The sequence below is a fragment of the Citrobacter sp. Res13-Sevr-PEB04-36 genome (assembly GCF_015672735.1).
Lineage (GTDB): Bacteria > Pseudomonadota > Gammaproteobacteria > Enterobacterales > Enterobacteriaceae > Citrobacter.
On sequence record NZ_JADABY010000044.1, the window covers coordinates 1 to 57,671 of the forward strand.

General features: G+C 51.4%; 51 protein-coding genes, 6 tRNA genes and 2 other RNA genes (1 of these 59 running past the window's edge). 32 read left to right on the plus strand and 27 right to left on the minus strand.

Annotated elements, in window-relative coordinates; genetic code table 11:
* Positions 1-136: 136 nt before the first annotated feature.
* The gene (locus IMQ48_RS13325; protein ID WP_196209416.1) at positions 137-676 is read left to right on the plus strand and encodes a DUF2058 domain-containing protein; all 540 of its coding nucleotides are present in this window, start codon (positions 137-139) and stop codon (positions 674-676) included.
* Positions 677-727: 51 nt separating this feature from the next.
* Here IMQ48_RS13325 and pgtA read toward each other — a convergent pair whose 3' ends face one another.
* From pgtA to pgtC, 3 genes are read right to left on the minus strand one after another with little or no spacing between them, the layout of a single operon-like run.
* Positions 728-1,975, minus strand: a complete 1,248-nt coding sequence (gene pgtA / locus IMQ48_RS13330; protein WP_196209417.1) for a two-component system response regulator PgtA — start codon at positions 1,973-1,975, stop codon at positions 728-730.
* On the minus strand, positions 1,965-3,974 hold the full coding sequence (gene pgtB / locus IMQ48_RS13335) for a two-component system sensor histidine kinase PgtB (protein WP_196209418.1): 2,010 nt from the start codon (positions 3,972-3,974) through the stop codon (positions 1,965-1,967). The genes pgtA and pgtB overlap by 11 nt, the downstream gene beginning before the upstream one ends.
* A complete protein-coding gene (pgtC, locus tag IMQ48_RS13340) occupies positions 3,971-5,125 on the minus strand; it encodes a phosphoglycerate transport regulator PgtC (protein ID WP_196209514.1) in 1,155 nt (384 codons plus the stop codon). Before pgtC ends, pgtB begins: the two co-directional genes overlap by 4 nt.
* 460 nt (positions 5,126-5,585) lie before the next feature.
* Between pgtC and pgtP the strand changes: the two genes are divergently transcribed.
* Positions 5,586-6,977, plus strand: a complete 1,392-nt coding sequence (pgtP, locus tag IMQ48_RS13345; protein ID WP_196209419.1) for a phosphoglycerate transporter PgtP — start codon at positions 5,586-5,588, stop codon at positions 6,975-6,977.
* Between the two features lie 117 nt (positions 6,978-7,094).
* Here pgtP and IMQ48_RS13350 read toward each other — a convergent pair whose 3' ends face one another.
* Complete coding sequence (locus tag IMQ48_RS13350) at positions 7,095-7,337, minus strand: YfdY family protein (protein ID WP_196209420.1); 243 nt, start codon at positions 7,335-7,337, stop codon at positions 7,095-7,097.
* 439 nt (positions 7,338-7,776) lie between these two features.
* On the opposite strand from IMQ48_RS13350, the gene lpxP reads away from it, so the two are divergent.
* Positions 7,777-8,697, plus strand: a complete 921-nt coding sequence (lpxP, locus tag IMQ48_RS13355) for a kdo(2)-lipid IV(A) palmitoleoyltransferase (RefSeq protein WP_196209421.1) — start codon at positions 7,777-7,779, stop codon at positions 8,695-8,697.
* A gap of 40 nt (positions 8,698-8,737) precedes the next feature.
* Here lpxP and IMQ48_RS13360 read toward each other — a convergent pair whose 3' ends face one another.
* Positions 8,738-9,352 (minus strand): lysozyme inhibitor LprI family protein, encoded by a 615-nt coding sequence (locus IMQ48_RS13360; RefSeq protein WP_196209422.1) that lies wholly within the window; start codon positions 9,350-9,352, stop codon positions 8,738-8,740.
* A 343-nt stretch (positions 9,353-9,695) separates the two neighbouring features.
* On the opposite strand from IMQ48_RS13360, the gene ypdK reads away from it, so the two are divergent.
* On the plus strand, positions 9,696-9,767 hold the full coding sequence (ypdK, locus tag IMQ48_RS13365; RefSeq protein WP_010723117.1) for a membrane protein YpdK: 72 nt from the start codon (positions 9,696-9,698) through the stop codon (positions 9,765-9,767).
* A 68-nt stretch (positions 9,768-9,835) separates the two neighbouring features.
* Here ypdK and alaC read toward each other — a convergent pair whose 3' ends face one another.
* Positions 9,836-11,074: an alanine transaminase gene (gene alaC, locus IMQ48_RS13370; protein ID WP_196209423.1), complete on the minus strand. Its 1,239-nt coding sequence runs from the start codon at positions 11,072-11,074 to the stop codon at positions 9,836-9,838.
* Positions 11,075-11,461: 387 nt separating this feature from the next.
* Between alaC and IMQ48_RS13375 the strand changes: the two genes are divergently transcribed.
* The 4 genes from IMQ48_RS13375 to IMQ48_RS13390 all read left to right on the plus strand — a co-directional run bounded on the left by IMQ48_RS13375 (position 11,462) and on the right by IMQ48_RS13390 (position 15,866).
* Complete coding sequence (locus tag IMQ48_RS13375; RefSeq protein ID WP_196209424.1) at positions 11,462-13,159, plus strand: sensor histidine kinase; 1,698 nt, start codon at positions 11,462-11,464, stop codon at positions 13,157-13,159.
* A 14-nt stretch (positions 13,160-13,173) separates the two neighbouring features.
* Positions 13,174-13,908: a two-component system response regulator YpdB gene (gene ypdB, locus IMQ48_RS13380; protein ID WP_196209425.1), complete on the plus strand. Its 735-nt coding sequence runs from the start codon at positions 13,174-13,176 to the stop codon at positions 13,906-13,908.
* 24 nt (positions 13,909-13,932) lie between these two features.
* Entirely contained in the window at positions 13,933-14,787 is an 855-nt protein-coding gene (locus IMQ48_RS13385) for an AraC family transcriptional regulator (RefSeq protein ID WP_196209426.1), read from the plus strand.
* 74 nt (positions 14,788-14,861) lie between these two features.
* Positions 14,862-15,866 carry a hypothetical protein gene (locus IMQ48_RS13390; protein WP_196209427.1) on the plus strand — a complete coding sequence of 335 codons (1,005 nt, stop codon included), beginning with the start codon at positions 14,862-14,864 and terminating at the stop codon, positions 15,864-15,866.
* Positions 15,867-15,921: 55 nt separating this feature from the next.
* Here IMQ48_RS13390 and ptsP read toward each other — a convergent pair whose 3' ends face one another.
* From ptsP to glk, 6 genes are all read right to left on the minus strand, one after another.
* The gene (ptsP, locus tag IMQ48_RS13395) at positions 15,922-18,417 is read right to left on the minus strand and encodes a phosphoenolpyruvate--protein phosphotransferase (protein WP_196209428.1); all 2,496 of its coding nucleotides are present in this window, start codon (positions 18,415-18,417) and stop codon (positions 15,922-15,924) included.
* 23 nt (positions 18,418-18,440) lie between these two features.
* A complete protein-coding gene (gene ypdE, locus IMQ48_RS13400) occupies positions 18,441-19,481 on the minus strand; it encodes an aminopeptidase (RefSeq protein WP_196209429.1) in 1,041 nt (346 codons plus the stop codon).
* Entirely contained in the window at positions 19,481-20,563 is a 1,083-nt protein-coding gene (gene ypdF, locus IMQ48_RS13405; protein WP_196209430.1) for an aminopeptidase, read from the minus strand. Before ypdF ends, ypdE begins: the two co-directional genes overlap by 1 nt.
* Positions 20,564-20,580: 17 nt before the next feature.
* Positions 20,581-21,828 carry a PTS fructose transporter subunit IIC gene (locus IMQ48_RS13410; RefSeq protein ID WP_096756279.1) on the minus strand — a complete coding sequence of 416 codons (1,248 nt, stop codon included), beginning with the start codon at positions 21,826-21,828 and terminating at the stop codon, positions 20,581-20,583.
* A gap of 20 nt (positions 21,829-21,848) precedes the next feature.
* Positions 21,849-22,175 carry a PTS fructose transporter subunit IIB gene (locus tag IMQ48_RS13415; protein WP_096756278.1) on the minus strand — a complete coding sequence of 109 codons (327 nt, stop codon included), beginning with the start codon at positions 22,173-22,175 and terminating at the stop codon, positions 21,849-21,851.
* Between the two features lie 191 nt (positions 22,176-22,366).
* The gene (glk, locus tag IMQ48_RS13420; protein WP_196209431.1) at positions 22,367-23,332 is read right to left on the minus strand and encodes a glucokinase; all 966 of its coding nucleotides are present in this window, start codon (positions 23,330-23,332) and stop codon (positions 22,367-22,369) included.
* A gap of 204 nt (positions 23,333-23,536) precedes the next feature.
* On the opposite strand from glk, the gene IMQ48_RS13425 reads away from it, so the two are divergent.
* Positions 23,537-24,772: an ion channel protein gene (locus tag IMQ48_RS13425; RefSeq protein WP_196209432.1), complete on the plus strand. Its 1,236-nt coding sequence runs from the start codon at positions 23,537-23,539 to the stop codon at positions 24,770-24,772.
* On the opposite strand, the gene IMQ48_RS13430 is transcribed toward IMQ48_RS13425, so the two are convergent.
* Positions 24,773-26,425, minus strand: coding sequence for an alpha-keto acid decarboxylase family protein (locus tag IMQ48_RS13430; RefSeq protein WP_196209433.1), 1,653 nt, complete (start codon positions 26,423-26,425; stop codon positions 24,773-24,775).
* Positions 26,426-26,607: 182 nt separating this feature from the next.
* On the opposite strand from IMQ48_RS13430, the gene mgrA reads away from it, so the two are divergent.
* The 6 genes from mgrA (at position 26,608) to IMQ48_RS13460 (ending at position 33,184) form a co-directional block, all read left to right on the plus strand.
* The gene (gene mgrA / locus IMQ48_RS13435; protein ID WP_196209434.1) at positions 26,608-27,606 is read left to right on the plus strand and encodes an L-glyceraldehyde 3-phosphate reductase; all 999 of its coding nucleotides are present in this window, start codon (positions 26,608-26,610) and stop codon (positions 27,604-27,606) included.
* Between the two features lie 128 nt (positions 27,607-27,734).
* Positions 27,735-28,073 (plus strand): DUF2502 domain-containing protein YpeC, encoded by a 339-nt coding sequence (gene ypeC, locus IMQ48_RS13440; protein ID WP_196209435.1) that lies wholly within the window; start codon positions 27,735-27,737, stop codon positions 28,071-28,073.
* 292 nt (positions 28,074-28,365) lie between these two features.
* Complete coding sequence (locus IMQ48_RS13445; RefSeq protein WP_196209436.1) at positions 28,366-29,574, plus strand: PfkB family carbohydrate kinase; 1,209 nt, start codon at positions 28,366-28,368, stop codon at positions 29,572-29,574.
* A gap of 41 nt (positions 29,575-29,615) precedes the next feature.
* Complete coding sequence (locus IMQ48_RS13450; RefSeq protein WP_196209437.1) at positions 29,616-30,578, plus strand: sugar ABC transporter substrate-binding protein; 963 nt, start codon at positions 29,616-29,618, stop codon at positions 30,576-30,578.
* Between the two features lie 73 nt (positions 30,579-30,651).
* Positions 30,652-32,178 carry a sugar ABC transporter ATP-binding protein gene (locus tag IMQ48_RS13455; protein ID WP_196209438.1) on the plus strand — a complete coding sequence of 509 codons (1,527 nt, stop codon included), beginning with the start codon at positions 30,652-30,654 and terminating at the stop codon, positions 32,176-32,178.
* A 13-nt stretch (positions 32,179-32,191) separates the two neighbouring features.
* Positions 32,192-33,184 (plus strand): ABC transporter permease, encoded by a 993-nt coding sequence (locus tag IMQ48_RS13460; RefSeq protein WP_181617526.1) that lies wholly within the window; start codon positions 32,192-32,194, stop codon positions 33,182-33,184.
* Between the two features lie 41 nt (positions 33,185-33,225).
* Here IMQ48_RS13460 and IMQ48_RS13465 read toward each other — a convergent pair whose 3' ends face one another.
* Positions 33,226-34,464: an Nramp family divalent metal transporter gene (locus IMQ48_RS13465; RefSeq protein WP_196209439.1), complete on the minus strand. Its 1,239-nt coding sequence runs from the start codon at positions 34,462-34,464 to the stop codon at positions 33,226-33,228.
* A 344-nt stretch (positions 34,465-34,808) separates the two neighbouring features.
* Between IMQ48_RS13465 and nupC the strand changes: the two genes are divergently transcribed.
* A complete protein-coding gene (gene nupC, locus IMQ48_RS13470; protein WP_196209440.1) occupies positions 34,809-36,011 on the plus strand; it encodes a nucleoside permease NupC in 1,203 nt (400 codons plus the stop codon).
* Positions 36,012-36,170: 159 nt separating this feature from the next.
* Here nupC and IMQ48_RS13475 read toward each other — a convergent pair.
* Both IMQ48_RS13475 and IMQ48_RS13480 read right to left on the minus strand, forming a co-directional pair.
* Positions 36,171-36,246 (minus strand) — tRNA-Ala (locus IMQ48_RS13475).
* Positions 36,247-36,284: 38 nt separating this feature from the next.
* Positions 36,285-36,360 (minus strand) — tRNA-Ala (locus IMQ48_RS13480).
* Between the two features lie 221 nt (positions 36,361-36,581).
* Between IMQ48_RS13480 and IMQ48_RS13485 the strand changes: the two genes are divergently transcribed.
* Together IMQ48_RS13485 and IMQ48_RS13490 are read left to right on the plus strand one after the other, a co-directional pair.
* Positions 36,582-36,944: a YfeC-like transcriptional regulator gene (locus IMQ48_RS13485; RefSeq protein WP_196209441.1), complete on the plus strand. Its 363-nt coding sequence runs from the start codon at positions 36,582-36,584 to the stop codon at positions 36,942-36,944.
* 1 nt (position 36,945) lies between these two features.
* Positions 36,946-37,338 (plus strand): YfeC-like transcriptional regulator, encoded by a 393-nt coding sequence (locus IMQ48_RS13490; protein WP_196209442.1) that lies wholly within the window; start codon positions 36,946-36,948, stop codon positions 37,336-37,338.
* 56 nt (positions 37,339-37,394) lie between these two features.
* Here IMQ48_RS13490 and gltX read toward each other — a convergent pair whose 3' ends face one another.
* Positions 37,395-38,810, minus strand: coding sequence for a glutamate--tRNA ligase (gltX, locus tag IMQ48_RS13495; protein WP_196209443.1), 1,416 nt, complete (start codon positions 38,808-38,810; stop codon positions 37,395-37,397).
* A 258-nt stretch (positions 38,811-39,068) separates the two neighbouring features.
* On the opposite strand from gltX, the gene IMQ48_RS13500 reads away from it, so the two are divergent.
* From IMQ48_RS13500 to IMQ48_RS13525, 6 genes are all read left to right on the plus strand, one after another.
* Positions 39,069-39,144: transfer RNA gene (locus IMQ48_RS13500), tRNA-Val, on the plus strand.
* Between the two features lie 46 nt (positions 39,145-39,190).
* Positions 39,191-39,266 (plus strand) — tRNA-Val (locus IMQ48_RS13505).
* 46 nt (positions 39,267-39,312) lie between these two features.
* Positions 39,313-39,388, plus strand: a tRNA-Val gene (locus IMQ48_RS13510).
* Positions 39,389-39,392: 4 nt separating this feature from the next.
* Positions 39,393-39,468: transfer RNA gene (locus IMQ48_RS13515), tRNA-Lys, on the plus strand.
* Between the two features lie 22 nt (positions 39,469-39,490).
* Positions 39,491-39,624: non-coding RNA, RtT sRNA (locus IMQ48_RS13520), on the plus strand.
* A 22-nt stretch (positions 39,625-39,646) separates the two neighbouring features.
* Positions 39,647-39,780, plus strand: a non-coding RNA gene (locus tag IMQ48_RS13525) — RtT sRNA.
* Positions 39,781-39,926: 146 nt separating this feature from the next.
* Here the strand turns inward: IMQ48_RS13525 and IMQ48_RS13530 are convergent.
* From IMQ48_RS13530 to IMQ48_RS13545, 4 genes are all read right to left on the minus strand, one after another.
* Positions 39,927-40,811 carry a LysR family transcriptional regulator gene (locus tag IMQ48_RS13530; RefSeq protein ID WP_196209444.1) on the minus strand — a complete coding sequence of 295 codons (885 nt, stop codon included), beginning with the start codon at positions 40,809-40,811 and terminating at the stop codon, positions 39,927-39,929.
* Between the two features lie 99 nt (positions 40,812-40,910).
* Complete coding sequence (locus tag IMQ48_RS13535) at positions 40,911-42,167, minus strand: nucleoside permease (protein WP_196209445.1); 1,257 nt, start codon at positions 42,165-42,167, stop codon at positions 40,911-40,913.
* Positions 42,168-42,226: 59 nt separating this feature from the next.
* Positions 42,227-43,060, minus strand: a complete 834-nt coding sequence (gene xapA / locus IMQ48_RS13540) for a xanthosine phosphorylase (protein WP_096756261.1) — start codon at positions 43,058-43,060, stop codon at positions 42,227-42,229.
* A gap of 183 nt (positions 43,061-43,243) precedes the next feature.
* Entirely contained in the window at positions 43,244-44,170 is a 927-nt protein-coding gene (locus tag IMQ48_RS13545; protein ID WP_196209446.1) for a LysR family transcriptional regulator, read from the minus strand.
* A gap of 89 nt (positions 44,171-44,259) precedes the next feature.
* On the opposite strand from IMQ48_RS13545, the gene IMQ48_RS13550 reads away from it, so the two are divergent.
* A complete protein-coding gene (locus tag IMQ48_RS13550) occupies positions 44,260-45,258 on the plus strand; it encodes a bile acid:sodium symporter family protein (RefSeq protein ID WP_196209447.1) in 999 nt (332 codons plus the stop codon).
* Here IMQ48_RS13550 and IMQ48_RS13555 read toward each other — a convergent pair.
* The 3 genes from IMQ48_RS13555 to zipA all read right to left on the minus strand — a co-directional run bounded on the left by IMQ48_RS13555 (position 45,255) and on the right by zipA (position 48,536).
* A complete protein-coding gene (locus IMQ48_RS13555; RefSeq protein ID WP_045445890.1) occupies positions 45,255-45,473 on the minus strand; it encodes a DUF3820 family protein in 219 nt (72 codons plus the stop codon). The genes IMQ48_RS13550 and IMQ48_RS13555 overlap by 4 nt on opposite strands.
* Position 45,474: 1 nt before the next feature.
* The gene (gene ligA, locus IMQ48_RS13560; protein WP_196209448.1) at positions 45,475-47,490 is read right to left on the minus strand and encodes an NAD-dependent DNA ligase LigA; all 2,016 of its coding nucleotides are present in this window, start codon (positions 47,488-47,490) and stop codon (positions 45,475-45,477) included.
* Positions 47,491-47,561: 71 nt separating this feature from the next.
* Positions 47,562-48,536: a cell division protein ZipA gene (zipA, locus tag IMQ48_RS13565; RefSeq protein ID WP_196209449.1), complete on the minus strand. Its 975-nt coding sequence runs from the start codon at positions 48,534-48,536 to the stop codon at positions 47,562-47,564.
* Between the two features lie 230 nt (positions 48,537-48,766).
* Between zipA and cysZ the strand changes: the two genes are divergently transcribed.
* The 5 genes from cysZ (at position 48,767) to crr (ending at position 53,627) form a co-directional block, all read left to right on the plus strand.
* The gene (cysZ, locus tag IMQ48_RS13570) at positions 48,767-49,528 is read left to right on the plus strand and encodes a sulfate transporter CysZ (RefSeq protein WP_196209450.1); all 762 of its coding nucleotides are present in this window, start codon (positions 48,767-48,769) and stop codon (positions 49,526-49,528) included.
* Positions 49,529-49,691: 163 nt separating this feature from the next.
* Entirely contained in the window at positions 49,692-50,663 is a 972-nt protein-coding gene (cysK, locus tag IMQ48_RS13575; protein ID WP_196209451.1) for a cysteine synthase A, read from the plus strand.
* Between the two features lie 383 nt (positions 50,664-51,046).
* On the plus strand, positions 51,047-51,304 hold the full coding sequence (ptsH, locus tag IMQ48_RS13580; protein WP_002913505.1) for a phosphocarrier protein Hpr: 258 nt from the start codon (positions 51,047-51,049) through the stop codon (positions 51,302-51,304).
* 45 nt (positions 51,305-51,349) lie between these two features.
* Positions 51,350-53,077 carry a phosphoenolpyruvate-protein phosphotransferase PtsI gene (gene ptsI, locus IMQ48_RS13585; RefSeq protein WP_196209452.1) on the plus strand — a complete coding sequence of 576 codons (1,728 nt, stop codon included), beginning with the start codon at positions 51,350-51,352 and terminating at the stop codon, positions 53,075-53,077.
* Positions 53,078-53,117: 40 nt separating this feature from the next.
* A complete protein-coding gene (crr, locus tag IMQ48_RS13590) occupies positions 53,118-53,627 on the plus strand; it encodes a PTS glucose transporter subunit IIA (RefSeq protein WP_008803873.1) in 510 nt (169 codons plus the stop codon).
* Between the two features lie 169 nt (positions 53,628-53,796).
* On the opposite strand, the gene IMQ48_RS13595 is transcribed toward crr, so the two are convergent.
* Positions 53,797-54,036 carry a cytoplasmic protein gene (locus tag IMQ48_RS13595; protein ID WP_096756253.1) on the minus strand — a complete coding sequence of 80 codons (240 nt, stop codon included), beginning with the start codon at positions 54,034-54,036 and terminating at the stop codon, positions 53,797-53,799.
* On the minus strand, positions 54,033-54,899 hold the full coding sequence (pdxK, locus tag IMQ48_RS13600; RefSeq protein WP_196209453.1) for a pyridoxine/pyridoxal/pyridoxamine kinase: 867 nt from the start codon (positions 54,897-54,899) through the stop codon (positions 54,033-54,035). The genes IMQ48_RS13595 and pdxK overlap by 4 nt, the downstream gene beginning before the upstream one ends.
* Positions 54,900-54,981: 82 nt before the next feature.
* Here pdxK and ptsJ point away from each other — a divergent pair, with 82 nt between their 5' ends.
* A complete protein-coding gene (ptsJ, locus tag IMQ48_RS13605; RefSeq protein WP_196209454.1) occupies positions 54,982-56,274 on the plus strand; it encodes a transcriptional regulator PtsJ in 1,293 nt (430 codons plus the stop codon).
* 13 nt (positions 56,275-56,287) lie between these two features.
* Positions 56,288-57,004: a type 1 glutamine amidotransferase gene (locus IMQ48_RS13610; RefSeq protein WP_196209455.1), complete on the plus strand. Its 717-nt coding sequence runs from the start codon at positions 56,288-56,290 to the stop codon at positions 57,002-57,004.
* 53 nt (positions 57,005-57,057) lie between these two features.
* Here the strand turns inward: IMQ48_RS13610 and cysM are convergent, their stop codons facing one another.
* On the minus strand, positions 57,058-57,671 hold the 3' portion of the coding sequence (gene cysM, locus IMQ48_RS13615; protein ID WP_196209456.1) for a cysteine synthase CysM. Its footprint extends 298 nt past the window's final position; only the last 614 of its 912 coding nucleotides appear in the window; the start codon falls outside the window, past its right edge — the gene reads right to left on this strand; its stop codon occupies positions 57,058-57,060.

A 57,671-nucleotide genomic window follows, 5' to 3' on the forward strand; every position in this document is an offset into this window, starting at 1 on the left:
GAAAGTTCGATTCCTGCAAGGACACCATTGCCTTCCGTTTTATCCCCGACACTGTGCAACTCTCCGCAATCTGGCATCCCCCCGGACGTTAAGGGTATAATCCTGAGAACTCTTTTTACTGGATTTAGAAACGAACATGACAAAACTCACCCTACAAGAGCAGATGCTCAAAGCTGGCTTAGTCACCAGTAAAAAAATGGCAAAAGTACAGCGGACGGCGAAAAAATCGCGCGTTCAGGCGCGCGAAGCCAGAGAGGCGGTAGAAGAAAATAAAAAAGCGCAGGTTGAGCGTGACAAGCAACTCAGCGAGCAGCAAAAGCAAGCGGCCTTGTCGAAAGAATACAAAGCCCAGATTAAGCAGCTGATAGAAATGAATAAAATCACCATTTCAAGAGGCGATATTGGCTATAACTTTACTGACAACAATCTGATTAAAAAAATCTACGTTGATAAAGTTACCCAGACTCAGTTAATCAAGGGACGTCTTGCCATTGCACGACTGACCGCGGAAAGTGACCGCGATAGCGAATACGCAATTATCCCGGCGGTGGTGGCCGATAAGATAGCGCAGCGTGACGCAAGCTACATTGTCTTGAATTGCGAACTGAGTCAGGAAGATAAGGACGAAGACGATCCGTATGCTAACTTTGTCGTGCCTGATGATTTGATGTGGTAAGAAATTAGGCCAGATAATTTTCTGGCCTCCGTTCGCGTATTTCGGTGAGTGCTAGAACTTATAGTGCTCTTTACTCAGCCCGTATTTTCGCATTCTCAGATACAGTTTCTTACGCGGAATTTGCAGATACTCAGCTACTTCATTAATCCGTCCCTGATGGATATTGAGCGCTTCCGTGATGATCTGTCGTTCATACTCTTCTACCCGACGGTCTAACGGGGTCGGCTCGGGCATATGCAGCTGTGGGTTGGCGGTTTCAGCCAACGGGAGTAACCCGACAGCAAACAACTCTGCGGCATTCGCCAGTTCTCGCACATTGCTCAACCAGACACGTCTTCGCATGCCTTTCAGCAATTCACCGTCGACCTCGGGCACGGGATGGTTTAACCGCAGACAGGCTTTATGCAGGTAGTGATGAAATAACGGTTCGATATCGTCCAGGCGTAGAGACAGCGGCTGACAGGCGATTTGCGTCATGGCAAAGCAATAATAGAGTTCCGCCACAATCTGGTGGGTTGCCGCCAGCTCCACCAATGATGTCTCCCCGATCCCAATTAAGCGAAAAGAACGCAGTTCCTGACTTTGCAACTGCACCAGATGGTGCTGCTGCTCACGCGTCAAACACTCTATATGGCTCAGTACCAGCGTCCCTCCCTGAGCCTGATCAATAAGCGCATTGAGCTGAGCCACGTTTCCGGATGTCAGGTCTGCACGAATAAACGGCCCGTAGACGTTACGCCCCAGTTGATGCAGATACCGTGCGCCCGTCATGCGCCCTGTTCCGGGCTCACCATAAAACCAGACAGCAATATCCGTTTCCGCCAGCTGCTGTAACCGCTGGCGGAATTGCGTTGCCCAGTCACTGTATCCGACCACTTCAACCTGTAACTTTTGCTGGCAGTAATGACGACGCGCAATCACAGACTGCCTTTGGCGCAGAGCATCTTCAACCTGCGTCAGCAGGTTAGCGGGGTCGACTGGCTTTTGCAGAAAGTCCCATGCGCCTTTCTTCACTGCATCTACCGCCATCGGGACATCGCCGTGCCCGGTGATCAGCAGGATCGGTAACTGATTATCATCCTGATGAAACAGGGTCATCAGATCGATCCCCGAACAGCCCGGCATACACACATCGCTTAATACGATCCCCGGCCAGTCAGCTGGCATCATGTTTCGGGCATCAAACGGATTGTTACAGGCCAGGACGCGATATCCAGCCTGCTCCAGCAACAGAGTGTAAGCATCGAGCACATCAGGATCATCATCAATCAGCAGAACAGAGTCTTCATCACTCAACATCGTTTACATCCGTCAGGTTGAATTGCAGGACTACGCAGGCATTGCGCCCCAGTGTTGACGCCAGGCGTAACTCGCCGTTCATTTGCGTCATTAACGATACACAAATCGACAGACCAATACCGAGACCCACATCTTTACTGGTGGTGAACGGCTTCAATAGCGACGGTAACAACGCTTGCGGCCAACCGGGGCCATTATCCGCAATCAAAACACACAGGTTCCTGCCCTGAGCGCGCCAGCTCACCTCAATCTCAGCCGCAACCGGACGGGCATCGAGCGCGTTTGCCAGCACATTAACCAGTACCTGTTGAATTCTCACCTCATCTCCGAGTACCCATACGGTCTCCGGCGGGAGCGCCAGCCTACCTTGCTGTGGCTTATGACGCATCGCCAATAGCTCCCAGGCCGCAGTAAAGGTTTGCCGCAAATCGACCGGATGTAACGGTGTGTCCGGCTCAGCCCGTCGCGCAAACTGGCGCAGTGAGCGAATAATGGCATCAATGCGGGTAATCAGCCCTTCTGCTTTGCTTAAGGTGCTTCTTGCCTGCGCTAATTGTCCCTGTTCAATGGCCTTTCCCGTCGTAAATAAGTACATCGACAGCGCGTTTAGCGGTTGGTTAATTTCATGCGCCAGGGTGGTCATAGTCTGGCCGACCACCGCCAATTTCGCCGTCTGAATCAATTCATCCTGCGTAGCACGAAGATCGGACTCAATCTCTTTCCGCTCAGCCACTTCCTGCTCAAGCTGATTTTTTTGCGTATTAAGCTGCCCCAGCGTATGGCGCAGCAAGCCCGCGATGCGCCCTAACTCATCACGGCCATATACCGGAATAGTTGCATCTGTTCTGCCAAGACCAATCTGCACCACGGCCTGGTTCAGTACGGTAAAACGCTTCACCAGTCTTGAGCGGATAAAGTAGTGGTTGAGCGTCCAGGCGAGCAGCAGCGCCAGCAGCGTCGCCAGCAGAATTAACCCACCGCTGACGCGAACAATCTGCTCCAGGCGCTGATTAAAGCTCTGCATTTGCTGATGACTGCTGCCGAGTTGCGCTTCAAGCAAGGTACGAAAGCGCCCGAGCGTCGCTTCTCTGGCATGATTAGCATCAACGAGGGCCTTTTGCGCCGCCACGTAGTCGCGCATCGTATCAGGCATTTTATTTTTCATCATGCCGATTTCCAGCAACTCATCGATAGTTTGGCGCAACGTTATCGTACTGGGCCAGTCATCCAGCGTCCGGATATTTTCATCCGCCGTTGTTTTCAAATTCGCCAGATAACGAATGTGGGTCTCCACCAGCATGCCATCATCGCTACCGGACTTCAGTTCGTTCAGCCTGTCGCGCAGATCGTCGACGATTTGATTCTCAATTCTCGCCAGCGTGTAAACCTGCTGCTGCTCGTTTTGCACTTCCCGGGCACGCTTCAGGTATTGCGCCGCATCACCATTTTTGGCCTCAATTTGATCCAGCAGCGTTCCCTGCTGCCAGGTAAAATCCTGCACCAATGAATTCAGCTCGGTCGTAAAATCATCATGCAGCCAGTCGATGCGCGCAGACAGCTCGCTCACTTTCTCTCGCACCAGGAACATGTTGTAAAGCACCCTGTCCAGCTCCGTCATCAAGGTACGGCTGTCTTGCAAAATAACCGCCAGTTGCAGCTGTTCTGCGGGCTGCAATCCGCGGCTTAGCGTCTCAATCTTATCCAAATGCTGAATTATCTGGTTGCGCAGTTGCAGTCTTACCGTGGTATTAGGAGCCAACAGGAATTCATTCAGCTGATCCACCACCAGGTTGAGATTGCCTTCAATTAAAAAAGCGGAATGGACGCGCGGGAAGTAGTCATCCAGCGAATAGCGGATCTGCGAGCTCTGCTCATGCCAGGAATACAGACTGACGCAACTCACACTTAACGTCAGCAACGCCCCCGTCAAAAAAGCCCCCCGCAGACTACTGCTGATACTAAGCTGACGAAGACGTTGCAGTAGCGACCCACTTTTCATTTTAATTCTTCCAGTTTGGCGATAGCCTCGCGCTGGTTTTTGAGAAACCATCGCTGCCATTCCATCATCCGCTGTTCAGCAACGCTTTTATTCTCGAATTGCGCAAGCCAGGCCTCATCTTCACTACTGCTGGCGTCTATCGGGACGCTGGTCAATAACGCTCGTATTTCAGGGAGTGGCCGTTTTAGCCGCGCTTCGGCGCTATACAGCGCTCGCCAGGCATCCTTCAATTGAGCGAGACGAAAACTGATGGCGGTATCAAACATCCGCTGCACCAGCTGCTGCCGCTTGAGGATCAGGCGATAATTTAGTGGTGGCTGGTCCATCAGAATGGCCTGCTGAGCAGCACGCGGATTATCGGCGGGCAGCCGCGTGACCGGATATTTCCCGGTATTCGCATCAGCAAGGATCCGCTGCCCTTGAGGACTCAATAAATAGCGGATAAAACGACGGGCTTCCCCGGCATGCTGGCTATTGTTCAACACCGCCACATAGGTTGGCGACACCGCAGAATGCGGAAAGTAATTAAACGCCAGATGCGGGTCGTTGAGCAGCAAATTGGCATAGTTATCAATCACCGGCCCGGCGACGCCCAACCCACTCTTAATTTTATCGGCAACACCGAAACTGCGCGATGAAATCGTCACCAGATTGCCGGCGCTTGCCAGCAGCATTGCCCATCCTTGTTCCCACCCTTTTTGCTGCAACAGTGATTCCACCATCAGATGGTTAGTATCGGAACGCGACGGACTACTCATCAACAGTGCGCCCTGATACCGGGGATGTGTTAAATCCTCCCAGTCAGCCGGGGCCGGTAAATGCCGCGCCGCCAGCGCAGAACGGTTAATCAGCAGGCCAAAACCCGATATCGCCACCGCCACGGATGTAGAACGGATGGATTCAGGCACCAGACGCTGGCTCTCCGGTAGCGCATTATCAAACGGTGCCAGCTTCTGATGCTCCTGCAAATGCTGCAACAGCATGGGAGAAGAGGTCAAAATCAGATCAACATTGTCCGCGTTCGCCGTATCAAGAAGCTGTTCCAGAGAGGCACTGGTGCGGTTTAGCGTACGAATCATCACCGACCCGGGCTCAGTTTGCCATTGCTGGATAATCCATGCTGTCGCCCCAGGGGAGAACGTCGTTGCCATGACTAACTCTTTGCTCTGTGCCAGGCTCGCCGCCGACAGTAACGTAAAACAGAGCGCGAGGATAAAAATTCGCCCCCGGTCGAAAAGTCTGTTTGTGATCAGGGTCATAAATACCAACATGTTCGAAAAATAATATTGAGACAAAACTTACCCGATTACCCCAACACAAGGAAAAGGTAAACTGGTTATCAAAATAACCAGGCAGAAAGCAAAAACATAGACAAAGAATACCTTAAAATGCCGATTAAAATTGTTAATACCCGCACATGCCAGCTATAAACTTACGCTAAAAGCAATAACTGCTCACACCTATTAATTTAAAAGGGTCAAAATTAACCACCCTTCACGTAATTTGAGTCAATACTGACACATTTCATCGAATTGAATTCCATCACCGTTTATTTCACCCTGCACGACGAAAACTCCTGATATTCACATCAATATAAATTTAGGTGATGATATGCTTTCAATATTTAAGACAGGGCCATCGGCAAATAAAGTCCCACCGGAGCAAGTTCAGGCGACATATGGTCGATACAGGATGCAGGCGTTACTGAGCGTTTTTCTCGGTTACCTTGCGTACTATATTGTCCGTAACAACTTCACTCTCTCTACGCCATACCTGAAAGAACACCTGGATCTCAGTGCCACACAAATTGGTCTGCTTAGCAGTTGTATGTTGATTGCCTACGGGATCAGTAAGGGTATTATGAGCAGTCTGGCCGATAAGGCCAGCCCGAAAGTCTTTATGGCATGCGGCCTGGTACTGTGTGCCATCGTGAACGTCGGTTTAGGTTTCAGCACCGCATTCTGGATATTTGCCACTCTGGTGGTGTTCAATGGTTTATTCCAGGGGATGGGTGTCGGCCCCTCCTTTATAACCATTGCCAACTGGTTTCCACGTAAAGAGCGTGGACGCGTTGGCGCCTTCTGGAATATCTCGCACAACGTTGGTGGCGGTATTGTCGCCCCGATTGTGGGTACCGCTTTTGCTATTCTTGGGAGCGAACACTGGCAAAGCGCCAGCTATATTGTCCCTGCCTGCATCGCCGTACTGTTTGCCTTTATTGTTCTGATGTTGGGTAAAGGTTCACCGCGACAAGAAGGGTTACCACCGCTGGAAGAAATGATGCCGGAAGAAAAAGTCGTGCTCAACGCCCGACAGGTTACCCAGGCACCGGAAAATATGAGCGCCTTCCAGATCTTTTGCACTTACGTGCTGCGCAATAAAAATGCCTGGTATGTCTCTCTGGTGGACGTGTTTGTCTATATGGTGCGCTTTGGCATGATCAGCTGGTTGCCGATTTATCTGTTAACTGAAAAACACTTCTCGAAAGAACAAATGAGCGTGGCGTTTCTGTTTTTCGAATGGGCTGCTATTCCTTCGACACTGCTGGCAGGTTGGCTCACCGACAAACTGTTTAAGGGACGCAGGATGCCGCTGGCGATGATTTGTATGGCGCTGATCTTCGTCTGTCTGATCGGCTACTGGAAAAGTGAATCCCTGGTGATGGTAACCATTTTCGCCGCCATTGTCGGTTGTCTGATTTACGTTCCTCAGTTCCTGGCATCCGTGCAGACCATGGAAATCGTCCCCAGCTTCGCCGTCGGTTCAGCCGTAGGGTTACGCGGATTTATGAGCTATATTTTTGGCGCCTCGCTGGGAACCAGCCTGTTTGGCGTGATGGTCGACAAAATGGGCTGGCATGGGGGCTTTTACCTGCTGATGGGAGGGATCGTCTGCTGCATCGTGTCCTGTTACTTGTCCCACCGCGGCGCACTAGAGTTAGAACAACAGCGAAAAGACGCCCAGCAAGAAGAAGCGGCTTTAGCGCTTGCTGATGCCCGGTAATCTGTTTTAGGTCGATAAAAAAGTGCCAGCAGTGCTGGCACTTCAGTATGCTCACATTTTATACGTAAAAAACAGCCACGTAATGTTCATTGTTATTATCAATAATAACTCATCGGTTTAATGCTTACTGTCACCAACCATAAAGCGGATGATCAGCCCACAGGTCGGTGCCAGAAAAAGAAATATTCCCGTGACCATTTCATCACCATGGGTCAACCACAGGGTGACGAAGTAAATTAATGCTGCCAGGATAGCCATGCCGATTAAAGAACTGATTGATGCCAACGCGCCCAAAACCTGCCAGATATAGCAACTAACGCACAAAATGCTCAAAACGAGGAAAGTCCAGAAATAGAGCATAGCGGTACCTCCTGTTTGCCATAAAACGTCACGTAAGTCCTTACACTCCTTGAACTTATAGTCTAAGACAATTCCTATACGCAGGCAATCTGAGCAACATTTTTGTTACAATAAATACGACCATGACAGCAAACGACTCTAGCAGACGGATATTTAACCATCATAAAAACAACAGATTATATCTCACTTCATTTTTCTGCTTGTCGACCCAAAAACATTTACGCTTCTTGAGTATTTATCTCTGGCTGACATTAATCTTCAGGTGGTACATTATGAGCCCGATCATTCGTGTCCCCTCCGTGGTTTTGTCCTGACTAAGTTTTACACTCTTTACAGGAACCATTGTCCTTCATGGTGGCCTAAAGATCAGTATCAGAGTGTAACGCTGTCGACAAAGAATCTTCGCGATACATTTTCTTCGTATCAACAACAGGTGCTTATGTTCCCCCAATGTAAATTTTCACGCGCGTTTTTGCATCCGCGCTACTGGCTCACATGGTTTGGTGTCGGTGTTCTTTGGTTACTGGTGCAACTCCCCTACCCAGTACTGTGCTTTTTGGGTACGCGTACCGGAACGCTTGCACGTCCATTTTTAAAGCGTCGTGAATCTATTGCCCGTAAAAATCTCGAACTGTGCTTCCCAAATCTGTCACAAAAAGAACGAGACAAGTTGATCGAAGAGAACTTTCATTCACTTGGCATGGCGCTGCTTGAAACCGGCATGGCCTGGTTCTGGCCTGACCGCCGGGTGCGTAAATGGTTTGACGTTGAAGGTCTCGACAACCTGAAGCGGGCGCAGTCGCAAAAACGTGGCGTGATGGTGGTCGGTGTGCACTTTATGTCACTGGAACTGGGGGGCCGTGTCATGGGGCTTTGCCAGCCTATGATGGCAACCTATCGCCCGCACAACAATAAGTTGATGGAGTGGATCCAAACCCGTGGACGGATGCGCTCAAACAAAGCCATGATCGGCAGAAATAACCTGCGCGGCATTGTCAGCGCGCTGAAAAAAGGGGAAGCCGTATGGTTTGCTCCCGATCAGGACTACGGTCGCAAAGGCAGTTCTTTTGCTCCCTTTTTCGCCGTCAAGGACGTCGCAACAACCAATGGTACCTACGTACTGTCACGCTTATCCGGTGCAGCGATGTTGACTGTCACCATGGTGAGAAAAACGGACAACACTGGCTACCGTCTGTTTATCACGCCAGAGATGGAAGGTTACCCAACTGATGAGGGTCTGGCAGCAGCTTATATGAACAAAATTATTGAGAAAGAGATCATGCGTGCACCCGAGCAGTATCTCTGGATCCATCGTCGCTTCAAAACTCGCCCGATGGGTGAAGCCTCGTTATATACGTAAAAAGAAAGGCCTGATGGCCTTTCTTTTTTCTGCGACTGAATTACTTAATGTCCCATTTGTTCTGTAGTTCAGTCATCCGCTGACTGTATTCTCGCCAAAGACAGGCGGGCTTATCCTGCTCTTTCCAGCACTCATTACGACCTTTGATCCAACCGCGCTGCTCCGCTTTCAGCGTCGAGTCATTATTCGACTTAACCAGTGCCTGCTTGTAGATGCCATTCAGTTTCAAATCCATTGCGGAAAGTGACGGGCTCTGACAAATAATCTCTTCCATACTTCCCTTGTCCACCGCCGCACAGGAGAAAGACGGGCCAGCGTTCGCCGATGTCTTCGCTGGAGCATAGCTCTTTTCATCGTCAGGCTGGCAAATCCCGTGCTTACGATTAGGGCCAGTCCAGGAAACGGCCGGGCTACCGTCATCATTACGGGAAATAGAAACGGTATTGTTACCGCTTTTCGCTTCCCAGTAATTTTCGTTGAATGTCTTAACGGTCGCTTTCGCACCATCAATCCAGACATTACCTTTGCCATCACTATTCACGCCACCAATACTTGCGCAGCTGAAATTTAACGCTTGCGGGGCTGCCGCCATCGACGTCAGTGGGGTAAGAACGAGTGCTAACATCATCAATCTGGTCATTTTTAACCTTTTCATTATCAATTTCCGCGCAAAATTAACCGTATTAAGAACATGGTGATATGGGAAATATCTGAGTAACTATCGCGTCGCTCAATGGTGATTCATTGCTAACAGAAATCAAACTGTCGCCGATTCACGACACTTGTAAGTTATTAAAATTAAATAAAAAAATGCCTCTTGTCTCGTCTCATTTTTAGGCGTACATTAGCGCCGTCTGGAGCATTAAAGCTCAGAATTCTGAGGTGATGCTGCGAAACAAACGCGGGGGAAATCTCCCTTTCGTTGACGCTGGCGTCAGCTCTCTATCAGGTAAGTGTATGTTCATTTAGGCGTGCTTTGGTACGCGGAGTGATGAAAAGTGAAATATTTCTTTATGGGCATTTCATTTATGGTCATCGTTTGGGCCGGTACGTTTGCCCTGATGATCTAAATTAAAAGATGCAGCAAAAAAACAGGAGCCCTCAGGCTCCTGTTTGCTTTTATGGATTCACCGTTCGGTTAGTCAGCACTTTCAGCAGTTGATTTCGTGCCGGAAGGCAGCAGGCCATCGGCACGGAACATGGCTTTAATCCCTCGGATCGCCTGACGAATACGGTCACGATTCTCAATTAACGCAAAGCGCACGTGGGTATCGCCATAATCACCAAAACCCACTCCCGGCGACACGCAGACCTTCGCGTCATTCAGCATTTTTTTAGCAAACTCAAGCGAGCCCATTGCAGCATACTGCTCAGGAATTTTTGCCCAGACATACATCGACGCCTTCGGCATCTCTACCATCCAGCCCGCTTCGTGCAGCCCTTTAACCAGCACATCGCGACGGCGCTTATACTGCTCTGCGATATCCCGTACGCACTGCTGGTCGCCTTCCAGGGCGGCAATGGCCGCAACCTGCAGCGGCGTAAAAGTACCGTAATCGTGATAGCTCTTAATACGCGCCAACGCATTAACCAATGTTTTGTTACCCACCATAAAACCAATACGCCATCCCGCCATGTTATAACTTTTCGATAGCGTAAAGAATTCGACCGCCACATCGCGAGCACCGGGAACCTGCATGATCGACGGCGCTTTCCAGCCATCATAGACAATATCAGCATAGGCCAGGTCGTGAACCACCAGCACGTCGTAGCGTTTAGCCAGCGCGACCACTTTCTCAAAGAATTCCAGCTCAACGCACTGCGCGGTCGGGTTGGACGGGAAACCTAAGATCATCATCTTCGGTTTCGGGTAGCTTTCACGGATCGCCCGCTCCAGCTCATTGAAGAAGTCAACGCCTTCCACCAGCGGCACGGAACGCACCTGCGCCCCGGCAATGACGGCGCCGTAAATATGGATTGGATAACTTGGATTAGGCACAAGGACCGTGTCACCGTGATCGAGCGTAGCCAGCATCAGATGCGCCAGCCCCTCTTTAGAGCCGATGGTCACAATGGCTTCGGATTCAGGATCGATCTCAACGTCGTAGCGCTCCTGATACCAGCGGGAAATCGCCCGGCGCAGACGCGGAATGCCGCGAGAAGTAGAATAACCGTGAGTATCCGGGCGCTGCGCCACAGTACACAGTTTTTCGACAATGTGAGGAGGCGTAGCCCCATCCGGGTTTCCCATACTGAAATCGATAATATCTTCGCCGCGCCGACGCGCAGCCATCTTCAGTTCAGCAGTGATGTTAAAAACGTACGGGGGAAGGCGATCAATACGCGTAAAACGACGTTCAGGGCGGGAGTCAGCCATAGTATCCTCAGATTCACGTTAGCGCCCGGACCGTCCGAGCGACGCTGCCACGATGGTGGCACGTTTAGAAAATAGCCTGAATAAATTCCTGCTGTCGAGAGGCAACGCAAAATATTTTTTCCTGCGTTAAAAGAGGAACAATAAAAATAAACGGGGAAAAAAATATTTTGCAGATGTTGTTAAAATCACCATTTTTTAACATTTTGAAGTCATGGAATTTACTTTGAAAATCAATCAATCCTGGACGCGTCGTGTAAACTCACTTTTTCTTTACAATCCCCTTTTAATATTATGGTTTTTCCTCATTAGGTAGACGCGATGGGTAGACTGGTCATCCTCGCTCAGGTTACCTATCATAGGGGTTTAATCTATTCGCAAGAGTCACCCGTGCACGAAATATTCAATATGCTGCTGGCGGTCTTTGATCGGGCAGCGCTGATGCTGTTCTGTCTGTTTTTCCTGATCCGTATCCGCCTGTTTCGCGAACTGTTGCACAAGTCGGCCCACTCTCCGAAGGAGTTGCTCGCCGTAACCGCGATTTTCTCTATGTTTGCTCTGTTCAGCACCTGGTCCGGTGTACCGGTCGAAGGTTCTCTGGTTAACGTGCGCATTATTGCAGTAATGTCGGGGGGGATCCTGTTCGGCCCGTGGGTCGGTATCATTACCGGCATCATCGCTGGCATCCATCGCTACCTGATCGACATTGGCGGCGTCACCGCCCTGCCGTGCTTTATCACCAGTATTCTGGCGGGCTGTATTGCTGGCTGGATCAACCGTAAGATCCCCAAAGCGCAGCACTGGCGCGTTGGTATTTTAGGCGGGATGCTGTGCGAAACGTTGACCATGATCCTGGTCGTCGCCTGGGCTCCCACCACCGAACTGGGGCTGGATATAGTCTCCAAAATCGGTATCCCGATGATCCTCGGCAGCGTCTGTATTGGCTTTATTGTGATTCTGGTACAAAGCGTAGAAGGCGAGAAAGAAGCCAGCGCTGCCAGGCAAGCCAAGCTGGCTCTGGATATCGCCAACAAAACCCTGCCGCTCTTTCGCCAGGTCAACAGCGAGTCGTTACGTCAGGTGTGTGAAATTATTCGCCATGATATTCATGCAGACGCGGTTGCCATCACCAATACCCAGCACGTGCTGGCCTATGTCGGCGTCGGGGAACTCAACTATCGCGATAACGATGACTTCGTCAGCCCTACCACCCAGGAAGCCATAAATCACGGTAAAATCATCATAAAAAACAATGATGAAGCGCATCGCACACCGGAAATCCACTCCATGCTGGTGATCCCGCTATGGGAGAAAGGCGTCGTGACCGGCACGCTGAAGATTTACTACTGTCATGCCCATCAGATCACCTCTTCGTTACAGGAAATGGCGATCGGTTTGTCGCAGATTATCTCTACGCAGCTTGAGGTTTCCCGCGCAGAACAACTACGAGAAATGGCAAATAAGGCAGAGTTACGCGCACTGCAAAGTAAAATCAATCCCCATTTTCTGTTCAATGCGCTGAACGCGATTTCGTCATCGGTAAGGCTTAATCCAGATACCGCCCGCCAGCTGATTTTTAATTTGTCGCGCTACCTTCGCTATAATATTGAATTGAAAGACGATGAACAGATCGACATCAAGAAAGAGCTGTATCAAATCAAGGATTACATCGCCATTGAGCAGGCCCGTTTTGGCGATAAGCTGACCGTTATTTATGATATTGATGAAGAGGTTAGCTGCTATATTCCCAGCCTGCTGATTCAGCCGCTGGTAGAAAACGCCATCGTTCACGGTATTCAGCCGTGCAAAGGAAAAGGCGTAGTCACCATCAGCGTGGCAGAGTGCGGTAACCGGGTACGTATTGCCGTGCGGGATACGGGCCACGGTATCGATCCAAATGTAATTGAACGGGTCGAATCCAATGAAATGCCGGGTAATAAAATCGGCCTGTTGAATGTGCATCACCGCGTGAAGTTGCTCTATGGCGAAGGGCTGCATATCCGCCGCCTGGAGCCAGGCACCGAGATTGCGTTCTATGTGCCCAATCAGCACTCGCCCGCTGCCGCACCGGCGACCTTATTGCTTTAACCAGGAGTGAAGTTGTGAAAGTCATCATTGTTGAAGATGAATTCCTGGCCCAACAGGAACTGAGCTGGCTGATCAAAGAACACAGCCAGATGGAAATTGTCGGCACGTTTGACGACGGTCTGGATGTACTGAAATTTCTACAGCATAACCGCGTCGACGCGATTTTTCTGGATATTAATATTCCCTCTCTGGACGGCGTATTACTGGCGCAAAACATCAGCCAGTTCGCGCATAAACCCTTTATTGTGTTTATTACCGCATGGAAAGAACATGCCGTTGAAGCGTTTGAACTCGAGGCGTTTGACTACATTCTGAAGCCGTACCAGGAGTCGCGAATTGTCGGTATGCTGCAAAAACTGGAAGCCGCCTGGCAGCAGCAACAAACGGGAACCCCGCTCGCAGCCCCCGTCACACGTGAAAATGACACTATCAACCTAATCAAAGATGAGCGGATCATCGTGACCCCGATCAACGACATCTACTACGCTGAAGCGCATGAAAAGATGACGTTCGTCTACACACGACGGGAATCGTACGTTATGCCGATGAACATCAGCGAATTTTGCAGCAAACTGCCGGCCTCACATTTCTTCCGCTGCCACCGCTCGTTCTGCGTGAATCTGAATAAAATCCGCGAGATCGAACCGTGGTTCAATAACACCTACATTCTGCGCTTAAAAGATCTGGAATTTGAAATCCCGGTCAGTCGGAGTAAAGTGAAAGAGTTCAGGCAGTTAATGCATTTATAGCGTTTATTCCACAGAGAAAGAGTGATGAAAGAGTCAGGCTTGCCCGCAGACCAACAGTTTTTTGCCGATCTGTTCAGCGGCCTGGTGTTAAACCCACAGCGCCTGGGCCGCGTGTGGTTTGCCACTCAGCCAGCCAATTTACCGACTGGCAGTTTATGTATTGACCTCCCGCGCCTCGATATCGTGCTGCGCGGGGAGTACAGCAATAAGCTGGAGAAATCTCAGCACAGTCTGCCAGAAGGCGAAATGCTGTTTATTCCGGCGAGAGCGGCGAATCTTCCCGGTAGCGACAAACCGGTAATGTTGTTGAGTCTGGTATTCTCACCGGCCTGGCTGGGTCTGTCGTTTTACGACAACCGTACAGCATCCCTTTTGCGCCCCGTTCGCCGTATTGAATTGCCGCATCCGCAGAGGGGTGAAGGCGAAGCGATGCTTACGGCATTGACTCACTTGAGCCGCTCTCCTCACGCTCAAAGTATCATTCAGCCACTCGTACTCAGCCTGCTACATCTGTGCCGCAGCGTGGTCAATACCCGACCTGAAACGCAGCGCCCGCGCGCTGAATTTCTCTATCACAGCATGTGCAATTGGGTACAGGACAACTATGCCCAACCGCTGACTCGCGAAAACGTGGCGCAGTTTTTCAACATCACGCCAAACCACTTATCAAAACTGTTTACCCAACACGGCACGATGGGGTTTGTTGAGTATGTCCGCTGGGTCAGAATGGCGAAAGCACGCATTATCTTACAAAAATATCATCTGCCAATGAGCGAAGTAGCACAGCGATGCGGATATCAGGACAGTGACTATTTTTGTCGCCTTTTCCGCCGCCAGTTCGGCCTGACGCCGGGAGAGTACAGCGCTCGTTTTCAGTAGATCCCATTGCCCAATGATGGCTGTCCTTTGTTTGTAGTATATTGGTGGTTACTCTATTTTTTACAGGTGATGTCATGGCGAAGCTGAGCGGGAAATATCAACGTGCATATCAACGCGAATACGCCAAAGAAGCAGAGAAAAATGCCCTGGTATGGATAAGTCAGGATGACTATTTAGCGGAATGTCTGGATACTCATAAGCAATGTCACCAGGGTTATTCGCTTCAAGAGCAGATAAGCTCATGGCTTTTTATGCTACGCATGAAACGTATTCCGGATTTGTTAGGATTTAAAACCGCGATACAGTCAAATAATATGGAAATCCTACACTCATCTCTGCTGCAATCAGCCATGATTAAACATGCGACACTGGGTGTGGATTCAGGTTGTGACCACTGTATTAATATATGGACAACCCTGGATGTGCTCGCCGCAGGTCTGTTCGATCGCGTTCCGCTGTTATTACCTGAAAAATTAGGTATGAGTGATAACGGACACCCCGTTGCTATCGCGATGACTAATTTAATGATGGCGCTATGGTACCAACGTGCTGACTTTAAAGCCGATGCCAGAAAAAGAGCGCAAAAGGTTCTGGCAACGAAGCAAGCGTCGGCCGACGTGTGTACCCTCCGCTATCTGATAGCACTCCTTGAAGAGGATGTGACAGAAGCAGGCACGCAACTCGATTTATATTGTAAAAGCGTATCTGCATTGAGGGAGCCGGGGCTCACTAAGCTCCATAAAATGTTCTGGCCATATGCACATGGCTTATACAATATGGCTTTTATTATATTGGGCAGAGAACAAGCCAGTTTGATGCAAACACCAGAAGCGGATTGTTTTATTGATGACCTGGCGGAATGGCAAATTAAGCATAATTATCGCCATGGACCACTTTTTTTTGCATATCCTGAACCTATTGACGTTATTAATACTCTCATCTCGTGCACACCCCCAGAATGTTCTTTGCATCAACCCTACCTGGGTACGGATAAAAAATACAGAGAGGAAAGATACCTGCACGCAGAATGTTTTGAACAAAAGATGATAAAGATAATTTTGGATAAAGTTGCCGGTTAAAGCAGCCAGGCCGGACCAGACGCAGATACGTCATCATCCGGCCTGCCACGCAGACTCAAAACGTTAATTCTGTCTCCAGCAGCGCCAGAATACTTTCGGCATTTTCAGCGGCAAATAATGACTGGCGGAACGATTTATTCACCAGCTTACGCGCCAGCTGCGAAAAGACTTTCACATGGTTAATACCTTCATCCGCGCCCAGCGTCAGCATAATGACCAGTTCAACTTCACCCATTTCTGACTGCCAGTCAACCGGCCCGGCAAGCCGGGCTATGCTGATGCTGGAATGGCGGATCCACTGAGATTTCGTGTGCGGAATAGCCACGCCAAACCCGACGGCGGTAGTGACAATTTCCTCCCGCTGCCAGACATCCTCTTCCAGTTCAAACGGATGTTCAGTTCGTCCATTCACGCCAAGATTGCCGCACAGGAACTGGATCACCTGCTCTTTGTTGCTAAGATGTTCGCCAACAAAGATGTTCTCCAGTGCCAGCAACGGACGGACGTCTTTTTGCGGTGTAAACTGGTTCAATAACGCTTCTATTTCCTGCGCGCTGCGACATTCGCAGGCCTGTAGCGCGAGTTCCCGACATGCCTGACTATCCAGTTGACGGAGCTGACTTTTCAACGCCGGAACCCGCGGGCTGCTCATACTTAACTCATCAAGCCCTAAGCCTACCAGCAGCGGCAAATAACGACTCTCCCCGCCCAGTTCACCGCAGATGCCAACCCATTTACCGCGATCGTGCGCCACCCGGACTATCTGCTGCAACATACGCAGAAACGAAGGGGTAATCGGATTGTACAGCGGCGAAACACGCGGATTATTACGATCGACCGCGTACAGGTATTGGGTCATATCGTTTGAACCAATGCTGAAGAAATCCACTTCCTCACAAAAATGATCGATGATGTAACACACCGACGGCACTTCCACCATAATCCCCAGTGGGATGGCTGAGGCATGGCGTAAACCGTCCGCTTTCAGCTCAGCCATCGCTTTTTGCAGTTCGCTTTTTACCCACAGGATCTGGTCAAGGCTGTGCACCATCGGGATCATCAGCTGCGCGTTACCGAAGGTCGCCGCGCGTAAAATGGCCCGGAGTTGCGTGCGAAAAAGTCCGGCAAATTCAGGATAGATACGCACCGCGCGATAGCCGAGAAACGGATTCTCTTCCTGCGGAATATTGAGGTAAGGGATACTTTTATCACCGCCAATATCCATGGTACGAAAGATAACCGGTTTGTCGCCAGCGGCCAGCAGTACCTGCTGGTAGGCTTCAAACTGTTCCTGCTCGTCAGGAGCGCTATCCCGGTCCATAAACAGCATTTCGGTACGAAACAGACCAATACCTTCAGCACCGTTGGCAAAAGCCCCGGGGGCTTCCAGCGCGGTGCCAATGTTTGCCGCAACGTCGATTCGCTGACCATCGCGCGTCAGTGCAGGCTGTGCCGCATCAAGCGCCTGTCGCTGCTGGCATTCGTCGGCAAGCTTTTGTGCAATGCCATAATATCCACGCACGGCATCATTAGGATTGATCGCCAGTACGCCGCAGCGGGCGTCCAACACTGCCTGCTGCCCGACATACCGACTGATGGCCTCCACGGGCAGACTACTGAGCACCGGGATCGCCGATGCGCGCGCCAGGATCAGAGTATGCGATGTACGCCCGGTCTTCTCGAGGATCATCCCGGACAGATGTTGTAAATTAAGGCTTAAAAACTGGCTAGGGGTAAGGTCTTCGGCAACCAGAATAGTCGGTTTGTCCAACACCAATGCATTACGTGGTCGTCTTTCAGGCCAGGTGATGTGCAGCAACTGCTCGCTGATATCACGGATATCACTGACTCGCTCACGCAGATAGTCGCTCCCGGAAGCTGACAGTTTTTCACATACCTGTTGCATATTAGCGATAATCGCCGCGCCCAATCCCAGATGCTGCTCGAGCATTAAGCGGCGAATGTTACCCGCAAACTCATCGTCCTGAATCAACGACAGGTGCGCACTCAGGATAGTTTTGCTCTCACCGTCACGTTCACGCAGTTGCTGATTAAGTTGTTCCGCCAGTGTCGCCAGGCTGTGCTCCAGCCGGGTGTTATCCTCCGCACTCGCCGCAATAACGCGATAGCTTTCCAGGTTATCACTCTGCCATAGCGTCAGCATACCTGCACCTACGCCGCCCGCCAGCACGTTGCCATACAGCAAATCCGGGTTAAGGCGTATCAGCGATCGCGGCAGCGGATGTGCCGCCAGCTCTGCAGGCGTGGGCTGAACGCTGTCGCTGTCGATAAACCGGTGCTGGAGATAGGATTCCAGCGCACGTCTGGCCGGTTCTTCATCGCTACCGATCAGGGTTAAACTACAACTGTCATTAAACAGCGTTCCGGTGCCGATCAGCGCCAGCGAACTTTTCGCATCGGCCCGCGAGTTCTGCCGATGATTGATAAACGTCACCTCACTTTGCCACTGACTGCACTGTTCTTTCAGCTCCCACGCAGGGCGCGCATGCAGGCCATTGGGCAGCGGGCAAAGAAATTGAATCGTAAGCATAACAACTCCTGGTTAGCGCGAAATCAGCACCTGAAATCCGTCAGATGAACAACGGTTTCGCACGTAAGATGTGAAATAAGAGCCGACAGCAGTTGCTGTGTCTGGCTGATGTCACGACAGTCAGCAATCGACGCTGCGCAGTGCCCATGGCGGGTGGCGGGCCCCAGCACCACCGTCGGGATGCCCGTGCCGCTGACATGCACCGCCCCGCCGTCGGTGCCACCGTTACTGAACATATCCAGCTGTAGCGGTATCCCCGCCTCAGCGGCAATGTTTTCGACCCATGCTGTTAATTTTGGCGGGGCAATAAGCGACTTATCGCTCAACACCAGCATCGGGCCTTTACCGAGCTGTCGGTGGTTCGCCGCGCCATAGTCAAAGTTTTTTGCCCAGCAGGCGGTATCCAGCACAATCGCTATATCAGGCGCTACCGCCCGCGCTGCCGTTTGCCCTCCACGCAGCCCGACCTCTTCACTGGAACTGGCCACCAGCCAGACCTCACAAGGCAGTTCAGCGCTATGCCATTCACGCAGCAAAGCTATCAGCAAATAGCACCCAAGTCGGTCATCAAAGGCTTTGCCCATCACACGCTGATGCGGCAAAACCTGAAAAGTCGTGTCGAAGGTGACGCGATCGCCCGGACGAACACCAGCCTGAATCACCTCGTCATAAGAACGTGCGCCCATATCGACCCGCAATGCGCTAACGTCACTGCCGTTGCGCTCCCCGTCAAGCAGCCCGGGGATTTTGCTCTCTTCCCGCGTGGTGATGCGAACCGGCTGCAACTGTCTGGCCGCCATCCGCACATTGCCCACCGGCAAGACATCAATCGCCCCTTCGCTGGAGATACTGCGTACGATAAATCCCACTTCATCCATATGGGCGCAGATCATCACCTTCGGACCCGTTGATTCATTGAGGCGGATCAGTACCGATCCCAGACCATCGAAGCGCACCTCTTTATGCAGGCGATCCGCCTCTTCGAGTAAGATCTGACGAACCTCGTGTTCTGATGCGGCAATCGCATCTGCCTCGCTCAGGGCTTTCAGTAGCGATAAATCCATTACGCTTCTCCCGTGTGTAACAATGTTTTCGGCATGTTGTAGAGCACTTCACCACCGTCTGGTGTGACTAACACCACGTCCTCAATACGCACGCCCCCCAGCCCCGGCAAATAAATCCCCGGTTCGACGGTCAGCAGCATACCCGCCATCAGTTCGGTGGTATCGGTTGGGGAGAATCTTGGGTTTTCATGCACTTCAATGCCGATAGCGTGTCCGGTGTTATGGCCAAAGCAATCACCATAGCCAGCGTCGGCAATGACCTGGCGGGCCGCGGCATCAACCTCATGGCAAGGCCGGCCAGGGCGAATTGCTGCCACTGCCGCACGCTGCGCCGCAAGAACCGTCTGATAAACGGAAAACAGCACGCTTTCTTCTGCCGCTCCTGCGTCAGGGATCCAAAACGTTCGCGTCATATCCGAACAATATCCCTGACACTGTGCGCCAAAATCCAGCGTGATAAACTCACCCGCCTCGACACGCTTGTCACTGGCTTTCCCGTGCGGCAGCGCGCCGCGCCAGCCGCTGGCGACAATGGTGTCAAAAGAGGCTTTTTCCGCACCCTGCCTGCGCATAAACCACTCCAGCTCAGCAGCTATCTCACGTTCACTAAGACCCGGCTGAATAAAACGACGAATGTGCTCAGCGCTGAGATCGGCAACCCGGCAAGCTTCGCGGATACAAGTAATTTCCTGCGCCGTTTTTACCTGCCGAAGCACATCCGGTACAGCACTCACCAACCGGGCATGCAGTTTGTCTGACCACCTGTTCGCCGTTTCCCAGCTCACCTGCTCGCCTTCAAATCCCACCGCGGACAGCTTTTCGTCATCAATAATGTGATTTATGCACGAATACAGCGTCTGCGTCGCATCGAGTAAATGGATCTGGTAGCCACGCGTGCGCGTTTCGATATCCGTGTAGTAACGCGAGTCGACCAGGATATGCGCACTTTTATGACTGACAAACACAAACCCGGAACTGCTGGAGAGCCCCAGATGCGGCTGTTTATTCTGTCGTGATGAAAGCAGTACCGCATCGAGGTGCTGCGCCGTTAGCCATTCCCGCAGTGAGATCAGTAAGCTCATGGTAACAATCCTTATACTCAGAGGCTTTCAATCAGCAGTTTGCCTTTGCGGTACATCATGTGACGCAGGAACACCACCATCAGCGCCGTAATCACCGCTCCCAACACAATCCCCGCGATATAGACGCCGAGATTGGTGACCAACGGCCACGCCCAGATAGCCGACTCGGGGAACCACTGCACCGCACCCAGCCAGACAGCGGCTGTCGAACCCACAATCGCCCCAACCATATACGAAGGGATAGCCGTAATCGGGCTTTCCAGCGCAAAGGGAATTGCCCCTTCACTGATACCCATAAACGCAAGGAACATCGCCGTTTTCCCTTGCGGGTAAAGCTGGGCACTGAACAGGCGATGACCGGTTAAACGACGGTCAATCAACGTGGCAAGCCCAAGGCCAATCGGCGGAATAACAATCGCAATAGAACGCGCCGTCACTGGCAAAACATGGTCTGTCGTAAAGCTGAAGGCAACAAATCCTGCGGCCTTATTGATAGGACCGCCGAGGTCAATCGCCGTTGCCGCCGCGATCCCCATGGCATACATCAGTGTGCCTTTCTCTCCGGCTGCCGTCAGCAGGGTACGAATGCCGCCGTTGATCCAGCCACCAAACGGGGTGATCACGTAATACATTGCCAACATGACAAAAATAGCGGAGAGGATGGGCAGTAAAAAAGTGGTTTTGAACGCCAGCAGGAAATCCGGTAACTGGATTTTTTGGTTCATCCACTTCACCAGATATCCGGCGACAATCGAGATAATCAGTGCACCAATAAAAGTTGACGGGACGGGAGCACTGGTTGCCCACTGTAGAGTGGTGGGGTCGAAGTTCAGTATCTGAGTCGGCTGGGTAGACATCAACCCACCGATAAATCCAGCAGGAAACGCCAGCTTACCGCCGATAGAGTTAGCCACAAACGCAGCAAACATCGGAATCGCAAAACCAAACAGCACGCCACCAAAGGATTGCGACAACCAGGCAAACTTCAGTAGAGAGAGATTAAAGCCATCGAATTTCCCGCTATTTAGCGCATCCATAATGCTGGTGTCAGCGGGAATCTTGAGCCAGCTGTAGGCGATCAGTTGCGAGAAGGCGAGGATCACCCCGCCCATGATTAACGTCGGAACCATGCGCGAAATACCCGACATCACGTGCTGCGGGAGTTCGCCCCAAAAGCTATTGCGGGAGACCTGGGGATTTTTTATTGCCGCTGCCGCACCTGATGCGCCAGGCACAACGGTTGCACTGCGTTTTTTAATGGCCATACGTGTTTCCCTGTAGACAATTATTGTTGTTCTGCGGCAACCATCTCTTCGATCTCTTTAATGATGCCAGCAGCATTTTTTATTGCGTCCTGCAACGTAATTTCGTACACATCGCGCGTTTCAAAACGTTCGTTATCTTCCGGGGTAACGGCAACAGAATGGATAATTAACGTCGCCTCCGCGATATCTTGCGGCGTCAGTCGGTTTTGAATACCGTCTGCGCCCTGGGTTTCAATTTTCACTTCATAGCCGGCTTCAACTGCCGCCTCTTCCAGCGCCTGAGCGGCCATAAAGGTGTGGGCCAGGCCCATAGGGCACGCACAGACTGCAATCAGTTTTTTGCTCATAACAGATTCCTCGTAATAGTTAACGAGTGAAATTATGGCTGCAGGAAAGCAATGACCGTTACCAGATAAATAATGCTTTTACTGGACAAATAATTCCGCAATGCGGAAATGTGATGTGTGTCGGAAAGGGGAATAGCAGACGAAAAAAAACCGCGTAAATAACGCGGTTTCGCAATCTTGTCGTGAAACAACTACAGAATATGCCCCAGCGTCTGGCGCAGATGCGCACCGGAGCCCAGCAGGCCTGGGTTATCATGCACAATCAAATACACTGGAATATCCTGCACGTAGGCTTTAAAACGGCCTTTATCTTCAAAACCTCCGCGGAAACCGGATGCTTTAAAGAATTCAAGGAAGCGCGGCACAATGCCGCCGGCAATATAAACACCACCAAAGGTCCCCAGCGTTAACGCCAGGTCGCCGCCAAAGCGACCCATGATGACGCAAAACAGCGACAGCGCCCGACGACAGTCAGTGCACGAGTCTGCTAACGCACGTGCGGTAATATCCTTCGGCTGTAGATTTTCCGGCAGGCGTCCGTCTGACTTGACGATGGCGCGGTACAGATTCACCAGCCCCGGTCCGGATAGCACGCGTTCTGCGGAAACATGGCCAATCTCGGCACGCAGAACCTCAAGGATAATCGCCTCTTCTTCGCTGTTAGGCGCAAAATCTACGTGACCGCCCTCTCCCGGCAGGCTCACCCAGCGCTTATCGACGTGCACCAAATGCGCCACGCCTAAACCAGTTCCTGCACCATATACGGCTATCGGTTTACCTGCTACCGGTTGCGTACCGCCAAACTGGATCAGGTGCTCTTTTTTCAACATCGGGATCGCCATTGATACGGCGGTGAAATCATTGATGATTTCCAGATGGCTGAAGCCTAAATTCTTTTTCATTTCAGCAATAGAAAACGCCCAGGTGTGGTTGGTCATTGCCACCCAGTCGCCGGTAATCGGACAGGCGATCGCGATGCATCCATCCTCAACGTTGACGCTATGCTCATCCAGATACACGCGAACCACGGCCTCAAGGCTGGGATAATCGAGCCCGGAATAGGTCTTTGTCTGCGAGATTTCACCGCTGGCAATGTCGCACAGAGCAAGACGCGCGTTGGTGCCGCCAACATCACCTACTAAAGCATATTTTGTCATTCTTCTACTGCTCCGCTAAAGTCAGAATAAATCTTTGCCACACTGTAAATTCATGAGGGCATAACAACAACGCTCTGAAGGCTGATGCCGGTAGAATATCGACCCAGATCACAGAATTACTTTATCGTTTCAGCACCATTTGCAGCGATGTCAGCAGACAGGCTGTGCAAACTATGCCTATGACTCTATTTGAGGGAATAGAAAATGCTCCATCCGCGAGCCAGAACGATGCTGTTATTATCCACTCCCGCACTGATCATTGGCGTTGCCTCAAGTCTGGTGCTGATTGTCGTCATGAAAGTGGCCGCCGTTTTACAGAAATTTTTATGGGAACGCCTGCCCGCCAGCATTGGCATTGCCCATGATTCTTCGCTGTGGATAATCGGCATGCTTACGTTGACCGGGATACTGGTCGGACTCGTCATCCGCTACAGCCACGGCCATGCGGGCCCGGACCCGGCCTGTGAACCGCTGATCGGGATGCCGGTCCCTACATCGGCACTGCCGGGACTGCTGGCCGCGCTAATCCTCGGCCTGGCTGGCGGCGTCAGTTTGGGGCCAGAACACCCAATAATGACCGTAAATATCGCGCTGGCTGCGGCGATTGGCGTCCGCTTGTTTCCCCGTATTAATAAGCTGGACTGGACCATTCTCGCCTCTGCGGGCACCATCGGGGCGTTGTTTGGTACGCCTGTGGCCGCCGCACTGATATTTTCGCAAACGCTGAGTGGCTCCAACGATGTGCCGTTATGGGATCGCCTGTTTGCACCACTGTTGGCCGCGGCTGCCGGTGCGCTGACCACCGACTTATTCTTTCATCCGCATTTTTCATTGCCCATCGCCCAGTATACGCAGCTACAACTGACCGATATTTTTAGCGGCGCGGTGGTTGCCACCATTGCCATAGCGGCAGGTATGGTGGCGGTATGGTGTTTACCCCGTTTACATCAGCTGATGCATCGCCTGAAACACCCGGTACTGATCCTCGGCGTCGGCGGTTTTCTTCTTGGGATCCTGGGCGTTATCGGCGGGCCGCTAACCCTGTTTAAGGGACTGGATGAGATGCAGCAAATGGCGTTTAGCCAGACGCTGGGGGCATCAGACTATTTCATGCTCGCGGTGATTAAACTGGCGGCGTTAGTGGTTGCCGCCGCCAGTGGTTTTCGTGGAGGACGTATTTTCCCGGCTGTATTCGTTGGCGTGGCGCTGGGATTCATGCTGCATGCCCATGTTGAAGCGGTTCCGGCGGCCATCACCGTCTCCTGTGCCATTCTGGGACTGGTGCTGGTTGTCACCCGCGATGCCTGGCTGAGCCTGTTTATGGCGGCAGTGGTGGTCCCTGACGCCACCCTGCTGCCGCTGTTGTGCATTGTTATGCTTCCTGCCTGGCTGCTATTGGCGGGCAAACCGATGATGATCGCCAACCGTCGCGATCAGTAACTATCCCCCGTTACGGGCTTCCAGCGCACGGGTCACCGTGCGCAACAGCTCAGGCAAGTCGGCTTTCGGCAACATCACTTCAATTAACGAAAGCCGCTGCGGGCTAGCCAACCGAACCAGAACTTCCTCCAGCTGTACAGCTTGCGTCACGCGCCAGCACTCCGCCTGGCACTCCTGGCTTAGCGCTTGTGGCACCTGCGTCCAGTTCCATCCGGCAATGTCGTTATAACGTTGGTTTGCTCCGTGAATAGCCCGCTCTACGGTATAGCCGTCATTATTGAGCAGTAGGATAACCGGAGTTTGTCCGTCTCTGAGCATCGTACCCAGTTCCTGAATGGTAAGCTGGGCAGCACCATCGCCAATAATCAGGATCACCCGACGGGCTGGGCACGCCGTTTGTGCCCCCAACGCGGCGGGTAAGGAATAGCCAATCGATCCCCACAGCGGCTGCACCAGTACTTCCGCCCCGGAAGGTAACGAGAGTGCAGCGGCACCAAACGCCGCAGTCCCCTGATCGACGAGGATAATGTCGTCAGGTACCAGGTATTGCTGCACCGTGTGCCAGAAATTTTCCTGCGTCAGCGGTCCCTTCTCGAACTGGGGTCGCCCGACAGGCGGGCGTTCTGGTGGCAAAGAAAACGACAGCTCCAGGCACAGTTCCCGTAGCGTGGTGACCGCCTGTTCCATCGGGACATTAAACCACTGACTTCCCACACGTGAAGCATGCGGCTGAACCTCAATCGTGCGCTCCTGCGCCAGGCACTGCGTAAAACCGGCGGTTAGCGTGTCGACAAAACGGGTGCCCACGCAAATAATGGTGTCGGCATCTTCTATCGCCTGGCGTACATATTCACTGCTGGCCCCTGCGCTGTATGTACCAACAAACGCCGGATGACGTTCATCAAAAAGCCCTTTGCCCATTAACAGCGTGGCATGAGCCATCGGCGTTTCTGCCATCCAGCGCTGCAAAACAGGCTGCAAACCAAAGCGCTGCGCGAGAAAGTCAGCCAGCAGCGCCACGCGCGAGCTGTCCAGCAATCGCTCACGAGCCTGATAACGAAACGCCGCCGCTACGCTGCTTTCCGGTTCACTCAGGGGAATAACCAGTCTGTCCTGCGGGGGCGTAGCGGGCTGTTTGGCAACATCGGCAGGCAACATCAGGTAGCCCGGCCTGCGTTCGGTTAACATCACCCGCAGTACACGGTCAATTTCATAACAGGCATTTTGTTCATCAAGCACCGCGCTGGCTGCCGTTACTGCCTGGTGCATACGGTAAAAATGCTGAAAATCGCCGTCACCCAGAGTGTGATGCATAAGCTCCCCGCGACGCTGGGCACCACTGCACGGCGCGCCGACAATCTGCAGCACAGGAACATATTCTGCGTAGCTGCCCGCTAATCCATTAATGGCGCTTAATTCCCCGACGCCAAAGGTGGTGAGAAGCGCCCCTGCCCCGGCCACCCGGGCATAACCATCCGCTGCATAAGCCGCATTTAACTCGTTCGCGCAGCCGACCCAACGTACGTCGGGGTGGTCAATCACGTGGTCAAGAAACTGCAAATTATAATCGCCCGGCACACCAAAAAGATGGCCAATACCACAACCTGCCAGTCTGTCCAGCAGGTAATCAGCAACGGAATACGGGGTTTGCATGACAGCTATCCTTCTGACGGTAACCTCATGTTGAGTATCGAAGAACTGTGATAGCTGTCCAGGAAGACGCAATGAAGGGGGTGGAAAGCAGAATTTACAGTTTGGTCAATAAAATATCGTTGAAGCATCGCCTGTGTAACCGTATACACTGAAAGACACGCGTTATCTGAAAAGGGGGCAACATGGTTTATCACGCGGATGAAAATCGCTATCAGACAATGGAATACCGCCGCTGCGGTCAGAGCGGGTTAAAGTTACCGGTTATCTCTCTGGGCTTATGGCACAATTTTGGCGACACCACGCAGATCGAAAACAGCCGAAACCTGCTACAGCGCGCTTTCGATCTGGGGATCACCCATTTTGATCTCGCCAACAACTACGGCCCACCGCCGGGATCGGCTGAGCGTAATTTCGGCCGTATTTTACAGGAAGATTTTTTACCGTGGCGGGACGAACTCATTATCTCCACCAAGGCGGGCTACACCATGTGGGACGGCCCCTACGGTGACTGGGGTTCGCGCAAATACCTGATTGCCAGCCTCGACCAGAGCCTGAAGCGTATGGGGCTGGAGTACGTGGATATCTTCTACCACCATCGTCCCGATCCCGAAACACCACTCAGAGAAACCATGAAGGCGCTGGATCATATTGTTCGCCAGGGTAAAGCGCTGTATGTCGGGCTATCTAACTATCCCGCCGACCTCGCCAGACAGGCCATTGAGATCCTCGACGACTTAGGCACCCCGTGTCTGATTCACCAGCCGAAATATTCCATGTTTGAACGTTGGGTCGAAGGGGGATTGTTGTCACTGCTGCAGGAGAAAGGAGTGGGCAGTATCGCCTTCTCACCGCTGGCGGGCGGGCAATTAACCGACCGTTACCTGAACGGGATCCCGGCGGATTCTCGTGCGGCAAGCGGCAGTCGTTTTCTCAACCCGGACCAAATCACACCAGAGAAACTAGAAAAAGTCCGTCAATTGAACACGCTGGCTGAGCGTCGGGGACAAAAGCTCTCCCAGATGGCCCTGGCCTGGGTATTGCGAGAGGACAAAGTCACCTCAGTGTTGATCGGTGCCAGTAAAACGGCACAAATTGAAGATGCTGTCGGCATGCTGGCAAACCGTCATTTCTCAGCAGAGGAGTGCGCTGAGATTGATGCCATTCTGGGATGCTCGAAATAAAGACACATTTATTAACAAAAAGTGCGCTCTCTCATGATTTAAGAGTTAAGGCGATTAAACGGGGCTTTACTGCCCCGTAATATTACGTTAACAGGCCGGCTACGGCTCGATCGTGAAGGAGAGAAAAAATGTTCAGGTCACTGATTTTAGCGTTAGCCCTACTGGCTTTCACACCGCTGGCTGCAAACGCTGGTGAAATCACCCTGCTGCCATCCATAAAATTACAAATTGGCGATCGCGATAATTACGGTAACTACTGGGACGGCGGGCGCTGGCGTGACCGGGGTTACTGGCACAATAACTATGAATGGCGTAAAAATCGTTGGTGGCGACATGACAACGGATACCATCGCGGCTGGGATAAACGTAAAGCTTACGAACGCGGCTACCGCGAAGGCTGGAACGATCGCGATGACCATCGGGGTCGAGGAAAGGGCCACGGACGTGGTCATGGCCACCATCATTAATGTAACAAAAAAGCCAGTAAGTCATCCCTTCGTACAAATGGCGATAGCATTTTCGATGGCAAATTTAAAAAGGGTCTCTGTTTTTACAGGGACCCTTTTTGCGTGATGCTTACCCAAAAGCCAAACTTCGCGCGCCAACAGCAAGACCTTCCTTCGTTTTCTCAACTTTCCTTATCATTTCACTAATTCGCAAAATCGGAAAAAAAAATTCCGATTTATGATGCTTTTTTTGAACTTTACGCCATAAATATTAACATTAATTTAATATTATAAAAGTTGGGGGTGAGCGCTAATGAAAAAACAAGAACGACACAAAGCCATTCGCGTCAAGCTGGTAACTGATAAAAAAGTTTATGTTAGCGAATTAGCGAGGGAATTATCAGTAACGACTCGTACTATCCGTAATGACTTAAACGAGTTATGTCAAAATACACTTTTCTCATTATTTCATGGTGGCGCACAATTAAAAAATACACCTGATGATGAATCCTTATTTGAGCAATCATTTACAAAAACAATATTGAACGGATTTAAAAGTAACAAAGAGACTGCGCCTACCGCTACCCGTTCTACACAAAATAACTATATTGATGAAAGTATTTATATCCTCGGCTCGTTTAACGTCGATATTGTCTCTGAAACAACGACACTGCCCCAGGTTGGGCAAACAATACGCGCATCTGCAACCCATTTTTATGCCGGAGGAAAAGGTACAAACCAAGCTGTCGCTGCGGCAAAAATAAATAACAACGTTCACTTGACGGTTAAGTTAGGAGCAGATGAGTTTTCAAAAAAAGCGAAGCGCTATTTAACAAACACTGAAATCTCATCATTTTCTTTTTTTGAAAATGAAATGTCATCAACTGGCATTGCTATCGTCTGGGTTTCTGGCGCCACCGGAGATAACATGATCAGTATCGATCTGGGGGCCAATGAAACATTTACCCAAGAGGATATTTTGCTGGATATTGATACCATTCGCAATTGTAAGGTTTTTTTGACTCAACTAGAAAATAATTTTCCCATAACCCGTTATGCAGTAATGCAAGCAAAACTTGGGAAGTCTTTTGTTGTATTGAATCCGGCCCCCTACGTTTCAGAAATAAAAGAAATATTGCATTTAATAGATATTATTACACCGAATAAAATTGAAGCCGAAGCATTGTCTGGCATTAGCATTGTTGATATTTATTCGGCAAAAAATGCGGCTAAAAGCATCCACATTCAAGGCGCAAAATGCGTCATTATCACGTTAGGTAGCGAAGGTTGTCTGATTTTTGATGGTAAAGTTTTTACTCATATTCCTGCCTATAAATCAGCGGTCGTTGATACTAGTGGAGCAGGTGATGCCTTTACCGGAGCGCTGGCTGCATGTATTGCAAACGGTAAAGGACTCATCAATGCAGCGCAGTATGCTTCTGCGTTTGCATCATTGAAAGTTGAACGCAAAGGTGCATCAAACATGCCCAGTAACTCGCTCGTTTATCACCGGATGCAGTAACTGTTGAGAGCATTACCCCCCTACACCTATAGGATAATTATATGAAAAATAAAATGTTTTATCGTGTTATCGGTGCAACTGTCGGATTAGCACTCTCCGCCTCCTTCGCCGCACCTGCAATTGCTGATGGTACGCAGATGCATAAACCTAAAGTCGCGCTGGTCATGAAATCACTGGCAAACGAGTTTTTCCTGACAATGGAGACAGGTGCAAAAGATTATCAGAAAAAAAATGCAGACAAATTTGACTTGATTTCTAACGGAATCAAGAACGAAACGGATACAGCAAATCAAATTCAGATCGTAGAGCAAATGATCGTCTCTAAAGCTGATGCCATCATCATTGCACCATCAGACTCTAAAGCACTCCTGCCCGTAATTAAGAAAGCGATTGATGCGGGAATAATTGTTATTAACATTGATAATAAATTTGATGATGGCGTACTTAAAGATAAAAACTTAAACATTCCTTTTGTTGGCCCGGATAACCAAAAAGGTGCAAAAGATATTGGTGACTATTTAGCAAAACACCTTAAACCGGGCGATCAGGTCGGTATTATCGAGGGTATTCCAACCTCCAGCAACTCTCAGCAGCGTACTCTTGGGTTCCAGAATGCAATGGCTCAGGGTGGAATGAAAGTGGTTTCTGTTCAATCTGGTCAATGGGAAATTAACAACGCTAATGCGGTTGCCGCTGCAATGTTAAGCGAATATCCCGATATCAAAGCGCTGTTAGCAGATAACGACAATATGGCATTAGGTGCCGTTTCCGCGATTCGTTCAGCAGGAAAGAAAGGACAGGTTATGGTGGTTGGCTATGACAATATTGAAGCGATTAAGCCGATGTTGAATGATGGCCGCGTATTAGCGACAGCGGATCAATTTGCATCCCAGCAAGCGGTATTTGGCATTGATGCCGCACTTGACGCGCTCAAAAATGGCAAAAAACAGAGTGAGTTATCCAGCAACGTTGAAACACCAATAAAACTTATTGTTAAACAATAAGCTAATAACAGTACGCCGCTGTGATATTGCAACGACACGGGTATCACAGCAGCTTACCGGATAGGGTCAGAATATGAAAAGTGGGCAAGAGATCCTCGCAATACAGGGAATAGGTAAAACCTATAATGAACCCGTCCTGGTGGATGTGACACTAGCGTTATATCCAGGAAAAGTATTAGCGCTGACGGGGGAAAACGGTGCCGGAAAAAGTACCTTATCAAAAATCATTGGGGGACTGACTAGCACAACCGCCGGACAGATGATTTATCAGGGTCAACCTTACGCACCAGCCAGCAGGAAAGAGGCTGAAAAATTGGGTGTTCGCATGGTGATGCAGGAACTCAATTTACTCCCTACGCTATCGGTGGCAGAGAATCTATTTCTCGAACAGCTCCCTCACCGATTTGGCTGGATTGATCGTAAAAAGTTAGAGGAAATGGCTCGCCCCGTCATGGCAATGGTTGGACTGCAATCAATCGACCCGAATACTCTGGTGGGTGAATTAGGTATCGGCCATCAGCAAATGATTGAAATCGCCAGAAACTTAATAGGTGAAAGCCGAGTACTTATTCTGGACGAACCGACAGCCATGCTCAGTAGCCGCGAGGTTGAATTATTATTTAAACAGATAGCACTATTCAAAGCCCGTGGCGTTTCAATAATTTACATCTCTCACCGACTGGATGAGCTGGCAATAATTGCGGATGACATTGCGGTACTGCGAGATGGCCATTTGGTTTGCGTAGACGAGATCAAACACTTTACCAGCGATCAAATTGTTTCCCTGATGGTCGGACGCGATTTGGAAAGTTCATTTGATTTAAGCGGCCGCCAAACTGGACGGCCCATTCTGAAAGTAGAAAATTTCAAGCGGGGGAAAATTATTCGGGATACCTCATTTACGTTGTACAGTGGTGAAGTATTAGGTATTAGCGGTCTGGTTGGCTCCGGTCGAACTGAACTTCTGCGTGCTATTTTTGGCGCGGATAAAATTGATAGTGGCACACTACAGACTGGCAACCCATTAAAACCTATAGTAATTCACTCTCCTGCAGATGCCATTCGACACGGTATTGCATTAGTCACAGAAGACCGTAAAGGTGAAGGCCTTTTATTACCCCAATCAGTTGCAGCTAATATTTCACTGGGCAACAGCGATAAAATAAGCCATCTGTCGGTCGTTAATACTTTGAGCGAAACGACGTTAGCGAACAAACACATTAAAAGTTTAGGTGTCCGTACAACCAACACTTTGCAGGCCGTGGAGAGTTTATCCGGTGGCAATCAGCAAAAAGTGCTAATTAGCCGTTGGCTGGAACGAGATTGCGAGGTTGTCTTATTTGATGAGCCCACTCGCGGTATTGATGTCGGCGCAAAACAAGATATCTACCAATTATTGAATATGTTAACGGCAAAGGGAAAAGGCGTTGTTGTCGTTTCCAGTGACCTTCGCGAACTCATGCTCGTTTGCGATCGTATTGCGGTAATTTCCGATGGAAAGTTAGTGAACACATTTTCGCGGGAAGACTGGAGCCAGGATCGAATTTTAGCAGCAGCATTTTCTGCATATCAGCATGCAGAAAAGACTTCCAGCGAATAGCCGGGGATAAAAAATGAAGAACAACTTAGCGACAAAACAAGCGGCAGCAGAGAAAAGAAACGCCCAGTCGTCATGGACAGGACTAAGTAGCTACATCGGGTTACTCGGGGCATTATTAGCGATGATCGTACTCTTTTCATGCCTCAGTACGCATTTCCTGAGTATGAACACTTTTAGTACTATTGCGAATCAAATCCCTGACTTAATCGTTATGTCGGTGGGGATGACATTTATATTAATTATTGCCGGTATCGATCTTTCTGTGGGGTCGCTACTGGCTCTTGCCGCTGCAGTGGTAAGCGTTACCTATTTAAATTTCCATTGGACGCCGTGGCTAGCAGCTCTTTCTGGTATAGCACTCGCAACATTGGTTGGTGCGCTAACAGGCTTGATTACTGTGGCCTGGCGTATTCCGGCATTTATCGTCTCTCTTGGGGTGCTGGAAATGGCGCGTGGCGCAGCATACCAGTTGACTGATTCGCGGACAGCTTATATCGGTTCTATTTATGACTATCTGGCCGACCCGATTTTCTTCGGTGTCTCCCCTTCTTTTATTATTGCGATCGTAGTCATTATTGTCGGGCATTTAGTATTAACCAGAACTGTATTTGGCCGCCATTTGATTGGCATTGGTACAAATGAAGAGGCCGTACGATTATCAGGCATAAATCCAGGCCCTTATAAGATTGCTGTATTTGCACTTATGGGGGGATTATCCGGTCTGGCTTCACTGTTTCAGGTGGCACGTCTTGAGGCCGCAGACCCGAATAGCGGCGTTGGCATGGAGCTACAGGTTATTGCTGCTGTCGTGATTGGCGGCACAAGCTTGATGGGAGGACGAGGTTCAATTATTTGTACTTTCCTTGGCGCGTTAATTATTTCCGTTCTGGCAGCAGGGCTGGCGCAAGTTGGCGCAAGCGAGCCCACAAAACGCTTCATAACAGGTGCAGTTATTATTGTTGCAGTAGTACTTGATACCTACCGTAGCCACCTAAATAAAAAATAATCGACATGGTTACCCGGCACTATCGGGTAACCATAAGTCTGCTATAAACCAAGCGCGGTCCCCACCAGCAACCAGATATTCAGCGCGACCACCAGCACAACAATCATCCAGCCAACATATTTAACCCAAACCGTGTTAACCAAATCTCCCATTAATGTACCGTTACTGGTGAATATCAGGAGTGGTACCAGCGCCAGCGCGATACCAAAGCTCAGCAATACCTGACTCATGACCAGAATACGAGTGGGATCCAGTCCCATAAGAATTACAATAAACGACGGCATCATGGTAACCGTACGACGAACCCACAGCGGAATGTGAAAACGAATAAACCCCTGCATCACCACCTGCCCCGCCAGCGTGCCGACAACCGTTGAGGAAAGCCCCGCCGCCACCAGGCTGAGACCAAATACCGTCGCCGCCGCATGACTCAACAACGGCTCCAGAGTCAGATAGGCCTGGTCTAGATCGGTAATGCCGGTATGACCACTGAAGTGAAAGGCCGCAGCGGCGGTGGCCATCATCGCCAGATTGACAAACCCGGCAATGGTCATGGCGATGGCCACATCCCATTTGGTTGCCGCGTAGCGCTGTTGCCGTGTGCCGCCATGCAGATGCTGGGTTAAAGAAGAGTGCAGGTAAATCACGTGCGGCATAATGGTTGCACCGAGTACACCTGCCGCCAAAAAGACCGCTTCAGAGTTCGGCAGGCTGGGAATTATCATACCCTTACTCAGCTGCGCCAGATTCGGCCGCGAGAAAATCAGCTCGACAATATACGCTGCGGCAACAAACAACAGTAAGCCTCCAATCACCTTTTCCAGCGGTTTTTGCCCACGACGTTGCAGCATCAGGATTAAAAATGTGGCGATACCGGTCAGCACCGCCCCCTGCAACAGCGAAACGCCGAGGATCAGCTTAAAGCCAATCGCGGCACCGATAAACTCGGCAAGATCGGTCGCCATAGCAATGATTTCAGCCTGCACCCAGTAAAACCACACTACCGGGCGCGGGTAGTGATCGCGAATTTGCTCGGCGAGGTTTTTACCGGTGGCAATCCCCAGCTTGGCCGACAATACCTGAATCAGCATTGCCATCAGGTTTGCCCAGACGACGACCCACAGCAGTTTATAGCCAAAACTGGCCCCGGCCTGGATATTGGTGGCAAAGTTACCAGGATCGATATACCCGATAGCCGCGATGAATGCAGGCCCCATTAACGCAAGTTTCAACTTGCGTGCTGCCCGTCCACTGCTTGTCTCAACGCGATCGTTCGTCATTTTCGTGCCTCAAAAACATAGCCTTTGCTATGTTTCAAACTACGCCAATTGAGAATGATTATCAAATTCTTTTTGATGGATAAAAATGATTTCTTTGATAGTGCTGGTCTATAAATAGATCGGGGACCTGGAAATACCGATGAGATGTTTAATTAATGTTATGAGATTAGCACAATGACATAACTTTTCACTTCCATACTAAACATCACGGAAGTGTATTACCGATCACTAATTTTGAATCTCGTCACAGGTCCTTATTATAGTGTGTGTTTGATCTCGTTTTCTTTGGTGTTGTTACATAGAATGTGCAAGGAAATTAAACCTGCCTCATGTTTGGAGCAAATATGGACCGCGTTCTTCATTTTGTCCTGGCCCTTGCCGTGGTTGCGGTACTCGCACTGCTGGCAAGCAGTGACCGTAAACAAATTCGCATTCGTTATGTTATTCAATTACTTGTTATCGAAGTGTTACTGGCGTGGTTCTTCCTGAACTCTGACGTCGGGCTGGGCTTCGTGAAAGGCTTTTCCGAGATGTTTGAAAAACTGCTCGGATTTGCTAATGAAGGGACAAACTTTGTCTTCGGCAGCATGAACGATAAAGGTCTGGCATTCTTCTTCCTGAAAGTACTGTGCCCAATCGTCTTCATTTCCGCCCTGATCGGTATTCTGCAACATATCCGCGTTCTGCCTGTTATCATCCGTGCCATTGGATTCCTGTTATCCAAAGTCAACGGTATGGGCAAGCTGGAATCCTTCAACGCAGTCAGCTCGCTGATCCTGGGTCAGTCTGAGAACTTTATTGCCTATAAAGATATTCTCGGCAAAATGTCACGCAACCGCATGTACACCATGGCAGCGACGGCGATGTCCACCGTTTCCATGTCCATCGTCGGTGCGTACATGACCATGCTGGAACCAAAATACGTTGTTGCCGCATTGGTTCTGAACATGTTCAGCACCTTTATTGTACTGTCGCTGATCAACCCTTACCGCGTAGATGCCAGCGAAGAAAATATCCAGATGTCCAACCTGCACGAAGGACAGAGCTTCTTTGAAATGCTGGGTGAGTACATTCTGGCAGGCTTTAAAGTCGCGATTATCGTGGCAGCAATGCTGATCGGTTTCATCGCGCTGATTGCCGCGCTGAACGCCCTGTTTGCCACCGTAACCGGCTGGTTTGGCTACAGCATCTCCTTCCAGGGTATCCTGGGCTACATCTTCTACCCGGTTGCATGGGTGATGGGTGTGCCGTCCAGTGAAGCGCTGCAGGTGGGTAGTATCATGGCGACTAAATTGGTTTCCAACGAATTTGTGGCAATGATGGACCTGCAGAAAATCGCGTCTACGCTCTCTCCACGCGCGGAAGGTATTCTGTCTGTGTTCCTGGTCTCCTTCGCTAACTTCTCTTCCATCGGTATCATCGCAGGCGCAATCAAAGGCCTGAACGAAGAGCAAGGCAACGTGGTGTCCCGCTTTGGTCTGAAGCTGGTATACGGCTCTACGCTGGTGAGCATACTGTCCGCGTCCATCGCAGCACTGGTGTTGTAAGACAATATTGTAGCAATCGCAGTGACAAGGCCGGGGAGATACTCCCCGGTTTTTTTATGTCTGTCATTTGGCAATCTGAACAGAGAAACCAGAGAAACCAGAGAATCAGGCAGGAAGTGAAAACAAAAAACCCCCGCTTTTCAGCGAGGGTCTTAATTTTGGTGGAGCTAAGCGGGATCGAACCGCTGACCTCCTGCATGCCATGCAGGCGCTCTCCCAGCTGAGCTATAGCCCCACGATGCCTTTACGTACCAAATTTAGTGGGATTAAATTTGGTGGAGCTAAGCGGGATCGAACCGCTGACCTCTTGCATGCCATGCAAGCGCTCTCCCAGCTGAGCTATAGCCCCGTCACGTAAAGCTTGTCGAGTTGACGGGCGGCATAATATGAATTCCCTTCGCGCGTGTCAACGGCAAAATTAACTCCCTGAATTCAATCGCTGAAAAAGCAGGCAAATGAAGAACATTGCGCAACAACTCGCATTCAGTAGTTAAACGCGTCACGGTTTCTAGTAAAATGGTGCTATAAACTGAACCACTAATTAACCCCACGACTACTCAGGGAATCGTTATGTTCAAGGAACGGATGACGCCAGAAGAGCTTGCTAATCTGACCGGTTACAGCCGACAGACCATCAATAAATGGGTACGCAAGGAAGGCTGGGCTACGTCACCAAAACCAGGCGTTCAGGGCGGAAAGGCCCGTCTGGTTCACGTCACCGAACAAGTTCGCGAATACATCCGCAGTGCAGAACGTCCAGCTGAAGGTTTATCAGATAACTTTTCTTTAGCTGGCGACTCTTCTATTGAAACACTGCTAATCACCCTCGCGAAAGAAATGACGCCAGCAGAACAGAAAATGTTTACATCGCTGATCCTGCGTGAAGGCATTACCGGTTTGTTACAACGCTTAGGGATCCGCGACAGCAAATAATATGAAAAAATTACGCAGCAAAATGACCACCGAAGAGCTGGCTGAATGTCTCGGAGTAGCTAAACAAACGGTCAATCGTTGGATCAGAGAACAAAACTGGAAAACCGAAAAATTTCCCGGTGTGAAAGGTGGTCGCGCAAGGCTTATTCATATTGATGCTGGCGTACGGGAATTTATTCTCAATATTCCTGCTTTTCGCAAAACCCCTGAGTTTTATCAGGCTGAAGAACCCGTTGCCGAATATACGCACGTTGTCCGCAGTCACGCCTGCCGTCAGATAATCAGCACATTGGATAACATGTCACCGGCGGAACAGGAAAAACTGGCGCTGTTTCTTTCGCGTGAAGGTATCCGCAGTTTTCTCATCCGTTTGGGCATTGATGAGTCAGAATAAATACCAAAAAAAACGGCAGGATGCGCTCCTGCCGTTTTGTTGTCTCTCAGACTGTCTTACTGCTGATTTTCACGCTCAGCAATAAACGCCAGCGCTTTGTTAATACGTTCAATGCTGCGGGATTTACCAATCGCATGTACCGTAACGTCTAACGCCGGAGACTGGCCTGCACCGGTAACCGCAACACGCAGCGGCATACCGACTTTGCCCATACCTACTTCCAGCTCATCAGCGGTAGACTGAATGGCCTGGTGCACATTTTCAGCAGTCCATTCGGCAATGGCGGCGATTTTATCTCGCACAACTTCCAGCGGCTGACGCGCAACCGGACGCAGGTGTTTCTTCGCAGCGTCAGCATCAAACTCTGCAAAATCTTCATAGAAATAGCGGCAGCTCTGCGCCATCTCTTTCAGCGTTTTGCAACGCTCACCCAGCAGTTTAACCAGCTCACACAGCTGTGGGCCGTTACGGGTGTCGATGTTCTCCTGTTCAATATGCCACTGTAAATGCGTCGCGACATATTCCGGGGCCAGAGAGTTGATGTAGTGGTGGTTCAGCCACTGCAGTTTTTCAGTATTGAATGCGCTCGCAGATTTGCTTACCGCGCCGAGAGAGAACAGCTTGATCATCTCTTCACGGGTGAAGATTTCCTGATCGCCGCTGGACCAGCCCAGACGCACCAGATAGTTCAGCAGCGCTTCCGGCAGGTAGCCGTCGTCGCGGTACTGCATGACGCTGACCGCACCGTGACGTTTGGACAGTTTTTTACCGTCGTCGCCATTGATCATCGACACGTGCGCGTAAACCGGCACCGGCGCATTCAGCGCTTTCAGGATATTGATCTGACGCGGGGTGTTGTTGATATGGTCTTCACCACGAATAACGTGGGTAATTTCCATATCCCAATCATCAACCACAACGCAGAAGTTATAGGTCGGGGAACCGTCGGTACGACGAATGATCAGATCGTCCAGCTCCTGGTTGCTGAATTCGATCGGCCCACGGATTTGATCGTCAAAAATAACGGAACCGTCCTGCGGGTTGGCGAAACGCACCACGCAAGGTTCGTCGTCGGCGTGATGTTCGTGACCGTGGCGGCAGCGACCGTCATAACGCGGCTTCTCGCCTTTCGCCATCTGATCTTCACGCAGCTGTTCCAGACGCTCTTTGGAGCAATAGCATTTATACGCTGTACCCGCTTCCAGCATCTCATCAATAACGGCATTGTAACGATCAAAACGTTTGGTCTGGAAGTACGGACCTTCATCCCACTCCAGATTCAGCCAGTTCATGCCATCCATAATGGCTTCGATAGCTTCCGGCGTGGAGCGTTCGAGATCGGTGTCTTCAATACGCAGCACAAACTCACCGCTATGGTTACGTGCAAAAAGCCAGGAATAAAGAGCAGTACGCGCACCGCCGACGTGCAGATAACCTGTCGGGCTAGGCGCGAAGCGAGTTTTGATTTTCATGAAATGGCCTTACGTTTATAAAGATGCCGACAACCGGCAAATCCTGGGAAGATTATCAGGCACGTATTCTATCACCGTGGTCTGATTCCTCAATGTTGTTCAGGTTGGAACATCACGCTTTGCCATTTTCGTATACAAATCATGCCGCATGGATGGTTTTGCGATCGTTTTGCTTAAATTTACGACGAACGAACAATTTCTTTAGAAAATGCGTTGACTCATTTTCAACTCTCCCTATAATGCGACTCCACACAGCGGGGGTGATTAGCTCAGCTGGGAGAGCACCTCCCTTACAAGGAGGGGGTCGGCGGTTCGAACCCGTCATCACCCACCAACTACTTTATGTAGTCTCCGCCGTGTAGAACAGAAAATTGAGAAGTGGGTGATTAGCTCAGCTGGGAGAGCACCTCCCTTACAAGGAGGGGGTCGGCGGTTCGATCCCGTCATCACCCACCACTTTCTCGCCAGCTGGATTTTCTGTCAAAATATGAAGTACCGAAGTGGGTGATTAGCTCAGCTGGGAGAGCACCTCCCTTACAAGGAGGGGGTCGGCGGTTCGATCCCGTCATCACCCACCACTTCGGGGCGTTAGCTCAGTTGGTAGAGCAGTTGACTTTTAATCAATTGGTCGCAGGTTCGAATCCTGCACGCCCCACCAATGTAAAAAGGTGCCCTAAAGGCGCCTTTTTGCTATGCACGGAATTCAAAGATTCGAACCTGCAGCAGGTTCGGGTCGAACGCAGTGAGACAACGGAGCCGTTCACGGCGACGGCCCGAAGGGCGAGCGAAGCGAGTCATCCTGCACGCCCCACCAATGTAAAAAGGCGCCCTAAAGGCGCCTTTTTGCTATGCGCGGAATTCAAAGATTCGAACCTGTAGCAGGTTCGGGTCGAACGCAGTGAGACAACGGAGCCGTTCACGGCGACGGCCCGAAGGGCGAGCGAAGCGAGTCATCCTGCACGCCCCACCAATGTAAAAAGGCGCCCTAAAGGCGCCTTTTTGCTATGTGTAGAATTTAACTATTCAGCCATTCTCAGTCTGAAGCGCTGCGCTTATCAGGCCTACGGTCTACGTCGTTATAGGCCGGATAAGGCATCAGTCACCATCCGGCACACATTACATCGTCAACGCCCCAACCAGTTTCTCCAGCGCAGGTGTCGCCTGTTGTTGGTCATACACAATATACAAATCAGCAGGAATGCGTTCTTCCAGCGGGCGAAATACTACGCCAGGCCAGTTCATCTGCGCATAGCTATCTGCAATTAGCGTAATACCAATCCCCATGCTGATCATCGCCAGCACCGTTTGGGGCTCCCTCACCTCACGAATAATCATCGGTGAAAATCCGGCGCTCTGGCACACACGCTGCAAAAATGCCCAGTCAGTATGAATGGAAGGCATCGTGACAAAATATTCATTACGCAGCGCTTCCAGCGATACGGATTCACAGGCGGTAAGAGGGTGTTCTTCAGGCATGGCAACCAAAAAAGAGGATTCATGCAGGCGCAAGCTGGTAAATCCGGGCGAGGGTGCTGTCGCCATCCGCCAAATCCCCGCATCCAGCTCACGCCGCTCCAACAGCGTCATCTGCATTGCCGGCATGTTTTCACGAAACAGCACCTCAACGTTCGGGTTCTCTTTCAAAAAACGGCGCATCACCGGGCGCATTTTTCCCCACATCGCCGTGCCTATCACGCCCAGCTCAACCCGCCCTGCTTCACCACGGCCAATCTGCTCCACGCGTGCCAGCGCCTGATTAGCGTTGGATAACAGACGACGTGACTCTTCCATCAGGATTTTCCCAGCGTGGGTTAACGTCACACTGCGGGAATGCCGGATAAATAACAGCGTGCCGAGCTGCTGTTCCAGCTCTTTGATATGAATGCTCAGCGGGGGTTGTGACATATTCAGGCGAGCAGCCGCGCGTCCAAAATGCAGTTCTTCTGCGACAGCCAGAAAATAACGCAGTAACTTCAGATCGATACGGTGCGTACGTTCCATGGATAATGCGCTCCAGCGGGGAAGGATAATGCGCAAAGTTACCACATTGCATCGCAGAACATAAAACGGCGGGCAACATTCGCCCGCCGTAAGTAAGGATTAATGCGCCAGCGACTTCTGCACGGACCTTTCCGGCTCATGCTTGTATTTGAAGAACAGCGCAAAAATGACGGCCAACGCCAGCGCATAAGCCGCAAACACCAGCCAGATGGTTTGCCAGTCCTTCACGCCATCGACGGAGAAATAGTCCACCGCCATGCCGCTCAGGATTGAACCTACCCACGCCCCGACGCCGTTCACCATGGTCATAAACAGCCCCTGTGCGCTGGCGCGAATGTTGGAGCTGACCTCCTGCTCGACGAACACCGATCCGGATATATTGAAGAAATCAAACGCGCAGCCGTAAACGATCATCGACATCAGTAACAGCACAAAGCCAAACGGTGACGGATCGCCAAACGCAAAGAAACCAAAGCGCAGCGTCCACGCCAGCATGCTCATCAGCATCACCGTTTTGATGCCAAAGCGTTTGAGGAAGAACGGAATGGTGAGAATGAAGCCCACTTCCGCCATCTGCGATACCGACAGCAAAATAGAGGGATACTTCACGACAAAGCTGCCTGCAAATTCAGGGTTACGGGCAAAATCATGCAGGAACGGATTACCAAAGACGTTGGTGATTTGCAGCACCGCCCCCAGCATCATGGCAAACAGAAAGAATATCGCCATACGCGGATTTTTAAACAGCACAAACGCATCCAGCCCCAGTTTACCGGCAAGCGTGGTCGCCACTTTCTTCTCGGCGACCGGAATTTTCGGCAAGGTAAACGCATACATCGCCAGCATTAACGAGGCGCCAGAGGCGATATACAGCTGGGCGCTACTCAGCTCCAGTCCCATCAGGCTCACCGTCCACATGGCCACAATAAAACCGATGGTGCCAAACACGCGAATCGGCGGGAAGGCCGTGACCGGATCCTGGCCGGATTGCGCCAGGCAGGAGTATGAGACGCTGTTCGACAACGCAATCGTCGGCATATAGGCCATGGCGTTAATCAACATCACCCAAAACATGGTATCTGCATCGGTAACAGTGGTGGCATACAGCAGCACACCCGCGCACACCAGATGACATAGCATGTAGGCGCGTTCGGCACGCAACCATTTGTCAGCGATGATCCCCATAATCCCAGGCATAATAATCGCTGCCAGTCCCTTTGAGCTGTAAACCATGCCAACGTTCGCGCCTGTAAAATGCAGGGTGTTGATCATGTAAGAACCCAGGGTCACCAGCCAGCTTCCCCAGATAAAATATTGCAAAAACGACATGAGCTTTAAGCGAGAGGCGATACCCATTTTTCCGTTCCTTGCCAAAAAAGTAAGACCCCGCAAGCGGGGTCAGTTATCGTTTTTATTCAGGCCAGTTTGCGCAAGAAGCCGCAGATCAGATTGATGAAGTTCTGTCGGGAGAGTTCCGCCGCCGCCAGTGTCTGCGCATGGGATAATTTCACATCTCCCAGCCCTTCTGCCAGGTTGGTGATGGCAGAGACCGCAACCACCTTCAATTCACAGTGACGTGCAGCGATGACTTCAGGCACCACCGACATACCGACCACATCACCGCCAATAATCTGCATCATGCGAATTTCTGCCGCCGTCTCAAAGTTCGGTCCTGGATAGGAGACAAAAACGCCTTCGCTCAGCGGGAACCCTTCTTCTTTCGCCACGGTTTGCAGGATCGCACGGTAGTCTGCATCGTAGGCATTCGCCAACGAGAAGAAGCGCTCACCAAAACGCTCGTCATTGAGCCCGACCATTGGTGTGCCCGGCATCGTATTAATGTGATCGCTGAGCGCTACCAGGCTGCCCGGACCGACTTCAGGACGTAAAGAGCCCGCCGCGTTGGTGCAAAATAGCAGTTCGCAGCCCAGCAGTTTCAGGGTACGAATAGCATCGGTCATCACCGTCATACCGCGACCTTCGTAGAAGTGTCCGCGCCCTTTCATGCAGGCCACAGGAACGCCAGCCAGATTCCCCAGCACCAGTTCACCCGCATGTCCGTGTACGGTGCTAACCGGGAACCCCGGCAGCTTCTCGTAAGAGATCGCCACCGCATCCTCGATTTGCTCGGCTAATGCGCCCAGCCCGGAGCCGAGAATAAATGCCACGCGTGGGGTGAAGTCAGGTTTATAACCACGAATGATATCGGCGCTATACCAGGGATTCTGAGAGAAAAGAGTGTGGCTCATGAGATGTCCTTAAACTAAGTAATCGAAATAACGTAGCGTACCCCGATGTTATAACGAGACTACGCAATCGATTACCAATACAGTTTCTCCCGTCGTTCGATAGTAAATCGGTATCGATGAGTTGCGCTAAACCAGCCCAACTTCACATTATTCTCCTGCCAGAAATGGCATAGGCGGTTGCATTTATATCTGATAGAGCGGATCGCGTGCACGTTCGGCGGTTAACTCACCGGCCTGCGTACGCACCACGTCCCACAGCGCCTGAGCAGCGGTCGATAAAGAGCGATTTTTACGTCGAGCCAGCATCAGCTGTCGTTCAACCACCGGCGTCAGGCGTTTGACCTGCAAGTGGTTGCCCTGCGGCAGGGGGAGCGCCAGCGCAGGCAGTACGCTGATACCAATCCCCGCTTCGACCATCGGAAAGAGCGTTGCCGGGTGGCCTATCTCCTGCACAATGTTGGCATCAATGGAGAAATGGGCCAGCGCCGCATCAATCAGCGGTCGGCTACCGGAGGCGTAATCCTGCAACACCAGACGTTCATGCAGGAGATCCTGCCAGTTAACCCACTCCCGCTCGGCTAAAGGGTGATCCTGCCGACACAGCAGCAGGAAGGGTTCTGACAGCACCGCTTCGCACTGCAGGTCCGTTGCCGCACCAGGATCGATAACTATGCCGAAATCCACTTCCCCCTGACGAATACTTTCCAGTACCCACTGCTGCGGCCTGTCATGCAGGACAAAATCGATCGCGGGGTACAGCGCGTTACTTTGAGCAATACACTGTGGAATAAGGTGGGCGGAGATCGTCTGACTAGCCGCCACACGTACCGTACCGGTGAGCTGCGTGCCAACCTGTCCGGCTTCGCGCAACGTGCTGTGCAGCTCATCCAGGATACGCTCAAGGCGTGCTGCCAGTTGTTGTCCGGCTTCGGTCAGCACCACTTCTCGGGTGGTCCTGTCCAACAGACGCACGCCCGTCTGCCCTTCCAGCTCTTTTACGCTGTGGCTGACCGCCGACTGGCTTAAGCCGATGATGTCTCCCGCCCGACTAAAACTTTTGGCCTGAGCGACGGTGACAAAGATACGCAATTGACGCAGAGAGTAATTCATCTATTTAATTCATATATGGATGCAATAAATCAATTTTATTTCTCAAATGGAAAAACGCAAACTAGTACGACCGAATTCCAGGAGCTTTTATGAAACTTTTTCGTATCCTCGATCCGTTCACGCTGACGCTGATTACCGTCGTGTTACTGGCCTCTTTTTTTCCCGCCGAGGGCGGATTTGTCCCTTTCTTTGAAGGGTTAACCACCGCAGCGATTGCCCTGCTATTTTTTATGCACGGGGCAAAACTCTCGCGAGAAGCCATTATTGCCGGCGGTAGCCACTGGCGGTTGCATCTGTGGGTGATGTGCAGCACCTTTGTCGTCTTCCCGGTGCTGGGCGTGCTGTTTGCCTGGTGGGCACCGGTTAACGTCGATCCGATGCTATACACTGGTTTCCTGTACCTGTGCATTTTGCCTGCTACTGTGCAGTCAGCTATCGCCTTCACGTCGCTGGCGGGAGGTAACGTGGCCGCCGCCGTATGCTCCGCCTCCGCCTCCAGCCTGTTGGGTATTTTTCTCTCACCGCTATTGGTCGGTCTGGTGATGAATATGCATGGCGCAGAAGGCAGCCTTGAGCAGGTGGGTAAAATCATGCTGCAGTTGCTGTTGCCGTTCGTGCTGGGGCATCTTTCACGCCCGTGGATTGGTAACTGGGTGTCACGACATAAAAAATGGATCGCCAAAACAGACCAGTCGTCGATTCTGCTGGTGGTTTATTCTGCCTTCAGCGAAGCCGTGGTGAATGGGATCTGGCACAAAGTCGGGGTGGGTTCACTGCTGTTTATCGTGGTAGTCAGTATCGTACTGCTGGCTATCGTGATCGGGATAAATGTCTTTGTGGCGCGTAAGTGCGGCTTCAATAAGGCCGATGAAATTACCATTGTATTCTGCGGGTCGAAAAAGAGCCTGGCGAACGGGATCCCCATGGCAAACATTCTGTTCCCAACGTCGGTGATCGGCATGATGGTACTGCCGTTGATGATCTTCCATCAAATCCAGCTGATGGTTTGTGCGGTGCTGGCACGTCGCTATAAGCGACAGACAGACGCCTTGCAGGCGCAGCAGCCAGGCCGCGCCGCCAAGGTTTAAAGCGGGCGTTTCAGGGGCTGAACCAGCTGTGTCAGCCCCTCGGTTTTAATCAGCAGCGTAATTTGCATCAACTCGCCCAGTTTGCCCGGTGGAAATTCATCCTTACGGGCAAACCACAGCAGATACTCTTCCGGCACGTCAATCAACCGACGCCCTTTATATTTGCCAAAGGGCATGACGGTATTGGCGATGTCAATCAGCTGCTCTTTTTCCATCTCAGGCGCCCAGTAAGCGGATCATCTCCGCTTCATCAATCACAGCGATACCCAGCTCCTGGGCTTTGGCAAGCTTGGAGCCAGCGGCTTCACCGGCAATCACCAGATCGGTTTTCTTCGACACGCTGCCCGCCACTTTCGCCCCCAGTTCTGTCAACCGGGCTTTAGCGTCATCGCGCGACATCTGGCTCAGGCTTCCCGTCAGTACCACCGTTTTCCCGGCAAACGGGCTGTCGATCTCTTCGACGTTGATGACCACCGGCGCAGGCCAGTGAATACCCTGTGCCAGCAGCTGTCCAATCACCTCACGGTTACTCTCTTCAGCGAAGAAGTTAAACACGTGAGTGGCCACCACAATGCCGACATCAGGGACTTTTTGCAGCTCTTCAATGGACGCCGCTTCCAGCGCCTCAAGGGTGCCAAAATGCGCCGCCAGACCTGCGGCCGTGGCTTCTCCCACCTCGCGAATACCCAGCGCATAGAGAAAGCGAGCGAACGTGGTTTGTTTGGCTTTTTCCAGCGCATTGACCACGTTTTGTGCCGATTTCGGCCCCATGCGATCCAGCCCCGTCAACTTACCAGCCGTTAACTGGAACAGGTCGGCAGGCGTATGGACATACTCTTTCTCGACCAGTTGATCGATAATCTTATCGCCCATGCCGTCCACATCCAGCGCACGACGAGAAACAAAATGTTTGAGGGATTCTTTACGCTGCGCGCCGCAAATAAGACCACCGGTACAGCGGGTAACGACTTCACCTTCCACACGCTCGACGTCAGAACCACACACCGGGCAATGGGTTGGGAAGACGATTTCACGCGTCTCTTCGGGGCGCTCGGAAAGCACCACGTTCACCACCTGCGGGATCACATCACCCGCGCGGCGAATCACCACCTTGTCACCAATGCGCAAACCCAGACGATCGATTTCATCAGCGTTGTGCAGCGTGGCGTTACTGACCAGCACCCCCGCCACCTGTACCGGCTCCAGGCGAGCGACGGGCGTAATCGCCCCAGTACGTCCGACCTGAAACTCAACATCGCGCACAAAGGTCATCTGTTCCTGCGCCGGGAACTTAAACGCCACCGCCCAGCGCGGCGCACGGGCCACAAACCCCAACTGCTCCTGCAGCGCCAGCGAGTTGACCTTAATCACCACACCGTCAATGTCGAAGCCGAGCGTCGGTCGGTCTGCTTCAACCTGATGATAGTAAGCAAGGACTTCCTCCGGAGAGTCGCACAGTGTGACTCTGTCGCTGACCGGAAGGCCCCACGCTTTGAATTGCAGTAAACGGCCCAGATGGGTGTCCGGCAGTTCACCACCTTCCAGCACGCCGACGCCATAACAGAAGAAAGTTAGCGGTCGCTTTGCCGTGATACGCGGATCGAGCTGGCGTAATGAACCGGCTGCTGCGTTACGTGGGTTAGCAAACACTTTATTGCCGGTACGACGCGCGTCTTCATTAATTTTTTCAAAACCGGCCTGCGGCAAAAAGACTTCGCCACGGACTTCCAGACGCGTTGGAATATTGTCGCCGCGCAACTTGAGCGGGATCGCGCGAATGGTACGCACATTCGAGGTAATGTCCTCACCGGTCGTGCCATCACCGCGCGTTGCCGCACTTACCAGCACGCCATTTTCATACAGAATGCTGACCGCCAGACCGTCCAGCTTCAGTTCACAGCACCAGGTTAGCTTATCCGTACTCTTCAGCCGGTCCTGTACGCGTTTATTGAACGCGAGAAAGCTCTCTTCATCAAACACGTTATCCAGCGACAGCATGGGCACTTCATGGCGTATCTGGCTGAAGGACGCCAGCGGAGCCGCACCGACGCGTTGCGTCGGCGAGTCGGGCGTAATCAGATCCGGGTGCTGCGATTCCAGTTCACGCAGTTCGCGCATCAGGCGATCATATTCCGCATCGGGAATGTCCGGCGCGTCCATCACATGGTAAAGATACTCATGATGGCGAAGCGTGGTTCGCAGTTCTGTCAGTTGTTGTTCGATTGATTCCATATCGCACCATCAATGATAAAAAACCCCCGACAGGCGGGGGTTCAGAAAGGGGATGTCACGCCAGAGGGCAATCAGGCGTGAGATTCTTTAACGTCGCGGATGCGGTCCTGATACTCGCGCAGTTTCTGCGGCGTCATCATGCGACGTTGATCGTCGAGCACCACACCACCGACTTCATCGGCGATGTGCTGCGCAGACTGCAGCATCAGCTTAAAGTTTTGCAGCTCGTCCCCATAGGACGGCACCTGCATAAAGATAGTGACGCCAGGCGTGGTGAAATCACCGGTCATTTCAGGATCAAACGTCCCCGGATTCACCATATTGGCCAGACTGAACAGTGACGGGCCGCTACCATCTGGGCTCAGATGACGATGGAAAATATTCATATCGCCAAATTTAAAGCCTGCCTGCTGAATGCTGTTGAGCAGCACTTCACCATTGAGTTCACTGCCATGATGAGCTGCCACGTTCATAATAATGACAGTTTCTTTAGGCTGCGGTTTTTCCGCAACGGGCGCTGGCTCAACGACCGGCTCTGGCTGCGGTTTCTGCTCAACAACAGGCTCGGCTGGCTGGAAAGTCTGCGGTGCAGGCTGTGGCGCATGCTGCACTGGCTGCTGAACCTGCGGCGCGACAGGCTGCGGTTGCGGCACAGGCTGATGCTGTTGTACAGGCGGCTGCGCAGGCTGTACATGCGGCGGCGGTACCGGCACTTCAGCGGGTTGCTGTGCAGGTTGACGCGGCTGAGCAGACGCATAAGGCGGCTGGTACTGGTGCTGCGGCGGCTGAGGAGGAACACCATGTTCCTGCACGTTGCCGGGAGCATGATTCACACGATGCACGCGAACTTCACCCACGCCTTCGTCTTCCTCGACGTTGTCGTCGATAGAATCCTCGTCATCACGTTTAGACTTCATGCGTTTCAGTGGGCGATCGCGGAATATAGAAGACCGTTCTTTACGGCTAGTCCAGAAACCATGTACCAGTAAAGCGATTATGGCGATCGCGCCAACAATGATTAATATCAGACGCAAATCCTGCATCATTATATTCTCTGTTGTTCTAACACCTTGCCACCACGGCAAACATTTACTCACTAAGAGTATTTGCCGATTACGTCTAGTGCAAGTGTACTCTTGGCTTTCACAGCATAAAGATGAATAAAATCGTGCTTTTTGCTGTTTTTTCGAACATTTCTGAACAGCCTAAGGCCCAACAACCCGTTAAGATACGCAAAGTTGACCTGGACTTAGATTACAAGGAGCACGTCCCGACTATGGTTTCATCATCTGCAAGTGTACCACGCAGCGGTTTTTATTACTTTTCTCAGGGATGGAAGCTCGTCAGCCAGCCAGGGATCCGCCGCTTTGTTCTCCTGCCTTTACTGGTGAACATTTTATTGATGGGTGGCGCATTCTGGTGGTTATTTAGCCAGCTTGATAGCTGGATACCCGCGCTAATGAGTCATGTTCCCGACTGGTTACAGTGGCTCAGCTATTTACTGTGGCCCATTGTGACCCTTTCCGTTCTGTTGGTGTTTGGCTATTTTTTCTCTACGCTTGCCAACTGGATCGCCGCACCGTTTAACGGTTTACTGGCAGAACAACTGGAAGCTCGCCTGACTGGTGCAACGCCACCCGACACCGGCGTGCTCGGCATCATGAAAGATATTCCGCGTATCATGAAACGCGAATGGCAAAAGCTGGCCTGGTACCTTCCGCGCGCTGTCGTACTGCTGCTGCTCTATTTTATCCCCGGTATTGGACAAACCGTCGCGCCGGTACTGTGGTTCCTGTTCAGCGCGTGGATGCTGGCCATCCAGTATTGCGATTACCCGTTTGATAACCACAAGGTGCCGTTCAAAGAAATGCGTACCGCCCTGCGCACGCGCAAAGTCACCAATATGCAGTTTGGCGCGCTGACCAGCCTGTTCACCCTGATCCCGGTGCTCAACATGTTTATCATGCCAGTTGCCGTTTGCGGTGCCACCGCGATGTGGGTAGATTGCTATCGTGCTAAGCACGCGTTATGGAAGTAATGCAAAAATGTGTAAATGCGGGCCGTCTTATGCCCGCTCTTATTCCATACTGCAAGGCATTATTTCTCATCAGCATATAGATATGCGATTTCCTTACTTCCCCATACTTTCTCAACAGGTATGCTGATGCGGTATCCCAATTTCATACAGTTAAGGACAGGCCATGAGTAAGATTTTTGAAGACAACTCGCTGACTATCGGTCATACGCCGCTGGTTCGACTGAACCGTATCGGTAACGGACGCATTCTGGCGAAGGTAGAATCACGCAACCCGAGCTTTAGCGTTAAATGCCGTATCGGTGCCAATATGATTTGGGATGCCGAAAAACGTGGGGTGCTAAAACCGGGTATTGAACTGGTTGAACCGACCAGCGGCAACACCGGTATTGCGTTGGCCTACGTCGCCGCCGCACGTGGCTATAAGCTGACCCTGACGATGCCAGAAACTATGAGCATTGAGCGTCGTAAGCTACTGAAAGCGCTGGGTGCAAACCTGGTGCTGACCGAAGGCGCAAAAGGCATGAAGGGCGCAATTCAGAAAGCGGAAGAAATCGTAGCCAGCAATCCAGAAAAATTCCTGCTGCTTCAGCAGTTCAGCAACCCAGCCAACCCGGAAATCCATGAAAAAACCACCGGTCCGGAGATCTGGGAAGATACCGATGGTCAAGTGGATGTATTTATCTCCGGCGTTGGCACCGGCGGTACGCTGACCGGTGTCACTCGCTACATTAAAGGAACCAAAGGCAAAACGGATTTAATCACCGTTGCCGTTGAACCGACAGATTCTCCGGTCATCGCTCAGGCGCTGGCAGGAGAAGAACTCAAGCCAGGTCCGCACAAGATTCAGGGGATTGGCGCCGGTTTCATTCCGGGCAACCTCGACCTGAAGCTGATTGATAAAGTAGTCGCCATCACCAACGACGAAGCTATCTCCACCGCGCGTCGCTTGATGGAAGAAGAAGGTATTCTGGCAGGCATCTCTTCTGGGGCGGCGGTAGCTGCCGCACTTAAACTCCAGGAAGATGAAACCTTTACCAATAAGAATATAGTGGTTATTCTACCGTCATCGGGTGAGCGTTATCTGAGCACAGCATTGTTTGCCGATCTCTTTACTGAGAAAGAGCTGCAACAGTAGTGCCAGCATGTTAAAAACGCGTAAAAAAGCACCCTTTTGGGTGCTTTTTTGTGGCCTGCTTCAAACTTTCAACCCACCTGGCATTGATTCAACCCGCCGGAACTGGTATTTAACCAAACTAATTATTTTGATGCGCGAAATTAATCGTTACAGGAAAAGCGCTAGCTGAATCGATTTTATGATTTGGTTCAACTCTTCCTTTCGCGGCATAATGTTTAATGACGAAAGAAACGTCAGCGGCAAGAAGTTGCCCGCAACGGATTGCACCGAACTCCTTTTGTGTCGCGTCCAGTTTACGTCGACGCTAACAATACAGGCTAAAGTTGAACCGCCAGGCTAGACTTTAGTTCCACAACACTAAACCTATAAGTTGGGGAAATATAATGTTCCAGCAAGAAGTTACCATTACCGCTCCGAACGGTCTGCATACTCGCCCTGCTGCTCAGTTCGTTAAAGAAGCAAAAGGCTTTACGTCTGAAATTACTGTGACTTCCAACGGCAAAAGCGCTAGCGCCAAAAGCCTGTTTAAACTGCAGACTCTGGGCCTGACTCAGGGCACCGTTGTAACCCTCTCCGCAGAAGGCGAAGACGAGCAGAAAGCAGTTGAGCATCTGGTTAAACTGATGGCTGAACTCGAGTAAGTTCAACGAGTTCTTTTTAATATCAGTCACAAGTAAGGTAGGGTTATGATTTCAGGCATTTTAGCATCCCCGGGTATCGCTTTCGGCAAGGCACTACTGCTGAAAGAAGACGAAATCGTCATTGACCGGAAAAAAATTTCTGCCGACAAGGTTGATCAGGAAGTTGAACGTTTTCTGAGCGGTCGTGCCAAGGCATCTGCGCAACTGGAAGCGATCAAAACCAAAGCTGGTGAAACATTCGGTGAAGAAAAAGAAGCCATCTTTGAAGGGCATATCATGCTGCTCGAAGATGAGGAGCTGGAGCAGGAAATCATAGCCCTGATTAAAGATAAGCACATGACAGCTGATGCAGCTGCGCATGAAATTATCGAAGGTCAGGCCACCGCTCTGGAAGAGCTGGATGATGAATACCTGAAAGAACGTGCGGCTGACGTACGTGACATCGGTAAACGCCTGCTGCGTAACATCCTGGGTCTGGCAATTATCGATCTGAGCGCTATTCAGGACGAAGTTATCCTGGTTGCCGCCGATCTGACACCGTCAGAAACCGCACAGCTGAACCTGAATAAGGTGCTGGGTTTCATCACTGACGCGGGTGGACGTACTTCCCATACCTCAATCATGGCGCGTTCTCTGGAACTGCCTGCCATCGTGGGTACCGGTAGCGTCACCTCTCAGGTGAAAAACGACGACTATCTGATTCTGGATGCCGTAAACAATCTGGTTTACGTCAATCCAACCAACGATGTTATTGAGCAACTGCGTGCCGTTCAGGAGCAGGTTGCCTCCGAGAAAGCGGAACTCGCTAAGCTGAAAGATCTGCCAGCCATCACGCTGGATGGTCATCAGGTCGAAGTTTGCGCCAACATCGGTACCGTTCGTGATGTTGAAGGCGCTGAGCGTAATGGCGCTGAAGGCGTGGGCCTGTATCGTACCGAATTCCTGTTCATGGACCGTGACTCACTGCCAACTGAAGAAGAACAGTTTGCGGCGTATAAAGCCGTTGCAGAAGCCTGTGGCTCGCAGGCTGTCATCGTGCGTACTATGGACATCGGCGGCGACAAAGAGCTACCGTACATGAACTTCCCGAAAGAAGAGAACCCATTCCTGGGCTGGCGTGCTATTCGTATCGCATTGGACCGTAAAGAGATCCTGCGTGACCAGATTCGCGCCATCCTGCGTGCCTCTGCTTTCGGCAAACTGCGCATCATGTTCCCAATGATCATCTCTGTTGAAGAAGTACGCGCACTGCGCAAAGAGATCGAAATCTACAAACAGGAACTGCGCGACGAAGGCAAAGCATTTGACGAAACCATTGAGATTGGCGTGATGGTGGAAACACCGGCTGCGGCAACCATTGCACGTCATTTAGCCAAAGAAGTTGACTTCTTTAGTATCGGCACCAATGATTTAACGCAGTACACCCTGGCAGTTGACCGTGGTAATGATATGATTTCCCACCTTTACCAACCGATGTCGCCATCTGTTCTGACGCTGATCAAGCAAGTTATTGATGCTTCTCATGCTGAAGGCAAATGGACCGGCATGTGTGGTGAGCTTGCAGGCGACGAACGTGCTACACTTCTGTTGCTGGGGATGGGTCTGGACGAATTCTCTATGAGCGCCATTTCTATCCCGCGCATTAAGAAGATTATCCGTAACACGAACTTCGAAGATGCGAAGGTGTTAGCAGAGCAGGCTCTTGCTCAACCGACAACGGACGAGTTAATGACGCTGGTTAACAAGTTCATTGAAGAAAAAACAATCTGCTAATCCACGAGATGCGGCCCAATTTACTGCTTAGGAGAAGATCATGGGTTTGTTCGATAAACTGAAATCTCTGGTTTCTGATGATAAGAAAGACACCGGAACTATTGAGATTATAGCTCCGCTCTCTGGCGAGATCGTCAACATCGAAGACGTGCCGGATGTAGTTTTTGCTGAAAAAATCGTTGGTGATGGCATCGCTATCAAACCAACCGGTAACAAAATGGTTGCCCCTGTAGACGGCACCATCGGCAAAATCTTTGAAACCAACCATGCGTTCTCTATCGAATCTGATAGCGGCATTGAGCTGTTCGTTCACTTCGGTATTGATACCGTTGAACTGAAAGGCGAAGGCTTCAAGCGTATCGCTGAAGAAGGTCAACGCGTTAAAGTGGGCGACCCGGTTATTGAATTCGATCTGCCGCTGCTGGAAGAAAAAGCCAAGTCTACCCTGACTCCGGTTGTTATTTCCAACATGGACGAAATCAAAGAACTGATCAAACTGTCCGGTAGCGTGACCGTGGGTGAAACCCCGGTTATCCGCATCAAGAAGTAATTCTTGCCGCAGTGAAGAATGGCGCCTGATGGCGCCATTTTTTTTATACACATCATCCTTCAGATTGCCTCTGTCGCTCACCCCAGTCACGTACTCATTACGCTCCCGGGGATTCACTCTTTTGCCGCCTCGATGCAACCTGAATGATTTTTTGTAGTTCGGAAAAGCGTTAAATTTGCGAGGTCATCGGGCGGTAACACGCCTCGCGCATCAGGATTTTCATCCCTTCTGGCCCGCTTTCCAGCATCCGCCTTTCTGAATCCGCCACCAGCAGCTCACAGTCATACCCGCCGGCGATACCAAACATCGCGCGCGCGACGCAGATATCTTCCAGCGCCTCGGTGCCGCTGGTATCGAAATGCCCAACTAAACGTCCATGCTGGCGAACCACCAGCCGATAACTCTTCATCGCGCCTCCCCTGCCGGTGGCAGAATTAACTCATCACACCCGCACAGGTGCGTCCAGGTCATCACTTCCAGCACGCGCTGTGCAGCATCATGTGTGGCGGTGGTAAGAGGTTTCCCCGCAACGATACCGCTTATCAGTTCGGCACAAAATAGATCGCCTGTTCCCTTAAGGTCCGTTTTCACCCGCGGATGGGCTAACACCTCAACCGTTTCAGCCGTCACCACCGCCACGTTGATGACCTCCTCGACATCACCCGGTGCGCTGGTGATTACCACCCATTTTAGCGTGTCGGTGAGCAGGGATTTTGCCGCCAGAATCGCCTCATCAAGCGTGCGACACGGTTTTCCACTCAGCATTTGCAATTCAAACACGTTCGGCGTCACGCCCTGCGCCAGCGGAAGCAGGTGCTCACGGTACGCCTGTGGGATTTCAGCCTTCACATACATCCCGCTATCGATATCGCCAATCACCGGATCGACCAGAATGCACAGTTGCGGATGCGAGACGCGAACGGTTTCCAGCCACCGTGCGAGCAGCGCTATCTGCTCTGCGCTCCCCATATAGCCGGTCGTCACCGCCTTGAGTTCGCGCAAAGCATCACGCTCATGTAAAGCAGTGAGATAACCGTTAAACCAGTCGCCAGGGATAATCCCACCATAAAAGGTCTCATAATGTGGGGTGTTACTGAACAGCACCGTCGGTACCGCCGTCACCCGTAACCCGTGCGCTTTAAGGGCCGGTACGGCAATACTGTTGCCTACGCTGCCATACACCACCTGTGACTGGACGGCGACGATATCGGTTTGTAACGCCCGATGCTTGTCGTCGAAGAGCACTGACTGTATTTCACTCTCCTGCTCCATAAACCTCTCCTCTCGCTGGACAGCGGGCTGATGCCTCACTATTATCGTCATATGCTAAAATTCATTTTGTCATAGGTCAATAATGATCGACGGAAAAACCGCTAACGAAATATTTGACAGTATTCGTCAACATGTCGCTACAGGCACGCTCGAGCCAGGAGACATACTGCCGCCAGTCAGGGAACTGGCAACAGCATTAAACGTCAACCGCAATACTGTCGCGGCGGCTTATAAACGCCTGGTCACTACCGGACTGGCACTTAGCCAGGGGCGTAACGGCACGGTGATCAAGGGTGTATCTTCGCCCGTCGCGCTGGAAGGGGGTAATCCGGATACACCGCTAACCGACCTTTCCGGCGGGAATCCTGCTCCTCATCGACTGCCCAATCTGAGCCGTTATTTCGCACAAATAAATAAGAATCCACGCTTGTATGGCGATGCGGTCGTCTCCCCCGGTCTTAACGCATGGGCAACGCAATGGATGCAGGATACCCTACCCGGCGAGGGTGAAATTGATATTACCAGCGGTGCCATTGATGCCATCGAACGACTACTGTGCGCCCATTTGCTGCCGGGTGATAGCGTCGCCGTCGAAGATCCTTGTTTTTTAAGCAGTATCAATATGCTGCGTTATGCAGGGTACTCAGCAAGCCCGGTCAGCGTGGACAGCGAAGGTATGCAGCCTGACAGGCTGGAACTGGCGCTACAGAAAGGGGCACGGGCGGTGATCCTGACCCCGCGCGCGCACAACCCAACCGGCTGTAGCCTGAGCGCTACCCGCGCCGCCCGGTTGCAGGAAATTCTGGCTCGCTACCCACAAACCCTGGTGGTTATCGACGATCACTTTGCCCTGCTGTCTGCTTCTCCATGGCATCCGGTGATTGCAGCACAAACAAAGCACTGGGCCATTGTCCGTTCAATGTCGAAAACATTAGGGCCGGATTTACGCCTTGCCATCGTCGCCAGCGATCCCGATACCTCTGCGAAACTGCGTCTGCGACTCAACTCTGGCAGTCAGTGGGTCAGCCATTTGCTGCAGGATTTGGCCTGCGCCTGTCTGCAAGATGAGGACTATCAGCGCACGCTGGTGCAGACTCAGCAGTTTTACGTCGCGCAGCAACAAAAACTCACTCATGCCCTTCAGCAACAGGGGATTGAGCTTGCCGCAAGCGATGGTTTGAATCTGTGGCTACCGCTGCAAACCCACAGCCAGTCGCTCGCTTTTGCGCTGGCGAAGGCTGGCTGGCTGGTACGTGAAGGTGAAGTATTTGGCGTCGATGCGCCGTCACACGGCCTGCGCATTACGCTGTCAACATTAGACGACCACAACATAATTAAGCTAGCGGCTGATATTCATCAGGCGCTGAAGCGCTAACCGGAGAGAATACATGCGAGTTCATTTTGTTATTCATGAGTCATTTGAATCAGCTGGCGCATATCTGCCATGGGCCGACGAACGCGGTTACGCCATCAGCTGGTCGCGCGTCTACGCCGGAGAGTCCGTTCCCGCAAATGCGGATGGTTTCGATATGCTGGTCGTTTTTGGCGGCCCGCAGTCACCGCGCACCACGCTTGCTGAGTGCCCATATTTTGACTCTCAGGCCGAACAGCACCTGATTAACCAGTCAATTGCTGCGCGTAAGATTGTGGTCGGTATTTGTCTCGGTTCGCAGCTGATCGGTGAGGCTCTGGGGGCGAAAGTGTGTCAAAGTCCGGAAAAAGAGATTGGCCATTACCCCATCACGCTAACCGAAGCAGGTAAAGCGCATCCGCTGATCGCCCACCTCGGTTCACCGATGGTTGTCGGGCACTGGCATAACGATATGCCGGGGTTAACCGAGCAGGCCACGGTTCTTGCCACCAGCGAGGGCTGCCCGCGACAAATTGTGCAGTACGGGAATTTTGTCTATGGTTTCCAGTGTCATATGGAGTTCACCGCCGAAGCGGTTGAAGGGCTGATCAAGCACTCTGAACAAGAACTTTCCGAAGCCAAAGGTAAACCGTTTATTCGCTCCGTTACGGAGATGCGTGAATGGAACTACCAGCAGATGAACGAGAAACTGTGGCAGTTCCTTGATCTGCTGGTAGAGAAACATCGCAGATAGTGTGCAGAGATGCCTGATGAATTACGCTGTTCAGGCATCTCTGCATAGAGTACTTAAATCCCTAATCCCTGGTTGAAGTGCTCTTCACCGAACACGCCTGTCGAGAGATAGCGATCGCCGCGATCGCAGATGATCGCTACCACAACCGCACCAGGGTTCTGCTCTGCAATACGGCGTGCACCTGCTACCGCCCCACCGGAACTCACCCCACAGAAAATACCTTCACGAACTGCCAGCTCACGCATGGTTTTCTCGGCATCGTTCTGATGAATATCCAGTACCTCATCCACCAGCGAAGCGTTAAAAATCCCCGGCATATACTCCACAGGCCAGCGGCGAATCCCCGGAATACTGCTGCCCTCTTCCGGCTGCAGACCAACAATAGTCACCACATTGTCCTGCTCGCGCAGAAAACGCGACACGCCGGTAATGGTGCCGGTGGTGCCCATACTGGAAACAAAATGAGTGATACGGCCTGAGGTTTGTTGCCAGATTTCCGGCCCGGTGGTGGTGTAATGCGCATACGGGTTATCAGGGTTGTTAAACTGATCGAGCAGCGTACCTTCACCGCGCTGGGCCATCTCCAGGGCTAAGTCACGCGCCCCTTCCATGCCCTGCTCTTTGCTAACCAGAATCAGCTCAGCACCGTAGGCACGCATCGCAGCAC

Bases quoted from the DNA above. Each gene is read 5' to 3' on its own strand.
- ptsP (WP_196209428.1), bottom strand. From the start codon at position 18,417: ATGCTTACGATTCAATTTCTTTGCCCGCTGCCCAATGGCCTGCATGCG.
- pgtP (WP_196209419.1), top strand. From the start codon at position 5,586: ATGCTTTCAATATTTAAGACAGGGCCATCGGCAAATAAAGTCCCACCG.
- IMQ48_RS13460 (WP_181617526.1), top strand. From the start codon at position 32,192: ATGAAGAACAACTTAGCGACAAAACAAGCGGCAGCAGAGAAAAGAAAC.
- IMQ48_RS13360 (WP_196209422.1), bottom strand. From the start codon at position 9,352: ATGAAAAGGTTAAAAATGACCAGATTGATGATGTTAGCACTCGTTCTT.
- IMQ48_RS13555 (WP_045445890.1), bottom strand. From the start codon at position 45,473: ATGGAAAAAGAGCAGCTGATTGACATCGCCAATACCGTCATGCCCTTT.
- IMQ48_RS13430 (WP_196209433.1), bottom strand. From the start codon at position 26,425: ATGCAAACCCCGTATTCCGTTGCTGATTACCTGCTGGACAGACTGGCA.
- mgrA (WP_196209434.1), top strand. From the start codon at position 26,608: ATGGTTTATCACGCGGATGAAAATCGCTATCAGACAATGGAATACCGC.
- cysZ (WP_196209450.1), top strand. From the start codon at position 48,767: ATGGTTTCATCATCTGCAAGTGTACCACGCAGCGGTTTTTATTACTTT.
- lpxP (WP_196209421.1), top strand. From the start codon at position 7,777: ATGTTCCCCCAATGTAAATTTTCACGCGCGTTTTTGCATCCGCGCTAC.
- pgtC (WP_196209514.1), bottom strand. From the start codon at position 5,125: ATGGCAACGACGTTCTCCCCTGGGGCGACAGCATGGATTATCCAGCAA.
- ptsJ (WP_196209454.1), top strand. From the start codon at position 54,982: ATGATCGACGGAAAAACCGCTAACGAAATATTTGACAGTATTCGTCAA.
- IMQ48_RS13455 (WP_196209438.1), top strand. From the start codon at position 30,652: ATGAAAAGTGGGCAAGAGATCCTCGCAATACAGGGAATAGGTAAAACC.
- pgtA (WP_196209417.1), bottom strand. From the start codon at position 1,975: ATGTTGAGTGATGAAGACTCTGTTCTGCTGATTGATGATGATCCTGAT.
- zipA (WP_196209449.1), bottom strand. From the start codon at position 48,536: ATGATGCAGGATTTGCGTCTGATATTAATCATTGTTGGCGCGATCGCC.
- crr (WP_008803873.1), top strand. From the start codon at position 53,118: ATGGGTTTGTTCGATAAACTGAAATCTCTGGTTTCTGATGATAAGAAA.
- ligA (WP_196209448.1), bottom strand. From the start codon at position 47,490: ATGGAATCAATCGAACAACAACTGACAGAACTGCGAACCACGCTTCGC.
- IMQ48_RS13410 (WP_096756279.1), bottom strand. From the start codon at position 21,828: ATGGCCATTAAAAAACGCAGTGCAACCGTTGTGCCTGGCGCATCAGGT.
- ypdF (WP_196209430.1), bottom strand. From the start codon at position 20,563: ATGAGCTTACTGATCTCACTGCGGGAATGGCTAACGGCGCAGCACCTC.
- xapA (WP_096756261.1), bottom strand. From the start codon at position 43,060: ATGAGCCACACTCTTTTCTCTCAGAATCCCTGGTATAGCGCCGATATC.
- IMQ48_RS13350 (WP_196209420.1), bottom strand. From the start codon at position 7,337: ATGCTCTATTTCTGGACTTTCCTCGTTTTGAGCATTTTGTGCGTTAGT.
- IMQ48_RS13530 (WP_196209444.1), bottom strand. From the start codon at position 40,811: ATGGAACGTACGCACCGTATCGATCTGAAGTTACTGCGTTATTTTCTG.
- ptsH (WP_002913505.1), top strand. From the start codon at position 51,047: ATGTTCCAGCAAGAAGTTACCATTACCGCTCCGAACGGTCTGCATACT.
- ypdE (WP_196209429.1), bottom strand. From the start codon at position 19,481: ATGGATTTATCGCTACTGAAAGCCCTGAGCGAGGCAGATGCGATTGCC.
- IMQ48_RS13390 (WP_196209427.1), top strand. From the start codon at position 14,862: ATGGCGAAGCTGAGCGGGAAATATCAACGTGCATATCAACGCGAATAC.
- ptsI (WP_196209452.1), top strand. From the start codon at position 51,350: ATGATTTCAGGCATTTTAGCATCCCCGGGTATCGCTTTCGGCAAGGCA.
- alaC (WP_196209423.1), bottom strand. From the start codon at position 11,074: ATGGCTGACTCCCGCCCTGAACGTCGTTTTACGCGTATTGATCGCCTT.
- nupC (WP_196209440.1), top strand. From the start codon at position 34,809: ATGGACCGCGTTCTTCATTTTGTCCTGGCCCTTGCCGTGGTTGCGGTA.
- IMQ48_RS13465 (WP_196209439.1), bottom strand. From the start codon at position 34,464: ATGACGAACGATCGCGTTGAGACAAGCAGTGGACGGGCAGCACGCAAG.
- IMQ48_RS13425 (WP_196209432.1), top strand. From the start codon at position 23,537: ATGCTCCATCCGCGAGCCAGAACGATGCTGTTATTATCCACTCCCGCA.
- IMQ48_RS13595 (WP_096756253.1), bottom strand. From the start codon at position 54,036: ATGAAGAGTTATCGGCTGGTGGTTCGCCAGCATGGACGTTTAGTTGGG.
- IMQ48_RS13490 (WP_196209442.1), top strand. From the start codon at position 36,946: ATGAAAAAATTACGCAGCAAAATGACCACCGAAGAGCTGGCTGAATGT.
- IMQ48_RS13450 (WP_196209437.1), top strand. From the start codon at position 29,616: ATGAAAAATAAAATGTTTTATCGTGTTATCGGTGCAACTGTCGGATTA.
- IMQ48_RS13325 (WP_196209416.1), top strand. From the start codon at position 137: ATGACAAAACTCACCCTACAAGAGCAGATGCTCAAAGCTGGCTTAGTC.
- IMQ48_RS13445 (WP_196209436.1), top strand. From the start codon at position 28,366: ATGAAAAAACAAGAACGACACAAAGCCATTCGCGTCAAGCTGGTAACT.
- IMQ48_RS13485 (WP_196209441.1), top strand. From the start codon at position 36,582: ATGTTCAAGGAACGGATGACGCCAGAAGAGCTTGCTAATCTGACCGGT.
- gltX (WP_196209443.1), bottom strand. From the start codon at position 38,810: ATGAAAATCAAAACTCGCTTCGCGCCTAGCCCGACAGGTTATCTGCAC.
- glk (WP_196209431.1), bottom strand. From the start codon at position 23,332: ATGACAAAATATGCTTTAGTAGGTGATGTTGGCGGCACCAACGCGCGT.
- pdxK (WP_196209453.1), bottom strand. From the start codon at position 54,899: ATGGAGCAGGAGAGTGAAATACAGTCAGTGCTCTTCGACGACAAGCAT.
- IMQ48_RS13550 (WP_196209447.1), top strand. From the start codon at position 44,260: ATGAAACTTTTTCGTATCCTCGATCCGTTCACGCTGACGCTGATTACC.
- IMQ48_RS13415 (WP_096756278.1), bottom strand. From the start codon at position 22,175: ATGAGCAAAAAACTGATTGCAGTCTGTGCGTGCCCTATGGGCCTGGCC.
- IMQ48_RS13610 (WP_196209455.1), top strand. From the start codon at position 56,288: ATGCGAGTTCATTTTGTTATTCATGAGTCATTTGAATCAGCTGGCGCA.
- IMQ48_RS13385 (WP_196209426.1), top strand. From the start codon at position 13,933: ATGAAAGAGTCAGGCTTGCCCGCAGACCAACAGTTTTTTGCCGATCTG.
- cysK (WP_196209451.1), top strand. From the start codon at position 49,692: ATGAGTAAGATTTTTGAAGACAACTCGCTGACTATCGGTCATACGCCG.
- pgtB (WP_196209418.1), bottom strand. From the start codon at position 3,974: ATGAAAAGTGGGTCGCTACTGCAACGTCTTCGTCAGCTTAGTATCAGC.
- IMQ48_RS13535 (WP_196209445.1), bottom strand. From the start codon at position 42,167: ATGGGTATCGCCTCTCGCTTAAAGCTCATGTCGTTTTTGCAATATTTT.
- IMQ48_RS13545 (WP_196209446.1), bottom strand. From the start codon at position 44,170: ATGAATTACTCTCTGCGTCAATTGCGTATCTTTGTCACCGTCGCTCAG.
- ypeC (WP_196209435.1), top strand. From the start codon at position 27,735: ATGTTCAGGTCACTGATTTTAGCGTTAGCCCTACTGGCTTTCACACCG.